Genomic DNA, 57,411 nt, shown 5'->3' on the forward strand with positions numbered 1-57,411 from the left:
GCGGGTGATCGCTGGCAAAGGTGCAGAGGCCGACCGCATCGCCCTGGCGTAACCCGACGTAGCTCAGCAGCAGGCAGGCATTGAGTGCATGATCGAAATGCGCCAGTTCTCCATCCTGGCTGCGCATGCGGCGCCCGCAGTCGAGCATGAAAATGATTTGTTGGTCGCGTTCGTCCTGATACTCCCGGGCAATCGGCGTACGTTGACGGGCTGTGGCTTTCCAGTCGATTTGCCGCAGGCTGTCGCCTTCGCGAAACTCGCGCAGTTGAAGAAACTCAAGCCCCAAGCCGCGGCGTTGATGTTGGCGTACGCCGAGCTGGCTAAGCCAGTTATCCACAGCCAGGAGTTGGCCGCCGTAGAGGCGGGCGAAGTCGGGATAGACACGCGTTTGGTCATTCACGCTCAGCAAGCGTTTGTCGGACCACAGGCCCAGTGGACCTGGCAGGTTGACTTCGCAATGTTCGAAACTGAAGTGACCGCGTTTGAGCGGACGCAGGCGATAACTGCTCAAGCTGCGTTGGCCGGGCTGTAACTGGATTGACAGTGGCAGGCTGTCGAAGCTCAGGCCGTCCGGCACATGGTCGAAAAGTCGCAAGGTCTGCGGTTGTGAAAATCATGCTCAAGCTCAAGCCGTACTTCACTCCAGTGACCCAGCGCCAGGCTGCCGGGCATGTGCCGTTGCAGCCGGGGAGAGGGCAGGTGTTTGAGGCGGACCGCATCGATTATCGCCAGGGTGAGCAGCGCCAGAAGCAGACCCCAACTGATCCGCGACAGGTACGAAGGCAGCGCAAAATCCAGCGCCTGCAAAGCGCCCAGCACGATGCCGATGACCAGCAGCACGCAGAGCCAGAGCAACAACAGGCGGGTGGGTTTCACAGGCGCGGCGCCGGTACTTGATCGAGCAGCTGCCGCAATACGCTATCCACCTCCAGTCCTTCGATATCCAGCTCCGGCGCAATGCGCACGCGGTGACGCAGCACCGCCAGCGCGCAGCCTTTTATGTCATCCGGAATCACAAATTCGCCACCACGCAACAAGGCCCGCGCCCTTGCGCAACGCACCAGGGCGATCGAGGCGCGGGGCCCGGCACCGAGGGTCAGGCCCGGCCAGCTGCGGGTAGTGCGGGCCAGGCGTACGGCGTAATCCAGAACTTGCTCATCCAGCGGCAGGTCACTGGCGATGCGTTGCAAGGCCAGCACATCCTTGGCCTGCAAAACCGTGCGCAGCGGCTGCACGTCGAGCATGTCGGCGCGGGTTGAGCGACTGACCTGGCGGACCATATTCAACTCCTGCTCGGCGTCGGGGTAATCCATGCGTACCTTGAGCATGAAACGATCCAGCTCGGCTTCCGGCAGTGGATAGGTGCCTTCCTGTTCGATGGGGTTTTGCGTGGCCAACACCATGAACGGTTGCGCGATGGGCAGTGCGCGGCCTTCAAGGGTGACTTGCCGCTCCTGCATGGCTTCGAGCAATGCGGCCTGGGTTTTCGCCGGGGCGCGGTTGATCTCGTCGGCCAGCAACAGGTTGGTGAACAGCGGACCCTTGCGCAGTTTGAATTGCTCGGTCTGCAAGTCGTACACCGCATGTCCGGTGACGTCGCTGGGCATCAGGTCCGGGGTGAACTGGATGCGCGCGAATTCGCCACCGAAGCAGCGTGCCAGCGCCCGTACCAGCAAGGTCTTGCCCAGCCCCGGCACACCTTCGAGCAACACGTGGCCACCGGCAATGAGTGCCGTGAGCACGTCGTCGATAACGCTGTTCTGGCCGATAACGGCCTTTTGCAGTTCGCCACGCATGGCTTGAGCCAACTGGCTGGCGCGTTGGCGTTGCGCAGCGGCATGACTGGAGGCGTCGGGCTCGATCGCTTCACTCATAAGGCGTTCCTCAAGGTTTGCAGATGGGCGACTTGACGGCTGAATTCAGCGCTGGAAAGCCGTTGCTTCGGTCGCGGGGTCATGGCGTGGCTGATGGCGCGTGTGGGTTGGCCGGTCAGGCGTGCAAGCACCAGCCATTGGTCGGTGACGCCGAGTTGGTCAAAGCCGGGATGACGATGGCGAACACGGCGCAGAATGTCTTGCTGCAGTGCTTGCAGCAGGCTCTGCTGACCGTTGCGGCGTAACATGAAGTCGGCACTGGCGCGCAGGTGCTCCTGGAGTTGCCGGCGTGCTTTCGGGGCAGGTTCCTGCAATGGTCCGTGGCGCACTCCGAAATGCCAGAAAACCAGGCCGATCAGGGCAATCAAGGCGATCAGTGCCTGGGGAAAATAGCGCAGCAATAAAGTCCACAGGTTGTCGTGATCGGTGTCGTACAACAGGGTGACGCTGGTGTCCGCAGTCAGATACCACAGCAGCCAGGCGTTGTCGTACTCGTCGATGGCCGGGTTTTTCCACAGGTCGGCGTCGGTTACCACGATGATTGAACCGAGCCCGTGGTTGAGCTGCATCATGTGCGTGGCCTTGGCGCTGTTGGCCCAGGCCTGGGCGAGGTTTTTCGGGTCTTCGAGATGGAACGCGGTATCGAAGCTGGCATAGGCCGGCGCGTCTTCGTTTTCCAGATACAGCTTGGTCAGTTTCGGATAGGGGTCATTGTCGCTGCCGTGTTCATTGTCGGGCGGATCCTTGAGGTTTTTGCTCAAGGATTGATGCAGCTGTACCCGGTCGAGCAGCAGGTCATTGCTCTGCCCGGTCTTTTCATCCCACAACGACTGGGCGACAAATAACAGCCGCCCACCGGCCCGGGTCCAGTTCAGCACTTGATCAATCTGCCGGGGCGTCATGTTGTAGCGATCCCCGAGCAACAACAGGCTGTGCTGATGCGGCTCCAAGCTGGGCAGGATGTCCAGGCTGTTGGAATGGCTGACGGCCAGGCCCTGTTGGCGCAGGAAATGTTCGGCGGCCAGGTAGGGATTGGCTTGGGCCTCGGGCGAGGGGCCGTGATCGATTTCAGCCGGGTAGGGCGTGGCTTTGAGGTACAGATAGACACTCAGCGTTCCCAGCAGCACGGCAATCAAGACACCGAGCATCGCCGGCCATGCGGGCCGGCTCAACGGCGTGCTCCGGGGCCGAACAACACACGCCAGCCGTCACACAGTTCCTGCTGCAAATGGGCCGGGGGCAAGCGATGCCCGTAGGCCATGTTCTGCCAGTGCCGAGTCAGATTTTGGCTGAAAACCAGCAAGGCCGGTTGTTGCAGTTGCTCGACGCGTTCCAGCACCTGGCCTTCGGTGTCGGCGGCTTTCAGCGCAACGTCGAAGTCGTGCAGCAAGTGGCTGAGCAGGGCGCGATAGAGCAATCCGAGCGCTTCCCGTGGTTGGTTTTGCCAGAGGCTTTCGGCGCTGGCGGCGATGTCGGCGGGCAAGGTTTCGCGGTTGAGGTCCAGGCCGAACGCCTGTTGCGGCATCGCTCGCGCGGCTTTTTTGCCAGGGTTTGGGCGACGACTGACGAAGGTCTGTAACCAGTCACGGTAACGCCAGATCAACAGGCCGATGGCTGCGATCAGGGTGCCCCAGAGCAAGGCCTCGATCAGGTTGGCCACTGCGCCGAAGGGCTGGCTGTCAAACAGCTCGAATAATGCCTTCAACCATTGCGGTGTCCTGCCGTCGTCCGGGGTGTGGGCGTTGGCGTTGTCCTCGCCGAATCGATAACGAGTGACCTTTTCCTTATTCTTGAATGGCGGCTGATCGAGGACTGCCTTGATACTGTCCCGGGACGCCTGACTGGTCAGTGTCTGTTCCAGCAACCGCGGGCTATCGGGTGTAACGACCGGCTCGGCGGCCCAAACGCTTTGGGTGGCCGGCATCAGCACAATCACTGCCAGCAATAACGCGCCGGCTGCGCTGCTCAAGCGCTGGCGCAAGCGGCGGAACACCAGTTCGATGTCCCAAGCCTCCAGCACCGTACGCCGGTTCAGATAAAGACTGAAGCCGCAGGCCACGTAGATCGGTTCCCAAACCACCAGCACCAGGGCGTAAAAGGCGTTGGTTAGGTGTTCCAGCCAGCGCCAGTCCTGGGTGGCGGCGGTCATCAGTGACTGCCAGCTCCAGTCCAGGGCCACCTGTTGCGGCAGGAGCAGGTAGAACAACACCATCAGACCGATCCATAGTGCGGTTTCCAGGTGCACGCCAATCAACGTCAGCCATCGCGCCGCGCTGGCGTCGCGTTGCAACAACACTTGCAAACGCTGCTGTCGCGCTTCACCACTCAGGCCCTCGAGCTGTACCACCGGCAGCAGAAAGCTACGACTCAGGCTCAGCCGGCGCCAGGTCAGGCTGACCAGCAGTTGTGGCTTGAGCAGTCGCGGCCATTGGTAAAGGGCTTGTTTGAGTGTGGGTGTTTCACCAAACATGGCCTTGGACAGGATGTACAACGGCAGGCGTTCGAACGCCGGTTTCAGCCACCAGAAGATGAACACCGCGAGGGAGGGCGACTCCCACAGCACCCAGGTCAGCAGTGTAAAAACCGGCAAAGTCACCATGGCCCAACTGGTCATCAGCAGGCGCCGGTGGCGCTGGCTCAATAGTACCCCGAGGTCCATGGCTTCCCAGGTGGGGCGCGGGCGGATCACCACGCTGGCGTCACTCAGGCGCATGGCGAACCCGTCCGGCGAACAGCAGATAAATCGCGACCATCAGCCAGAGCGCAACGCCGACCAGGTATTTGGTCATGGGCGTCGGTGCCGTCATCGACGACCAGTAGGCTTCAATAAACGCTGCAATCAGCAGAAACAACATGACCCCGCAAATCAGCAGCACACTCTTGCGCGCCGCCAGGCGCAAGGCCTCGGTACGGGGCAGGCGTCCCGGTGCAATCAATGCCCAACCCAGTTGCAGGCCGGCGGCTCCGGCCAGTGCAATGGCGGTCAGCTCAAAAGCGCCATGGCCGATCACGAAAGACCAGAACGTTTGCCCGTAACCGATATGCGTCAGATGTCCGGCCACCGCGCCGATTGTCATGCCGTTGAAGAACAGGAAAAACGCACTGCCCAGGCCAAACAGCAAACCGCTGGCGAAGGTCTGAAAGGCGATCCCGATGTTATGCATGATGTAGTAGCCGAACATCACCCAGTCCTCACTGGCCGCCCGCTCCGCCGAGCGCCCCAGATGACCGGCGTCGGGGTCATACATGCTTTGCATTTCGCTGACCTGCTCGGCGGGGATCAGGTTGTAGATCAGGTCCGGAAACAGAAAAACCAGCAATGCGATGCCGATCAGGCTGCCGAAAAACATCAGGCTGGCGGCGAGCACGAAACGCCACTGTTCGCGCACCAGTCGGGGGAAATCCGCGAGGATGAAAGCCAGCACATTGGCGCCCAGTCGGCTGCGATGACGATACAGCTGTTGATGCCCGCGCAGGACTTGCTGCTGCAACGAATCGATAAGGAAACTGCTGTAACCGCGTTCCCGTGCCAGTGCCAGGTGTTGGCAGACACGCCGATAATCGCCGGGAAAACTGTCGACCCCCTTGGCGTTCCTGTTCCTCTCCAGGCTCTCCAGCAGGCCGTCGAACTGCTCCCATTCGGCCATGTGCCGCTGTTCGAAAAGACTTTGATTCATACCGGCCCCAACAGGCCGCGGGCGATGCCATTGAGTTCGGCCACAGCCTGTGGCGCTGGAACCTGCAACGGCTGTGCAAGGATCGATGCCAATTCATGGACTCTCGCATCGGAGAGTTCAGCTTGGCGTTCGGCGAACCCGAGGATGGCGCGTTGCTCGATCAGTGTCAGGGCAAAAGCCGGGCGACGCGGTTGGGCAGGCGGGAGCTGCGGTCGGGTGAGTGGCTGTTCGCGGTAGATCACCAGCGAACCGGCGGCGATGTCGCCGAGGCGCTTGAAGGCGGGATGTTGCAGGCAACTGATGGCGCCGAGGAAGTAACCAAACGGCAGCAAATCGACAAAACGCAAAAGGTTTCGCAGCAGCGACGCGGACCAGCCAATGGGTGTGCCGTCGTCCTGCACCACGCGCAAACCCATCCACTGCTTACCCGGTGAGCGACCCTGGTTGAGAACTTCGAACAGCACCATGTACCACCAGCTGACGCCGAAGATCAGCAGCGAACCGAGCCCGGCGCCGAGTTTGCCCAGCATCGCCAGGACAATGAACAGCAGGCCGAGGATCAGTCCGCGCAGCGCCAGGTCGATGGAGAACGCCAACGCACGAACCATCAGCCCGGCCGGGCGCAGGGACAAATCGATGCCTTCCGGCGTTTCGACCTGGTACCGCGTATCCAGTGGCGGTGACAGCGTCGCTTTCCTTGGCAGTGCTGCAGTCTCGAGCATGGGCAACCTGATGATGTGGCCTGATCGGGATTGTCTCGTCATTCCGATGCTAGCAGCCTCGCCGGAGAAAACGACATAACTATGTATTGCACGGTAAATAACCAGAACTGATTGAATGACAAGATTGCTGGCCGGAGCAGGACGTGAACGCCTAGACTTCGCCGATCATCAGTTCAGGATTAGCCCGTGACCTCCATCTTCTGGTACGACTATGAAACGACGGGTATCAATCCCCGTTGCGATCGCCCACTGCAAATGGCGGGGCTGCGTACTGACTTCGATCTCAATGAAATAGACGAACCGGTCAACCTTTATTGCCAGCCCAGTGACGACATCCTGCCGCACCCGGCGGCCTGTGCAATCACTGGTATTACGCCTGGCCGTTTATCCGAATCAGGTCTGAGCGAAGCCGATTTCATGACCCGTGTGCATGCTCAACTGGCAACTCCCGGTACCTGCGGCGCGGGTTATAACACCTTGCGTTTCGATGACGAGATGACCCGCTACAGCCTGTACCGCAACTTTTTCGACCCTTATGCACGGGAGTGGCAGGGCGGGAACAGCCGCTGGGATCTGATCGATGTGGTGCGTGCCGCGTATGCCTTGCGTCCTGACGGAATCATTTGGCCGACGGACGATGAGGGACGGGTGACGCTCAAGCTCGAACGCCTGACTGCCGCCAACGCTATCGATCACGGCAATGCCCACGAGGCGCTGTCGGACGTTCGCGCCACCATCGCCCTGGCGCGTTTGATCCGGGAAAAGCAGCCGAAGCTGTATGACTGGCTATTTCAATTGCGCAGCAAACAAAAGGTGCTGGATCAGATTCGCCTGTTGCAACCGATTGTGCATGTGTCCGGGCGTTTTTCCGCGGCGCGCAATTACGTCGGCGTGGTATTGCCTCTGGCATGGCACCCACGCAACAAGAACGCATTGATTGTCTGTGACCTGCACCTCGATCCGCAGGGTTTGCTTGATCTGGATGCCGAAACCTTGCGCCAGCGCTTGTACACGCGCCGCGATGATTTGGCCGAGGGCGAGTTGCCGGTGCCGCTCAAGCTTATTCACATCAATAAATGCCCGGTGGTGGCGCCGTTGTCGGTACTTCGCACGGAAGATCAGCAGCGTCTCGGGCTTGATATGGCGCTGTATCAGCAGCGCGCACTGCGGCTAAGTGTCGCGCAGAAAGTTTGGCAAGATAAAGTTCTGGGGATTTATGCCCGCGAGGATTTTTCCGCCAGCCAGGACCCGGAACAACAGTTATACGACGGTTTTATTGGTGACCGTGACCGGCGGCTATGCGAACAAGTCCGCACGGTCGATCCGGCGCAACTGGCGCAAGAGCAATGGCCTTTCGATGATGAACGCTTGCCTGAATTATTGTTTCGATATCGCGCACGTAACTTTCACGAAACGTTGAGTTTCGAAGAGCAAGAGCGCTGGCGAATATTCTGTCAGAAACGTTTGTCAGACCCGGAGTGGGGAGCGCCCAATACCCTGGAAAGTTTTGTAGAGGTCGCAGCCCAATTGAGCCTTACTGCAACATCGTTTCAGCAAGAGGTGCTCAATGAGTGGCAGGAATATGTACAGGGATTACGCAAGCGCTTGAATCTTTGAATTCGAAAATGCCCGGGGGCGAACTCCGGGCATAAAAAAACGCCAGCGTTATACTGGCGTTATTTTTTGTCACGAATCTAACTATGACAAGATTTGCGACAAGCTTGGCAGCTTAGCCCAACAGGGTAGCCCAGCCTTCAACCACATCACCGCCCCACTTGGCTTTCCACTCTTTCAGAGTCTTGTGGTTGCCACCTTTGGTTTCGATGACTTCGCCGTTGTGCGGGTTTTTGTATTGTTTAACTTTGCGAGCACGCTTGGTGCCGGTAGTTTTACGGCGCCGCCGCGTGGTGCCTTGGTTTTGGATTCTGGATCCAACAAAGCGATGATGTCACGCAGGGACTTGGAGTATTCGCCCATCAGGGTGCGCAGTTTGCCTTCGAATTCCAGCTCGGTTTGCAGTTTGTCGTCTTGGGACAGGTTCTTCAAACGGGCTTGCAGCTCTTTGATAGCTTCTTCGGTGGCGCGATATTCGTTGATCAAGGACATGATTACTACCTTATGTAGAAAGCAGGATGGCAGGGGACAGTGCGGCAATAATAGTCAGGGTGTTTCATCAAGTAAACATTAAACCGGAGTTTATTTAATTTAATTACGATGAATTCGACCCGCATTGGTTGTGCATTTAAATAGTTCGTAGCTGCGTCACAGGTATTCACAATTGATTGCTGCGTAGATGGCAAACAACACTGCCAAGGCGCGGGCCTGGAGCGCGGACAGAGCCTGCGTCGCGGGCATCAGGCTAGGCGCTGCGTGATCAATACTGCAGTTTTGCTGCGTAATCGCTAGAATGGCGGCCTTTGCGAAGTTCTGGAGTTTCCCCCTCATGCGCACTTTTCGGCTGGTGATTTCTTGCCCGGACCGCGTCGGCATCGTTGCTAAAGTCAGTAACTTTCTGGCATCACATAACGGCTGGATCACTGAAGCGAGCCATCACTCAGACAACCTCAGTGGCTGGTTCTTCATGCGTCACGAGATTCGTGCCGACTCGCTGCCGTTCGGTATCGAAGCCTTGCGCGAAGCGTTTGCGCCGATCGCCGAAGAGTTTTCGATGGACTGGCGCATCACCGATACCGCGCAGAAAAAGCGCGTGGTGCTGATGGCCAGTCGCGAGTCCCACTGCCTCGCCGACTTGTTGCATCGCTGGCACAGCGATGAACTGGACTGTGAAATCGCCTGCGTGATTTCCAACCATGACGACTTGCGCAGCATGGTCGAATGGCATGGCATTCCGTACTACCACGTGCCAGTCAATCCGCAGGACAAGGAACCGGCATTCGCTGAGGTTTCGCGCCTGGTTAAACAGCACGATGCCGAAGTGGTCGTACTGGCCCGTTACATGCAAATTCTGCCGCCTGAGTTGTGCCGCGAATATGCGCATAAAGTCATCAACATTCACCACAGCTTCCTGCCATCCTTCGTCGGCGCCAAGCCGTACCATCAGGCGTCCTTGCGCGGTGTGAAGTTGATCGGTGCGACCTGCCACTATGTGACCGAAGAGCTGGACGCCGGTCCGATCATCGAGCAGGACGTGGTGCGCGTCAGCCACAGTGACAGCATCGAAGACATGGTGCGTTTCGGTCGTGACGTCGAGAAGATGGTGCTGGCCCGCGGTCTGCGTTATCACCTGGAAGACCGGGTACTGGTACACGGCAACAAAACCGTGGTGTTCTGACGACGCCAGTGATCTTTCCCACGCTCTGCGTGGGAATGCATCCCGTGACGCTCCGCGTCACAGCTTCAACAGCGGACGCAGAGCGTCCATGGCGGCATTCCCACGCAGAGCGTGGGAACGATCTGTATCTCGGTAAAGAGAGGAAGTCAGCATGGCCGATCCACTCGAAAAAGCCACCTCCAGGGCGCCTGCCTCGTTGGGCGAGGGCTGCTTGAGCCGATACGACCCCGATGACATGAGCCCGGAAGATGGCACCGAGTTTCCGGGGGCCGCTGAGCTGTGGGAGAAATTGCAGGACCAGTCCGACGATAAGTCCGAAGACCCCAACCTGTAGGAGCCGGCCTGCTGGCGATAGGCCCCCGAGGCCTGCATTGGTCTTCAGACCGCCTTGGCTTGGGCGAGTCCATCCAATTACAGATTTATGAGGGTCAGGCTTGCTTGAGCTTCATCAGCTTCTTGAGCAGCGGGCGGCCAAGCATCAATAGAAACACCGGCCCGCCAACCAGCAGATAGAAGTAATAAGTCACCGCCCGCCAGATCAGGATCGCCGCTGCCGCCGTGGATTTTCCCACCATGGGCGCCAACAGCGCCGCCGACGTCAGTTCTGCCGCCCCGGCTCCACCCGGTAACAGGCTGAACTGTCCTGCACTCAGTGAAAGCATCTGGATCAGAAAGCACCAGGCCCACTGCAAATCCGCGCCAAGCCCGCGCAGCGCCAGATAGAGCACGCTGTAACGCAAGATCCAATGCAGGCAGGTCAAGGCAAACACTGTGATCAATGTCTGAAAGGGCAGCTTTAGCGTTTCGGTAAACGCCGCCAGAAAATGCAGGAGTTTTCGTGCCCAGCGCATGCGAGTGGTGGATTGAACGTTGAGGCGAACGAGTAATCGACCACTGAGCCGGATCAGCAAACGGTGGAAGCGAGCCACCACCACGCAACAGACCAGGCCTGCGAACATCGAGATCGCACTGACGATCAGTAGCCACTCCATGCGCTGGCTGAGATGCTGGAACAGCGCATAAATAAGAATCGCACTCAACGCGCAGAGGAAAAACAACAGATCGCTCAACTGATCCATGGCGAACACGGCACTCCCCTGGCCGGGCGCACGCCGTTGCGCGCCAGCAAAGCCATGATGGTCAGTGGTCCGCCGCTGCCGCCAGGGGTGGCGCAGTAGGCAAATTCGGCGGCCATCACCACGCCAAGGCTTTTGGCCGGACTTACCTGGTCGCGCTGATCTCCCAGCAACAGGCGCAGGCGCAGGGTGTTCACCACCCAGCACAGCAGGATCATGCCGAACATGACCAGCAGCCAACTCAGTGGAAAACTGTTCAGCCGCAACCAGGTTTCGCTGCCGCCCAATAGCCAGGGAATCAGCACCGCGGCGAGCAGGCCGATCAGCAGAAGAATCCCGCGGCTCATGCGGCGCGACCCATGCGGTCGTTTTGCAGTGCCAGCCAGCGCGACTTGGTCATCGGCACGCGCCCCTCGGCGAGTAGACGCTTGAGGGTTTGCAGCCAGTAGGTGCGCGAGAACTCATGTCGCATATCCACCGGGTGCAGACCGAGGCGAATGACCGGCGCTTGCCGCCAGCGTTGTTCGCGTTGATCGCTGACAAGCTTCGACAAGCCACGGCGCCAGGCACTGCGCGCACTCCAGACCAGTCCGGGGCATCGACCGGCGTGAAGGTCGGCAGACGATAGAGGTGTTGCGCATCGCTGGTGTAAGTCAGGGGAAGTTGGCGTAAGGCCTGCCGCGTGCCTTCGCTCATCAGCCAGGCCGGAGCGACAAAGCCCTGCAGTGGCCAGTAATAACGGTGGAACATTTCAATTCCGGCATGCAGTCGGGCAAGGGCGGCCTCTTCGGACAAGTTGTAAAACTCACCTTCGTGGGTGTAAATCCGGCGCATGAACCAGTCTCGGGGATTACTCGCCATCGGCCCGTCATCGCAATGAAAATAGCCGTGCAGCGCCAATTCATCGCCCCTGTCGAGGCGTTCGTCAAGCTCTCGGCGAAATTGCGGATCGGCTTGCAGGTCGTTCTGCTTGTGGAAGTCTGGCACCACCAGCCAGGTCATTGGTATATCGCCGATAGCGTCGACGGCTTCGACAAAAGGCTGGTAATCGGCCCACGTTGGCGGCGCGACATCGTGCAGCACTACTAAGAGGCTGGGCGCAAACATGGGCTCAACCATTGGCCACCCGCGGGTAATGGCTGCCGAGCACGGCGTGATAGTGGCCTAGCAAGCTGTTGACCACTGTGTCCCAGGCGTAATGCTGCTCGACATGGCGTCGCGCTCGCTGGCCGAGGACTGCACTGCCCTGGCTGAATAGCTCGCGCACTGCGTTGGCCATGGCCAACGGAGCGTTCGGCGTACACAACAGGCCACATTGATCGGTAATGATTTCCTCGAAGGCGCCGGCTGCCACGGCCACCACCGGGATGCCGCAGGCCATGGCTTCGAGGATCACCAGACCAAATGTTTCCTGGTCGCCGGCATGCAGCAATGCATCGGCACTGGCCAGCAGCCGGGCGACTTGCGCGGCAGGGCAGAATTCATCGATGACGGTGACATTGTCCGGGACAGTGGTCGGCATGGAAGAACCGACCAGCAGCAAGTGATAGCGTCCGCCCAGGCGTCTCATGCAGTCGAGCAGGACCGGCAGGTTTTTTCTTTGGAACCGCGCCCGGCGAAAATCAGCAGATGAGTGTTTTCGTCCACACCCAGTTCGGCCCGCAGGCCAGTATCGCGCGCATCGGGGTGAAACGTTTGTAAGTCGACACCCAGAGGTTGCACGAAAACGTTCTTCACCCCCAGACCGGTCAGTTTGTCAGCCATGATCCGACTCGGTGCCAGCACCCGGTCAAAGTTTCCATAGAGTTTGCTGACATAAGCCTCGACATTGGGGGTCACCCAGTTGCCCATGCGGTTGCTGATCAGCAGCGGCAGGTCCGAGTGATAAAAACCAATCACCGGCACATCCAGTTGCCGGCGCGCATCCAAAGCTGCCCAAGCGGTGAGGTACGGGTCGCCGACTTCGATCAGGTCGGGTTGTAAATCGTGGAGGACATTGCGCCAGGGCGCGAGACGCAAAGGGAAACGATAACCTTTGCCGAAGGGCAGGGCGGGAGCCGGAACGGTGTAGATACCATCCTGTTCACTGAAAAAAGCCCCGGGGATCAGCAAGCTGTGGCGAATTTTTGGCCTTGTGCACAGGCGATGATGTTTGGCATCCAGATAAGTGCGCACGCCACCGCTGGCAGGGGCGTAGAACATGGTTATGTCAGCGATATGCACGATGAACATCCCTCCGGTCCGTTGTTCTCCTTGGTTGACCTTAATGAAGAATAGATGTTCGGTTGGGGTTTTGTGGGTGGGGTGTCAGTGAGTTGTGCGGTGTCCGGGATGCCGTCTTCGCTGGCGAGCCGGCTCCTACAGGGTTCACGCATTCTCCTGTAGGAGCCGGCTTGCTGGCGAAGAGGCCTTCAGCAGCTCATTAAATGCGGAAACTGCCTACCAATTGCTTCAACCGCGCCGCCTGCTGCTCCAGGTCTGCACATGCACGCAATGTCGATTGCAGGTTTTCCACCCCTTCCTGGTTCAACGTATTGATTTCGGTAATGTCGACGTTGATCGATTCCACCACAGCCGTCTGTTCCTCGGTCGCCGTGGCCACCGACTGGTTCATGCCGTCGATTTCACCGATGCGCTGCGTCACGCTGTTCAGACGCTCGCCGGCCAGATTGGCGATTTCCACACTGTCCTGACTGTGACGCTGGCTGTCGCTCATGGTGCTGACGGACTCGCGGGCGCCGACCTGCAGCTCCTCGATCATGGTCTGCACCTGCTGCGCCGACTCCTGGGTGCGGTGCGCCAGGTTGCGTACTTCATCGGCCACCACCGCAAACCCGCGTCCGGCTTCACCCGCCCGCGCCGCTTCAATGGCGGCGTTGAGCGCCAGCAGGTTGGTTTGTTGGGAAATGCTGGTGATCACTTCGAGAATCTGCCCGATGTTCACGGTTTTACTGTTGAGCGATTCGATATTGCTGCTGGAAGCGCTGAGCATGTTCGATAGCTGATTCATGGCGGCAATGCTGCGATCCACCACTTGCTGGCCATCTTCAGCAAGGCTTCGGGCATCGCTGGCCTGATTCGAAGCTTGCGCGGCATTGCGGGCGATCTCCTGGGCGGCAGCCCCGAGCTGATTGATCGCCGCCGCCACGCTGCTGGTGCGCGAGGCCTGTTGGTCAGAGTTGAACATCGATGAGTTCGAGGCCGCCACCACACGCAACGCCACCTCGTTGACTTGCCCGGTGGCCGAGGACACTTCGCGGATCGAACCGTGGATACGATCGACAAAACGGTTGAATGCAGTGCCGAGGATGCCGAACTCATCGTTGTTCACGATGGTCAGGCGTTTGGTCAGGTCGCCTTCGCCGTCGGCGATATCGGCCATTGCGCGGGTCATGACATTAAGCGGCTGGATCAGGAGGCGGATCAGCATGCCCAGCAGGGCGATGATGATGGCGACGGCAATGATGGTCGCAATGACTGCCGAGGTGCGGAAATCGCTGAGCTTGGCGAAGGCCTTGTCTTTATCCACTGACAGACCGATGTACCAGTTGACTGACGAAAGCCCTTTGATAGGGGTGAAGGTCATGATGCGGGTTTTACCGCCGACCTGAATTTCGCTCAGTTCACTGCTGATTGCGGGCGTGTCCTGAGGGTAAACATCCTTCAGTGTTTTCATCGCCAGTGCTTTGTCGGGGTGCACCAGGATCTTGCCGTCGGAGCTGATCAGGAAGGCATAGCCCATCCCGTCGAAGTCCAGCGCTTTGAGGCTGTCGGCGATCACCTGCAAACTCAGGTCGCCACCGACCACGCCAATGTTTTGTCCATCCTTAATGACGCTGTCGACAATGGAGATTACCAGCTGGCCGGAAGCCAGATCGATATAGGGTTCAGTCAGTGCCGAACCGCTGGTGCTTTGGGCGCTCTTGTACCAGGGACGGGCACGAGGGTCATAGCCATCGGGCATTTTGCTGTCCGGGCGGATGATGAAAGAACCATCCTTGTTGCCCAGGTAGGCGCCCATGAAGGTCGACGTCACGGCTTTTTGCACCAGCAGTTTGGCGACGTTATCAGCGTCCGGGTTCAGTGCAACGGTTTGCGAGAGGTTTTCCACCAGCAAGCTGCGTCCGGCGAGCCAGGTCTGGATGTTGTTGGCAGTGACTCTGCCCATTTCCTGCAGATAATTGTCCAGGTCCTTGCGAATGGCATTGCGCTGCAAATAATCGTTGTACAGCGTGAACGAGGCAAAGGCAGCAATGACAATGAGAGCGGCGGCAAGCAGGATTTTATGGCTGAAGCGTAGATTTTTGTTCATGGCTTGGAGTTCCGCTAAGGTCTTAATGCCCATCGCGTGCTTTTATAAAGAGACGCAAAATGAGCAAGGTTGAAAGCAAGTGATATTTCCGTCGCTCCTTAAGGGAAATGTCCTACCAGATCATGTCTGTCTGCTTTGTTGTATTTCTATCGGCCGTGCAGGGCCAAAGATTAACCATGGGTGACCAAATGCCTGACTCATTGCAACTCGTTATCGGTGCCGATCCTTCGGGGCAGCCGATCGCCCAGGCCATGCACCTGGCCAACCGTCACGGTTTGATCGCGGGCGCGACCGGGACCGGCAAGACTGTCACTTTGCAACGCATGGCCGAAGCCTTCAGCGATGCTGGTGTGGCGGTGTTCGCCGCTGATATCAAAGGTGACCTGTGCGGTCTGGGCGCTGCGGGCAACCCCCAGGGCAAGATCGCCGAGCGGATTGCCGGGATGCCCTGGCTGAATTACAAGCCGGCGGCATATCCGGTAACCCTTTGGGACGTACATGGTCAGTCCGGTCATCCATTGCGCACGACATTGAGCGAAATGGGACCATTGCTGCTGGGAAGCCTATTGGAGCTAACCGACAGTCAACAGTCGGCACTGTATGCCGCGTTCAAGGTCGCGGACCGCGAAGGCCTTTTGTTGCTGGACCTGAAAGACTTGAAGGCGCTGCTCAATCACCTCAAGGACAACCCGCATTTGTTGGGGGACGACGCGGCGCTGATGACCACCGGTTCCAGCCAGGCCCTGTTGCGACGTCTGGCGACCCTTGAGCAACAAGGCGCGGAGGCTTTGTTCGGCGAACCGGCGCTGCAACTCGAAGACATTCTGCAACCGACCGCGGACGGCCGTGGGCGCATTCACTTGCTCGATGCCAGTCGCCTGGTGCACGAGTCGCCGAAGGTCTACGCGACGTTCCTGTTGTGGTTGCTGGCTGAGCTGTTCGAGCAATTGCCGGAACGTGGCGATGCAGACAAACCGTTGCTTGCGCTGTTTTTCGACGAGGCGCATTTGTTGTTCGCCGGCACGCCAAAAGCCTTGCAGGATCGCTTGGAACAGGTGGTGCGGTTGATTCGCTCGAAAGGCGTGGGGGTGTATTTCGTCACCCAGTCGCCAGGCGACTTGCCGGATGACGTACTGGCGCAGCTTGGGTTACGCATCCAGCATGGCTTGCGCGCATTCACCGCCAAGGAGCAAAAGTCACTGCGGGCAGTGGCCGATGGCTTCCGGCCGAATCCTGCTTTCGATGCGTTGTCGGTACTGACTGAACTGGGCATCGGTGAAGCGTTGGTCGGCACCTTGCAGGACAAGGGCACGCCGGAGATGGTCCAGCGGGTCTTGGTGGCACCGCCGCAATCGCGGATCGGGCCATTGACCGAGACTGAACGAACGGTGCTGATCGGCGGTTCGCCGTTCAAGGGCCGTTACGACAAACCGATCGATCGCGAATCGGCGTATGAAGTGCTGATGGGACGCAAGGGACTGGCGCCGGAACCCGAAGCCGCTCCGGGAAAACCAGCGCCGCAAGAGCCGAGCTTCACCGAACAGGCCGGGGAATTCCTCGGTACAGCGGCGGGGCAGGCACTGAAATCAGCGATGCGCCAGGCGGCGAATCAACTGGGACGACAATTGGTACGGGGGTTGATGGGGTCTCTGCTTGGCGGCAGTAAGCGCCGATAAAAAGATTGGGTGGTATGCCCCCTGTAGGAGCGAGGCTTGCCCGCGAAGAGGTTCTTGAGGCCGCCAAAAGCTTCGCGAGCAAGCCTCGCTCCTACAGGGAATGTAGTGATCTCAGGGTTTGGATCTGGCGTGCGCCGCCAACCGCTCAAGCGCAGCCCGCAGGTTCGGATCGGTGATGCCGTCGGCCGTTGCCTGAATGGTCGCCGCCGCATCGTTGGACAAATCCATGGTATGCCCGGCCGCACCTTGCTGGACGGTAGGCGGCTGCACCTTGAACAGGATTCGCGTGAGGTTGGCGAACTCGTCGAACATCTGCAGTTGCCGTTGCAGGCGCTTTTGCTGGTAGCGCAGGCGGGTGGCCCAATGACCATCGGTGACAATCAGCAATAAACTGCCTTCGCGCCACGACGCCACATGGCAGTGTTCCCGGGCGGCGGGTTGCAGTTGACTTTCCAGCAGCCGTTGCAAATGGCCCAGGCGTTGGGCGTGGCCAAGAATGGCTTTGAGCGGCTTGGCTTCGCGAAGCAGGACGGCGGGTGCTCTGGCCGTAAGAGGGCGGAATGCCATGATCAGACACCTGAAGTAACAGAGCCGCCATGGTAGCAGAAAGCACTGGTTGCACCCGACCCATTGCTTTGCGCGCGCTTTACCCATTAAATCAACGAGTAACTTCTGCGCTGTATGGCTTGAAGTTCAGCAATTTGCCCCTATTTTAAGTGAGCCCCGTCAAAGCGCCGTGCCAGCATCGTGGAATAACGCCACTTTCCTCACCATCGTTTCCGGGTAGAATGCTCGTTCGCATGCGGCCATGAGGGCTGCTCGGGCGACTCACGGGGCCGCCCTCCATCCCTTTAGTGTGGAAGATCCTGCCGATATGTTTGCGCCTTTGTTAAAGAAACTTTTTGGAAGCAAGAACGAGCGCGAAGTCAAACGCATGCTCAAGACGGTGCAATTCGTCAATGCCTTCGAAGAGCAAATGGTGGCCCTTTCGGACGATCAATTGCGTGCCAAGACTGATGAGTTCAAGGCCCGCATCGCCAAAGGGGAAACCCTCGACAAGCTGCTGCCAGAAGCCTTTGCGGTCGCCCGCGAAGCCGGCAAGCGCGTCATGGGTATGCGCCACTTCGATGTCCAGCTGATCGGCGGCATGACCTTGCATGAAGGCATGATCGCCGAAATGCGCACCGGTGAAGGCAAGACCCTGGTGGCAACACTGGGCGTTTACCTCAACGCGTTGTCCGGCCAGGGCGTGCACGTTGTGACGGTGAACGACTACCTGGCCCGTCGTGACGCCAACTGGATGCGTCCGCTCTACGAATTCCTCGGCCTGACGGTCGGTGTGGTTACGCCATTCCAGCCGCCGGAAGAGAAGCGCGCGGCTTACGCCGCTGATATCACCTACGGCACCAACAACGAATTCGGTTTCGATTACTTGCGCGACAACATGGCGTTCAGCATGGAAGAAAAATTCCAGCGTGAACTCAATTTTGCCGTGATCGACGAAGTCGACTCCATCCTCATCGACGAAGCTCGTACCCCGCTGATCATTTCCGGTCAGGCCGAGGACAGTTCGAAGCTGTACATCGAGATCAACAAACTGATCCCGACGCTTGAGTTGCACGTCGAAGAAGTGGAAGGCGAAGTCACCAAGGCCGGCCACTACACGGTTGACGAGAAGACCCGCCAGGTCGAACTTAACGAAGCCGGTCACCAGTTCGTCGAAGACGCGCTGACCCGTATCGGCCTGCTGGCTGAAGGGGAGAGCCTGTACTCGACGCACAACCTCAACCTGCTGACCCACGTTTACGCCGGTCTGCGTGCGCACAAGCTGTTCCATCGCAACATCGAATACATCGTGCAGGACGGTCAGGTTGTCCTGGTCGACGAACACACCGGTCGTACCATGCCGGGCCGTCGTCTGTCCGAAGGCCTGCACCAGGCTATCGAAGCCAAGGAACACCTGAACATCCAGGCCGAAAGCCAGACCCTGGCGTCGACCACGTTCCAGAACTACTTCCGTCTGTATAACAAACTGTCCGGTATGACCGGTACGGCCGACACCGAAGCGTTCGAGTTCCACCAGATCTATGGCCTGCAGGTCATGGTCATTCCGCCGAACAAGCCGCTGGCCCGTAAGGACTACAACGACCTGGTGTTCCTGACTGCTGACGAGAAGTACGCGGCAATCGTGGCTGACATCAAGGAAAGCATGGCGGCTGGCCGTCCGGTTCTGGTCGGTACTGCGACCATCGAAACCTCCGAGCACATGTCCAACCTGCTCGTGAAGGAAGGCATCGAACACAAGGTTTTGAACGCCAAGTTCCACGAAAAAGAAGCAGAGATTATCGCCCAGGCCGGTCGTCCGGGTGCGCTGACCATCGCCACCAACATGGCCGGTCGTGGTACCGACATCCTGTTGGGCGGCAACTGGGAAGTGGAAGTGGCGACCCTGGAAAACCCGACCCCTGAGCAGATAGCCCAGATCAAGGCTGACTGGCAGAAACGTCACCAGCAAGTGCTCGAATCGGGCGGTTTGCAGGTGATTGCTTCCGAGCGTCACGAATCGCGTCGAATCGACAACCAGTTGCGTGGTCGTGCCGGTCGCCAGGGTGACGCCGGTTCCAGCCGTTTCTACCTGTCGCTGGAAGACAGCCTGATGCGCATCTTCGCCTCTGATCGGGTGAAGAACTTCATGAAGGCCCTGGGCATGCAGCCTGGCGAAGCGATCGAGCACCGCATGGTGACCAACGCCATCGAAAAGGCTCAGCGCAAGGTTGAAGGCCGCAACTTCGACATTCGTAAGCAACTGCTCGAGTTCGACGACGTCAACAACGAACAGCGTAAAGTGATCTATCACATGCGTAACACGTTGCTGGCCGCCGACAACATCGGTGAAACCATCGCCGACTTCCGTCAGGACGTGCTCAACGCTACCGTCAGTGCGCACATTCCACCGCAATCGCTGCCTGAGCAGTGGGACGTGGCCGGTCTGGAAGCCGCATTGCAGAGCGACTTCGGCGTGGCGTTGCCGATCCAGCAATGGCTCGACGAAGACGATCACCTGTACGAAGAAACCCTGCGCGAGAAACTGATGCAGGAACTCGTGGCGGCTTACAACGAGAAAGAAGATCAGGCGGGCGCCGAAGCGCTGCGCACCTTCGAGAAGCAAATCGTTCTGCGCGTTCTGGATGACCTGTGGAAAGACCACCTGTCGACCATGGACCACCTGCGTCACGGCATTCACTTGCGTGGATACGCCCAGAAGAACCCGAAGCAGGAATACAAGCGCGAGTCGTTCACGCTGTTCTCCGAACTGCTGGATTCCATCAAACGCGACTCGATCCGTGTGCTGTCACATGTTCAGGTGCGTCGCGAAGATCCTGCCGAAGAAGAGGCACGCCTGCGTCAGGAAGCCGAAGCGCTGGCTGCGCGCATGCAGTTCCTGCACGAGGAAGCGCCTGGGCTTGAGCAACCGGAAGTGCTGGGTGAAGAGGTCGATGTGGCCCTCGCCGCTGCGCCGGTGCGCAACGAGCAGAAGCTGGGTCGCAATGAGCTGTGCTACTGCGGTTCGGGCAAGAAATTCAAGCATTGCCACGGGCAGATCCAGTAAACCCGTTTCATACGCTGATATACCCGCGCCGCGACCGGCTCATGCCGTCGCGGCGTTTTACCATTCAAACCACCGCCTTCTTGAAAAAAAGAGCGCAGCGGTGCAGACATCATCTAGTGAGGAGCACATTCATGGCTGTTGGTCTTGGTCCTTTGCCAACGTTGCACCCGGTTGCCGGTTTTGAACTCGGTATCGCTTCGGCCGGCATCAAGCGCCCGGGGCGCAAGGATGTCGTGGTCATGCGCTGTGCCGAAGGTTCCACAGTCGCTGGCGTGTTCACCCTGAACGCCTTTTGCGCAGCACCCGTGATCCTGGCCAAACAGCGTGTGCAAGGTCCGGTGCGTTACTTGCTGACCAACACTGGCAATGCCAACGCCGGCACCGGTGAACCGGGTCTTGCCGCCGCCGAGCGCACCTGCGCCAAACTGGCTGAACTGACCGGCGTAGACGCCAGCCTGGTATTGCCGTACTCCACCGGTGTGATCGGCGAGCCATTGCCGGTCGAGAAAATCGAAGGCGCATTGCAAGCTGCCCTCGACGACCTGTCGGTGAACAACTGGGAAGCTGCCGCCACCGGCATCATGACCACCGACACCCTGCCTAAAGGCGCCAGCCGCCAGTTCCAGCACGACGGCGTGACCATCACTGTCACCGGCATCAGCAAAGGCGCGGGCATGATTCGCCCGAACATGGCCACGATGCTCGGCTACATCGCCACCGATGCCAAAGTCTCCCGCGATGTGCTGCAAAATCTGATGCTGGACGGTGCCAACAAGTCGTTCAATCGCATCACCATCGACGGCGACACCTCGACCAACGACTGCTGCATGCTGATTGCCACCGGTCAGGCTGCATTGCCGGAAATTACCCGCGCCGAGGGCGAACTGTTCGCCAAGCTCAAGCAAGCGGTGTTCGAAGTGTGCATGGATGTGGCCCAGGCGATCGTTCGCGATGGCGAAGGCGCGACCAAGTTCGTGACCGTTGAAGTCAACGGCGGCGGCAATCACCAGGAGTGCCTGGACGTCGGTTACACCGTGGCCCACTCGCCGCTGATCAAGACCGCACTGTTCGCTTCTGACCCGAACTGGGGCCGTATCCTGGCCGCTGTCGGCCGTGCCGGCGTACCGAACCTGGACGTGAGCAAGATCGACGTGTTCCTCGGCGAAGTGTACATCGCCAGCCGTGGTGCCCGCGCCGCGACCTACACCGAAGCTCAGGGCGCGGCGGTGATGCAGCAGGAAGAAATCACCATCCGTATCGAACTGGGTCGCGGCGATTGCAGTGAAACCATCTGGACCACCGACCTGTCCCACGAATACGTGAAGATCAACGCCGAGTACCGTACCTGATTCCTCTGTAGGAGCCGGCTTGCCGGCGAAGGCGTCTTCAGCCGCGATGAATGTGTTGAGGCCGCTACCGCTTTCGCTGGCAAGCCAGCTCCTACAGGGTTTCTTCTTGATTGAGGACGCCTGAACATGAGTTATCACCTGATCATCGGCGACAAATTGCTCTCTTCCTGGTCCCTGCGCGGCGCCCTGGCCCTCGATTTGGCCGGCGCCTCCTACACCGAGGAACTGATCAAGCTGAACCAGCTGGACACCCGCGAGCGTCTGCTCAAGCATTCGCCAACCGGCAAAGTCCCTCTGTTGAAGACCGAGCACGGTACCATCGCCGACTCACTGGCGATTGCAGAGTACCTGGCGGAGCAGTTCCCCGACGCGGGCCTGTGGCCCAAAGACATCTCTGCCCGCGCCCAGGCGCGTTCAGCATGCGCGCAAATGCACAGCGGTTTCTTCGCCATGCGCGGCAACATGCCATTCGACCTGAGCCACGATGCACCGCTGGCGCCGACTCCGGCTGACGTCCATGCCGATATCGAGCGTATGGTGGCGTTGTGGGCCGAGTGCCGCGCCGCTGCCGCTGAAAGTGGCCCGTACTTGTTCGGGCGTGCGAGTCTGGCCGATGTCTTCTTCGCACCGATCGCCGTGCGCCTGCGCACCTATCAGGTGAAGCTGCCCGCGGTCGACGAAGCCTATGTTGAAACCATCTACCAATGGCCAGCGTTCAAGGCCTGGCAGAAGGCCGGACTGGAGGAGATCGAGCGGTGAAACGAGTACACGTAGCCGCTGCTGTTATCCGTGACAGCAGCGGCAAGATCCTCATCGCCCGCCGTGCCGATACGCAGCACCAGGGCGGCTTGTGGGAGTTTCCCGGTGGCAAGGTCGAGGCTGATGAGTCAGTCGAAACCGCACTGTCCCGCGAACTGCTGGAAGAGCTGGGCATCGTGGTCAGCGCGGCGCGCCCGTTGATCAAGGTCCGTCACGATTACCCGGACAAGCAGGTGTTGCTGGATGTCTGGGAAGTCTCGGCGTTTAGCGGCGAGCCTCACGGCGCCGAAGGCCAGCCTTTGGCCTGGGTGACGGCACGCGAGCTGTCGGGTTACGAGTTCCCGGAGGCCAACCGGCCAATCGTCGCTGCTGCCCGGTTACCCGAGCAGTATCTGATCACCCCGCAAGACCTGGAAACCCCGGCTCTGCTGCGGGGGATTCAGAAAGCCATTGCGGGCGGTATCAAGTTGATCCAGCTGCGGGCGCCGAACGGCTACGACCCGAAATACCGCGATCTGGCGGTGGATGCCGCGGGGCTGTGTGCCGGCAAGGCGCAGTTGATGATCAAGGGGCCGTTCGAGTGGCTAGGGGACTTCCCCTCCGCAGGCTGGCACATCACTTCGGCACAGTTGCGCAAATATGCGGCCGCCGGTCGGCCATTGCCCGCGTCGCGCTGGTTGGCGGCATCCTGCCATAACGCCGAAGAGCTGACGCTTGCCGAAGAGATGGGCGTGGATTTCGTGACCTTATCGCCCGTGCAGCCGACCTTGACCCATCCGGATGCTCAGCCCCTGGGCTGGGAACAGGCTTCAACTTTGATCGAAGGGTTCAGCAAACCGGTGTTCCTGCTGGGTGGCGTGGGGCCGGCAGAGGTTGAAAAAGCCTGGGCGGCGGGAGCCCAGGGTGTGGCGGGGATTCGGGCATTCTGGCCTGATTCTCTGGTGTAGGTACTGGCCCATTCGCCAGCAAGCCGGCTCCTACAGGTGTACGCTAACCCTTTGTAGGAGCCGGCTTGCTGGCGAAGGCGGCCTCAAAAAACGCCACCTAATTTTTTGGCTTCACCGCCGGCTGCCACAAAATCTCCGCAACCCCCTGCCTCCTGGCAATCACCCGCGCCATTACAAACAACAAATCCGACAGCCGATTGATGTACGCCAACCCAACCCCGGCCAACGGCTCGACGGCATTCAGATGCTGACAGCGGCGCTCGGCACTGCGTGCCAGACTGCGGCAGACGTGAGCCTGAGCAATCAAAGCCGATCCGCCCGGCAAAATGAAATTCTCCAGTGGACCCAATTCTTCATTCCACACATCGATCGCCGCTTCCAGGCGTTCAATTTCTGCGGCGTTCAACGCCTGGTACTCCGGCATTGCCAGCTCGCCGCCAAGGTCGAATAACCGGTGCTGACAAGGCGCAAGCACCTCAATCACTTCCTTCAGCCCCGGATGCTCGGCGCTTTGCGCCGCCAGTCCGGCCAACAGCACGCCTACCTGACTGTTCAGCGTATCGACCTCGCCAATGGCCTCGATCCGCGGGTGATCCTTGGGCACACGGCGACCGTCGCCCAGTCCGGTTTCGCCTTTGTCGCCGGTGCGGGTGTAGATCTTCGACAAGCGAAAGCCCATGGGTTACCTCGATAGCTGATTGAGTTCTTGAGAGACGAGCGGAGTGCCCGCCAGGGGCAGACGCAAGGTGAAACAGGTGCCTTGGCCCAGTGTCGACTGCACTTCCATCTGACCCTTATGGTTGTTGGTGATGATGAAGTACGAAACCGACAGGCCCAGGCCGGTGCCCTGGCCGATCTCCTTAGTGGTGAAAAACGGTTCGAAAGTACGCTTGCGCACGCTTTCGGTCATGCCGATACCGTTGTCCTCCACTTGAATCTCGGCCCACGGCGGATTGAGCCGGGTGCGCAGAATGATCCGCCCTGGCTCATGGTCGTCTTCTCGCTGGTGAATGGCCTGGGCGGCGTTCTTCAGCAGATTGAGCAGCACCTGTTCCAGTTCGTTGGCCGTGCCGGGCACCGGGCCCAGTGCCGGATCGAACTGCCGAGTGATGGCCTGGCCCTTGAAGTCGAAACCGATCGCCAGGTCGAAGTCGTTGCCGGCGATTTCCACCGCTTGATCGATCAGGGCGGGCAGGTCGCACGGAGCCATTTGCCGGGTGCTGCGGCGACTGAAACTGAGCATGTGTGTGACGATTTTCGCAGCGCGCGCGCCGGCCTGTTGAATGCCATCGAGCAGCTTTGGCACTTCCCGCGCTTGCAGGTAGTCGTTGACCGTCGACAACTCGACACCGACTTGTTCAGCCTGTTCGAGGTTCTTTGGCAGTTCGGGAGACAGCCGTCGGCGAATGTTCTGCACATTGTGCAGGATCGCACCCAACGGGTTGTTGATCTCATGGGCCATGCCGGCAGCGAGGCCGCCGACGGAGAGCATTTTCTCTGACTGCACCATCATTTCTTCCAGGGACAGGCGCTGGGTGATGTCGTCGATCCGGATTACCACACCACGCCCGGCACCGCCCATCAGTGGATAGAAGGTCAGGGCGTAATGCCGGGCGTCATCATCCTTGATCCAGGTGACGCGCTCGATCTTGGCCACTGTGTGCTGCTCGACGGTTTGCTTGAGCTGCGCAAGAAAGGGCTTGAGCGGCTCGAAGGCGAGGAAGATCGGCTGATTCAGGGCTTCGTCCAGGCGGGTGCCGGAGAGGGCACTGGCTTCCTGGTTCCACTGCGTGACATAGAGCTGCTCGTCAAGGGCGATCAGCGCGGAGGGCATGGAATCGATGATGCTGTTGAGGTAGTTCTGGAATCCGGTGAGTTTCTTTTCGATCTTGCTGCGCACCTGGACCTCGAGTTCCAGTTTGCGATTGGTATGACGGGTTTCCTCGGCCAGGCCCTGTGCCTGGTCATAGGCGGCCTGAGAGTCATCCCGTGCCCGTTTGAGCTGTTGCTCCCGCGCCTCGATGCGCGAGAGCATGGTGTTGAAGGCTTCGGCGAGGCTGCCGATCTCATCGTGGTTGCCGCGGGAGGCGCGCAGGGCGTAGTTTTCTTCCCGAGTGACTTGCCGGGACAGCTCTTCGAGTTGATGGATCGGCCTTGTAATCAGACGTTTGATCTGCCGCGCAATCACCAGCCACAGCAGCACACTGAAGATCAGGATCCCGAGGCTGGCGGTCAGGGTCCCGGTATAGAACGCCATTGGCAGTTCGCTACTGGCTACCAGTAGCAGATGCCCGGGGGCGGTGCCCGGACGGGGCAGGGTGATCAATTGATTGCTGCGAAATTCGGTGGCTTGCCAGGACTCGATGTGTCGATAACGCTCCGGCAAATTCAGATGGTCGCCATGTTGCAATTGCGCAAGACGGTCGCCCTTGCCGTCGTACAGGGCAGCGGCACGCAGCGGTGAATAGCTGTTGAGTTCATCGAGCAGGCGTTGCGCGCTTTGTGGCGATGCCAGTGCCTCGGAGATCAGGCTCGGATTGGATACCAGTCGGCCGATGGTTTGCAGGGCCTGGGGCGCCATGCTTTCCTGGGAGATGTAATACGCGGCGCTGATAAAGGTCAGGTTGGCGACCAGCAGGACAGTGGTCAACAGCACCAACAGGGCGGCCAGCAGTTTCTGGCCGACCGGAAGGTTTTCAAGGCGCTGGCGCAATGGCATCAGGTTTATCGCTGCAAAGGAACAAGTGGCCAGCGTATCCGCTGCTCAGTCGCTGGGCAATCCAAGGCTGTTCAGGCGAGCGATCAGCCGCTGCTGCAACTGATTGAGGTGCGGCAGGTTCAATTGGTGCCGCAGGGCGACTTTGCAGGCATGACCCAACAGGTAGCTGATTTCGGTGCGACGCCGGTTGCTGACGTCCTGATACATCGACGAGTAGTTGGCGGCGGTCGCGTGGATTACCCTTTCGACTTCCGGTTGCAGGTTCTCGGCGGCGGCTGGCTGGCCGCAGCGCTCAAGCAGTTCGGTCAGTTCGCCGCAGAGGGTGGCGACTTCGCAGTGATGCTTTTGCAAACCGCCATTGTGGCAATCGTGCAGCACCGTCAGTGGGTTGATCGCACAGTTGAGCGCCAGTTTGCGCCACAATCTGGTCAGGATTTCAGTGCTCCACTCATGGGAATGCCGGCGGCGTCCAGGTCGTCCAGCCAGATCGGTGCGACGGGGTGACCTGCATCCCCCAGCCAGGTAAACCCGTGGCCAGCGAACACCACACGCCAGTCACCTTCTCGGAAGGCGCCTTCAGTGCTGGAGGCATAAATGCAGCGCGCCTGCGGAACCTGCGCCGCCACGGCGTCCTGACTGCCTAGACCGTTTTGTAACAGAATCAGCTCGGCGCCGGGGGCCAGGCGGGGCGCTAGTTGCGCCACGGCGTGTTCGGCGTCATAGGCTTTGCAAGCGATCAACAGACGATGGATGGGCTCTTGGCTGTCGCAAGTTTGCGCGGGAACCGGGTAGTACTGTTCTTCGCCGTGTTCGACCAGCGTCAGACCTCCAGCCGCCTCATACGCCTGTAAGCGCATGGCATCGCGCACGATCAGTCGCACCGGCACCCCGGCCCGAGTCAGGCGCGTGGCCCACAATGTGCCGAGACTGCCGGCGCCCAGGACATGCCAAGTGGTAGCCATCAGCTTTTTGCTCTGTTTAACGCGCGCATGGACAGCTCGCAGTGAATGATGGGAAAGACCCGTTATAATCAGCGCGGATTTTTACCGCAAGCCAGGCGTGCTCCATTGGTGCGCCTTTTATTTGGAGAGACTACATGCCGTCGTTCGACGTGGTATCCGAACTGGACAAACACGAACTCACCAACGCGGTCGAGAACGCCGTCAAGGAACTCGATCGTCGTTATGACCTGAAAGGTAAAGGCAGCTTTGAGTTCAAGGAAAAGGACCTGACCGTCAACCTGACCGCCGAAGCGGATTTCCAGCTCGAAGCGATGATTGAGATCCTCAAACTGGCGCTGGTCAAGCGCAAGATCGATGTGCAGTGCCTTGAGGTCAAGGACGCTTTTGCTTCAGGCAAGCTGATGAAGCAGGAAGCCGTCCTCAAGGAAGGCATCGACAAGGAGCTGGCGAAAAAGATCGTCGCTCACGTCAAAGACGCCAAGCTCAAGGTCCAGGCCGCCATTCAGGGCGAACAAGTTCGCATCACGGGCAAGAAGCGTGACGATCTGCAAGAAGCCATTGCGGCGCTGCGGGCCAAGGAATTTGGCATGCCACTGCAGTTCAACAACTTCCGCGACTGACCTGTGGCGGGAACCTCTCGGCGTTTTCGGCGTCCGAGGCCCAAGCAACGGCAGAAACGATTGGCTCCACAGGGGCCGGTCTTTTCTGCCGCTATTTTTTACGCGTGCCGGATCGCTGCAGGAGAATGTAGATGGATTTGAATGCTGAAGTAGATAACCTGGTCAAGGTGTCCCAAGCCTGGATCCCGATGATCATGGAATATGGCAGTCGTGTGCTGCTGGCTGTGATCACCCTGGCCATCGGTTGGTGGCTGATCAACAAGGTCACGCAAAAACTCGGCGGCCTGATAGCTCTGCGCAACGCCGATCTGGCGCTGCAAGGCTTCATCAGCAGCCTGGCGAACATCATTCTGAAGATTCTGCTGATGGTCAGCGTGGCGTCGATGATCGGTGTAGAAACTACGTCGTTCGTGGCTGCAATCGGTGCGGCGGGTCTGGCCATCGGTCTGGCCTTGCAAGGTAGCCTGGCGAACTTCGCCGGTGGCGTGCTGATTCTGCTGTTTCGCCCGTTTCGTATCGGTGACTGGATCGAAGCCCAGGGTGTTGCCGGCACTGTTGACAGTATCCAGATCTTCCACACCGTACTGCGCACTGGCGATAACAAAACCATTATCGTGCCCAACGGTAACCTGTCGAACGGCATCATCACCAACACCAACCGTCAGCCGACCCGAAAGGTGGTGTTTGATGTGGGCGTTGATTACGAAGCGGACTTGCAAAAGGCCCGTCAAGTTTTGCTCGAGCTGGCCAAAGACGAGCGTGTTTTGGCTGAGCCGGCACCTCAGGCTGTCATTTCTACCTTGGGTGACAGTTCGATCACTGTTTCTCTTCGCGTATGGGTAAAAACTGCGGATTACTGGGATGTGATGTTCATGTTTAATGAGCAGTCCCGTGATCGATTGAAAACCGCCGGTATCGATATTCCATTTCCGCAGCGGGTTGTTCGCATGGTTCAGGAATTGCCGGTTCAGTGATGGGGCTTGCGGTTAGTGTCTGACTTTTCGGTCAGGCATGTACTGCAAAAATACGATTAGTTAAACGCTGTGCACAGACAACGAAAAAGGCCCATCCGAAGATGGGCCTTTTTTTGATTACCGCGAACTAACTTTCTGCAATTACAGAATGTTGAGCGGGTAGTCGGTGATCAGGCGGAACTCAGAGATATCGCCTTCGCCTTCGTCAGCATTGGCGGTGTGCCATGCTTGACGGATGCGGAAGGAAAGATCCTTGGCTGGGCCGGACTGGATCACGTACTTGACTTCAACGTTGGTTTCGTGGTGCTTACCGTCTTCGCCGTACAGGCCGGCGTAAGGGCTGCCCGCTGGAGTGTTGGTACCGTCGATGTTCCAACCTTTCACGTAACGGGTCATGAAGCTCAGACCTGGAACACCGTATTCAGCCATTTTCAGGTCGTAACGGATTTGTGCCGATTTCTCGCCAGGGGCGTTGAAGTCGGAGTATTGGATGGAGTTGGCGAGGAAGATCGAGTCGCCGCCACGGTTGTTTTTGCCCACACCGATGTAGTCGAACGGAGTGTCACCGTTAACCTTCTGGAAGGCCAGGGTAATGGTGTGCGCTTTCAGGAACGAGTAGGCAGTTGCCAGCGAGTAGGCAGTGTTGTTGATTTCGCCTGCGTTGGCTTTGCCGGTATCGCGAGTGTTGTAGATGTTACCGTCGAAGTTCAGCGAGTTGTCACCGCCCAGTGCGAGGGTGTAGTTCGCGTTGGCGTAGTACTGGTTCCAGATATCTTCGAGCTTGGCACCGTAGAGCGATACGCTCAGGTCTGGGTTGATGCCGTACTTGCCACCGAAGTAGTCGATGGAGTTGGCTTTCACGCCAGCGTAGGTAGCCCACAGGTCGCCGTCACGGGCGTTACGATCCTGGCTGGTTGCCGAGTAGAAGTGGCCGCCTTCGAGGTCGAGGTCTTTGACTTCGCTGCTCTGCAGTTGGATACCGCTGGCAGTTTGGTGAAGGATGCGGGAACCGCCAACAGCGAATACCGGAGCGGTGCTTGGCTGCATGTCGCCGACTTTCAGCTCGGTCTTGGAGATGCGGAACTTGGCGGCAGCGCCGGCTTTGCCCTGGTTGTTTTCGACCTCGCCATCATTGCCCACGGGCATGTTGCCGGTACCACTATATTTGTCGGAACCGTCCAGCTTAATGGCCAGTTGACCCCAAGCTTCAACGCCAACACCGATCAGACCTTGGGTGTAGCCCGAGCTGAACACGCCCTGGATGCCCTGGGTCCAGTCTTTGTCATCGACTGCGCCGTCTTTCTTGTTACGGTTGTAGTAGTAGTTGCGAACCAGCAAGTCCAGCTTGCTGTCTTCAACGAAACCTTTGGCTTCTGCCTGGTCGCTTACGAAAGGTGCGGCTACTGCCAACTGAGTACTGGCTGCTGCTGCAACTGCCAGTGCGATCATGCTCCACTTCATCACGCGCATCGTGATTTGCTCCTTTGGTTTTAGAAGAGTACTGCCGCTCCACCTGTTTTATTATCTGGGCGGCTCTTTCTTTTTGTGTCGGCGCAAACTTATATCACGCCGACAATGTTGGCGATACTTGCGCATCTAACCTTTCGGCTTCTTTACGACCCTGTCGTAGACAGCTTGCTAGATGTCGCAAATTTACAGCCTCGATGCAACCTGACTGGCAACTTTAGTGCTGTTTTTCTAGGCTGGTGCATCGCTAAAAAGAGTCCCTGGTGAAACGTTTGAATCTCCATCGGGCTACCCTGCCACTGTTTTATTTAGTCTCGCGGCCTCCGCTTCCAGCGGAGCCACATAGACGATGTGGGTGTGAATGCAACAAGCGTGCACAAATCGTGAAAATTCCGTTTTTTTTTTAGAAGGGCTGCCTGATGCGGTAAAAACCTCATAAAACCGGGGGGTTCATCTCGCTGGTACTTGGGCTTGACGCCATCCTTTGCATCGTGTTGACCATCCTGTTACCGCCGCATGACACCCAAAAATGTTACCGGTTCACCCCGTCGGTGAGTAAATGGCGGATGCTCGAAGCAATTAGCGTAGACGCATTGTGCGGTTTTGGTGCAAAAAATCTCAATCACTGTACTGAATTCATACAGTTCGGCGCTTCCCGGTGCTGGAATGAGTCGTTGTTTTTCGGTCATTTCAGCATTTTTGCTGGCAGCGTTGGTCCCCTTGTGGTGCGTTTTTGCGTTTGGTGTCACCACACGGGGCGGATCCTGCGGTCGCTCGTCGTTCTGTGAGCAAGCTTTGACCCTGGTTCGTCGTGAAGGCAGCTGCATTCGCAGGTATGCTGCCGTCCAGTCGCTTGGTGCGCGATCTCTCGGGATGGGCACTAAGCTGAAATATGATGACCCGCGGGAGTGCGCGCAGTGTTCGCTTTAGATCCACGACTTCAACAAGACACCTTGCCGATTGGTGATTTCCCGCTTTGTCGGTTGCTGTTGTCCAACGACTCGAACTATCCCTGGTTCATCCTGGTACCTCGTCGCGACGGTATCAGTGAGATATTTCAGTTGGATGTCGCCGATCAGCAGCAGCTATGGCAGGAAACGACCGCATTGTCAGAAACGCTCAAGGATTCGTTCGACGCGGACAAGTTGAATGTCGCGGCCTTGGGTAACGTGGTCAGTCAGTTGCACATGCATGTGATCGTGCGCAAACGAGAAGACGCCGCCTGGCCGGCTCCGGTCTGGGGCAGGCACCCGGCCGTACCCTACAGTTCCGGGCAGGTCGCTGCGATTCGCGAGCGGCTGCGGTTGGTGTTGACCGAAGACTTCACGTTTCTGGAGGTTTGAATCATGAGCCTGGAAGATCGCGTTACCGATTTGGAGAGCCAGTTGGCGTTTCAGGATGACACCATCCAGGCGTTGAATGATGTGCTGGCGGCGCAGCAGCGAGCCGTTGAACGCCTGCAGTTGCAAATGGCTGCGCTACTCAAGCGCCAGGAAGAAATGGCCGGCCAGTTCGAATCTTTCGAAGAAGAGGCGCCACCACCGCACTACTGAAATGCAGGCAAAAAAAACCGCGAACAGTCAGGCTGTTCGCGGTTTTTTTTTGCTTCGAATCAGCGTCGCGGCAGGGCGGCGATCACATCTTCGGCTTGCAGGCCTTTGTCACGATTCATGACGGAGAACTCCACTCGCTGGCCTTCGACCAGGACGCGGTGACCTTCGCCGCGAATGGCCCGGAAGTGCACGAAAATATCGTCGCCGGAGTCGCGGGAAATAAAGCCGAAGCCTTTGGAAGTGTTGAACCACTTGACCGTGCCGGTATCGCGGTTGGTCATGTCATAGCTCGGTGAGGCGGCGGCCGGTGACGATTTGTAGAAGCAGATGGACAGGTGCAGAACAACGGCGATCAAGGCTGCGACCAAGCTGAACAGAACGGCAGGTTGACCGGCAATGACGGGCATTGGCGCGAACAGCGTCAGGATTTGCAGAGCGACAGCCAGAACCAGTAGCGCGCTGACAAGGTTTTGCAGTTGATGGCGCGGGCCTTTGTTCCAGTTGGGGATGACTGGAGCCAGGGTGAGGTTGAGCAGGCCGAACAAGGCCAGGTACAGCGCATCGGGTTGTTGCAGGTAAGGTACGGCTTCGGTTCGCAGGCTAGGGATGAAGGACAACAGCAAGGCTGCTGCGCCCATTAGCAGGTGGACGATTTTCAACATTTTGATTAACTCACGTTAAGACAGATCACAAGGAAGAGCTGATAGAACACGGTTCGCTTCAGAACAATAAGAGGCGTTGAGCACGTATCCGACATCAGCCTATGCGCAGTGCCCGGAAAATAAGGGCGCCAGCGACACACTGCCTATTTAACAGCAAAGCTTGTGGCTACTCAAATCAAGGAGTCCAGCGGTGCATCGAGGGCGATTTGTCGCAGGTCGAGGTGGCATCCAGGGCAGCGGCTTGGCGGCAGGCTTGCTAGAGCGGTCCTGCACCAGCTGGATGAATTTCATCACCCTTGCGAGAGAAGCATGGCAATCGATATCGGTATCAGTGAAGAAGATCGCAAGTCCATCGTCGACGGGCTTTCGCGTCTGCTGTCGGACGAAAAGGATCTCTCTATTGAGTGAAGTTTCGCCACTCAGCATAGGAAAAGCCCGGGAGTAGGACGCTCTCCATGATCTGCCTTTAGTTGTTGGCTTCTCCTACGCGGATGGTCAAAAAGTCATCTGGATATAACTTTCCCCCCGCGGTTCTATAAGCGCACAGACTCTTATAGAGACCAGGGATGGCAAAGGAGTGTCAACGGTATGGTTTATGACGACAGGAGAAACGAGGTAAGGGGCGGTCTGCACAAGGACATCAGAATTGATCCGTTTGTCAGTGAATTTGATATGGGCCTGGCCCAACCATTGTCTCGCTCGGTGCGATTGAATGGCTTCGCGACCTGTTTGCGGCTTGAACAGGTTTACTGGGATATTTTGAGCGAAATGGCCAAGGTTAATTGTTGTTCGGTCAGTGCGTTGCTGTCCCATGTGGATCGTGAAGTGCATTTGCGTCATGGCGGGGTAAAGAATTTCAGCGGGCTGGTAAGGGTGGTCTGTGTCGTACACAGCCTCAAGGGCGCGGGATGTGCGGCCATGGGTCAGTCTGGGCAGTGAATCAACAGCATGTCGATCTGTGCAGTCTTACGGCTGCACAGGCTGCATTTAATGGATATAATCCCGCTCTTTGCCGCAAAACCCAGCGTGCGCGGTAGCAATCTGATCGCCGAGACAACCCCCATGCCGATGTACGATTATCAATGTGCTTCCTGTGGTCATCAGTTGGAAGCCATTCAAAAGATCAGCGCAGCGCCGCTGGTCGACTGCCCTGCGTGCCAGGCACCAGAGCTCAAGAAGATGCTGTCCATGCCGGGCTTCCGCCTCAGTGGCACTGGCTGGTACGAAACCGATTTCAAGACCGGTTCCAAGAAGAACCTGGCCGGCGGCGACAAAGCTGACTAGGGTCCATGCTCTGAACCGAGAGCCTTGGACTGAATCACACGCGTGAGCGCCTGCATCGTCGGTCATCCGATGTACGCAAGGTCTCCAACCGAATTTCGAATTACGAGAAGTGAAACCACGACCATGATGCGCAGCCATTATTGCGGCCAACTGAACGAAAGCCTGGAAGGCCAGGAAATTACCCTTTGCGGATGGGTCCACCGTCGCCGTGACCACGGTGGGGTGATTTTCCTCGATATCCGTGATCGTGACGGTCTGGCCCAAGTGGTGTTCGACCCTGACCGCGCTGAAACCTTCGCTGCCGCCGACCGTGTGCGCAGCGAATACGTGGTTAAAGTGACCGGCAAGGTTCGCCTGCGTCCAGCCGGTGCCACCAACGCCAACATGGCGTCGGGCATGATCGAAGTGCTGGGCTATGAACTGGAAGTGCTGAACGAATCGGAAACTCCGCCGTTCCCGCTCAACGATTACTCCGACGTCGGCGAAGAAACCCGCCTGCGCTATCGCTTCCTGGACCTGCGTCGCCCGGAAATGGCCGAGAAGCTGCGTCTGCGTTCGCGCATGACGACCAGCATCCGTCGCTATCTGGACGAAAACGGCTTCCTCGACGTCGAGACGCCGATCCTGACCCGTGCTACCCCGGAAGGTGCTCGCGACTATCTGGTGCCAAGCCGTACTCACGCCGGTTCGTTCTTCGCCTTGCCGCAATCGCCACAGCTGTTCAAACAACTGCTGATGGTGGCTGGCTTCGATCGCTACTACCAGATCGCCAAGTGCTTCCGCGACGAAGACCTGCGTGCAGACCGCCAGCCGGAATTCACCCAGATCGACATCGAAACCAGCTTCCTCAATGAAGAAGACATCATTGGCCTGACCGAAGGCATGATCCGCAACCTGTTCAAGGAAGTGCTGGGTCTGGAGTTCGGTGAGTTCCCGCACATGACCTTCGAAGAAGCCATGCGTCGTTATGGTTCCGACAAGCCGGACCTGCGTAACCCGCTGGAACTGGTGGACGTTGCCGATCAGCTGAAAGAAGTCGACTTCAAGGTCTTCAGTGGTCCTGCCAACGATCCGAAATGCCGTATCGCCGCCCTGCGCGTTCCTGGCGCGGCGAGCATGCCGCGCAAGCAGATCGACGACTACACCAAGTTCGTCAGTATCTACGGTGCCAAGGGCCTGGCGTACATCAAGGTCAACGAGCGCGCCAAAGGCGTTGAAGGCCTGCAGTCGCCAATCGTCAAGAACATCCCTGAAGCCAACCTCAACGTGATCCTTGATCGCGTTGGCGCGGTTGATGGCGACATCGTGTTCTTCGGTGCCGATAAAGCCAAGATCGTCAGCGAAGCCTTGGGCGCGCTGCGAATCAAGGTTGGCAACGATCTGGACCTGCTGACCTGCAAGTGGGCGCCAATGTGGGTCGTCGACTTCCCGATGTTCGAAGAGAACGACGACGGCAGCTTCACCGCCTTGCACCACCCGTTCACGGCGCCCAAGTGCACCCCGGAAGAACTGGAAGCCAACCCGGCGACCGCGCTGTCCCGTGCCTACGACATGGTCTTGAACGGTACCGAGCTGGGTGGCGGTTCGATCCGCATCCACCGCAAGGAAATGCAACAGACGGTATTCCGCCTGCTGGGCATCAACGAAGCCGAACAGGAAGAGAAATTCGGCTTCCTGCTCGACGCCCTGAAATACGGCGCGCCACCACACGGTGGCCTGGCCTTCGGTCTGGACCGTCTGGTGATGCTGATGACCGGCGCCCAGTCGATCCGTGAAGTGATCGCCTTCCCGAAAACCCAGAGCGCGGCGGACGTCATGACTCAGGCACCGGGCCAGGTGGATGCCAAGGCATTGCGCGAACTGCACATTCGTCTGCGTGAAACGCCTAAGGCCGAGTAAGGCTGACCTGAAGGGCGCATCTTCGGATGCGCCCTTTCTTTATGGATAGGGTCGATGTTTTTGTTTGCTGGCCGGCGCGATACAGCGTGGCGGGCGATGTTTCAAAGAGAATTCGGAGCGAGTTATGGCAGGTCATTCCAAGTGGGCGAACATCAAGCACCGCAAAGAACGTCAGGATGCCAAGAAGGGCAAGATTTTCACCAAGTGGATTCGTGAGCTGACCGTTGCTGCCCGACAGGGCGGCGGTGATCCTGGCTCCAACCCGCGTCTGCGTCTGGCGCTGGACAAGGCACTTGGTGCGAACATGAGCCGCGATATCATCGATCGCGCGGTGGCCCGCGGGGCCGGCGCTGCAGACACCGATGACATGGTCGAGCTGAGTTACGAAGGTTACGGCCCCGGCGGCGTGGCAGTAATGGTCGAGTGCATGACCGATAACCGCAACCGCACCGCAGCGGCTGTTCGCCATGCGTTCAGCAAGTGCGGCGGCAACCTCGGTACCGACGGTTCGGTAGCGTATCTGTTTGAACGCAAGGGGCAGATATCCTTTGCACCTGGCGTTGATGAAGACTCGCTGATAGAAGCGGCCATGGAAGCAGACGCCGACGACGTGGTGACAAACGAAGATGGTTCCATCGACGTGTTCACTTCGTTTGCCGGGTTCTATTCCGTGCGAAACGCGCTGGAAGCGGCTGGTTTCAACGCTAATGACGCGGAAATCGTCATGCTGCCGACCACCAGCGCCGAGCTGGATCTGGAAGGCGCGGAAAAAGTCCTCAAGCTGATCGACATGCTCGAAGACCTGGACGATGTGCAGAACGTCTACTCCAACGCGGATATTCCGGAGTCGGTAGCCGCACAACTCGGTTGATCTGTCTTCCCCTGTAGGAGCGAGCTCTGCTCGCGAAAAACCAGAGAGCGACGCGCTCATTCAGAACGCTGCGTTATCGTTAACGTCCATCGCGAGCAAGCTCGCTCCTACAATGGACGGCGTCATGGCTGACGCGTTTTTTCAATTATCCGCAGGCGTTATGACTTTAATTCTTGGTATCGACCCCGGTTCGCGCATCACCGGTTATGGCGTGGTACGCGATACCAGTCGCGGCTGTGTGTACGTCGCGTCTGGTTGCATTCGCACGGGCTCGGGCGAGTTGCATGAGCGCTTGCAAATCGTCTATCGCGGTGTTCGCGAAGTCATTCAGACTTACGGCCCTGTGACCATGGGCATCGAAAAGGTCTTCATGTCGCGCAACGCCGACTCGGCCCTGAAACTCGGGCAGGCACGCGGTGCGGCCATCGTGGCCTGTGCTGAAGAAAGCCTGGAAATTGCCGAATACACCGCGACCCAGGTCAAGCAAGCCGTGACCGGTACCGGTGGGGCGAACAAGGAACAGGTGCAGATGATGGTCATGCACATGCTGAAACTCATCAGCAAGCCGCAAATCGATGCCTCGGACGCCCTGGCCATTGCCATTTGCCATGCTCACACCCGTTCCAGCCTATTGCCCCACGGCCTGGGTGCGGCACGCAGTCGTGGCGGGCGCCTGCGTCTCTGATAGCATCAGCAATCAATTTTATGGGATGAGGGATTTGCGCCTGGGTTGTCGGCGAAAAGTCCTTGTTCTGTCAGTCGCTGGCTTCGTGCTGGCCAACGCTCAAGGATTTGTAACGTGATTGGACGCTTGCGCGGCACATTGGCTGAAAAACAGCCGCCGCACCTGATTCTGGATGTGAACGGTCTGGGGTACGAGCTTGAAGTGCCCATGACCACGCTTTATCGCCTGCCGTCGGTCGGTGAACCACTGACGTTGCACACCCATTTGGTCGTACGCGAAGACGCGCAGTTACTCTATGGCTTCGTCGGCAAGCGCGAGCGAGACTTTTTTCGCGAGTTGATCCGTCTCAATGGTGTGGGGCCGAAACTGGCCCTGGCCTTGATGTCGAGTCTGGAAGTCGATGAACTGGTTCGTTGCGTGCAGTCCCAGGACACTTCGGCGCTGACCAAGGTGCCAGGCGTGGGGAAGAAAACGGCCGAACGTCTGTTGGTTGAGCTCAAGGATCGATTCAAGGCCTGGGAAACCGTGCCGGCCATGTTTGCCCTGGTGCCGAATCAGCCGGATGGACCGGCGCCGGTCAATACCGCCGAAAACGATGCGGTCAGCGCGCTGATTTCCCTGGGCTACAAGCCGCAGGAAGCCAGCAAGGCGATTTCCGCGATCAAGGAGAAAGGCTTGAGCAGTGAAGACATGATTCGTCGTGCCCTGAAGGGAATGATCTAGTGATTGAAGCTGATCGTCTGATCGCCGCCACGGGTGCTCCCCGTGACCGCGAGGAAGTCCAGGACCGGGCGATTCGTCCTGTCAGCCTGGCCGAATACATTGGCCAGCCAACCGTTCGTGAGCAAATGGAGTTGTTCATCCAGGCTGCCCGTGGGCGTAGCGAGTCCCTGGACCATACGTTGATTTTCGGTCCGCCGGGGCTGGGTAAAACCACCCTGGCCAACATCATTGCCCAAGAAATGGGAGTCTCAATCAAAAGCACCTCGGGGCCGGTCCTTGAACGTCCGGGTGATTTGGCAGCGTTGCTGACCAATCTTGAACCGCATGACGTGCTGTTTATCGATGAAATCCATCGCCTGTCGCCGATTGTCGAAGAAGTGCTGTACCCGGCCATGGAAGACTTCCAGCTCGACATCATGATCGGCGAGGGCCCGGCCGCGCGTTCGATCAAGCTCGATTTGCCGCCATTCACCCTGGTCGGCGCGACTACGCGGGCGGGGATGCTGACCAACCCGCTGCGCGACCGTTTCGGGATCGTCCAGCGCCTGGAGTTCTACAACACCGCTGATCTGTCGACGATCGTCAGTCGTTCGGCGAGCATTCTCGGCTTGCCGCTGGACCCGGAAGGCGCCTTCGAAATCGCCCGACGTGCCCGCGGCACCCCGCGGATCGCCAATCGTTTGCTGCGCCGGGTGCGGGACTTCGCCGAAGTGCGCGCCAAGGGTCATATCACCAAGCCGATTGCCGACCTGGCTTTGAACCTGCTGGATGTCGATGAGCGTGGCTTCGATCACCAGGACCGACGTCTGTTGCTGACCATGATCGAGAAGTTCGATGGGGGGCCGGTTGGCGTGGACAGTCTCGCTGCGGCCATCAGTGAAGAGCGCCATACCATTGAAGACGTGCTGGAGCCCTATCTGATTCAGCAGGGCTACATCATGCGCACCCCCCGCGGGCGTGTGGTGACAAGGCATGCCTACCTGCACTTCGGCTTAAATATTCCGTCACGATTGGGCGAGATGCCCGTGGTAGACGAGTTCCTTGATGCCGTGGACGATTAATTAACTTTTGCGCATTGAATTTTCGGGCATTGTGCTGTCCTAGGACCGTACTTTCGCGAGAAAGCTGCAGAACAATGAAAAACAGTTGCCTGGGCGGATTGGCAACCCGAGGAGTAAGCACTAGAGTATGCGCGCGCAAAACGGGCTTGAGCCTTTCGCACATCGTTGTCGCGTTTATTACGAGGACACCGATGCGGGCGGCATCGTGTATTACGTTAATTACCTCAAGTTTATGGAACGGGCTCGAACCGAGCGGCTACGAGAGCTGGGCTTTGCCCAATCGCAGCTGGCAGGGGAGGACCTGTTGTTCGTCGTGCATTCCAGCGAAGCGCGCTATCACGCGCCGGCGCGACTGGATGACGAACTGCTGGTAAGCGCTGAAGTAATCGAATTGAACCGTGTCAGCCTGCGCTTCAAACAGCAGGTCAGGCGGGCTACGGATAATGCGTTGCTCTGCGAAGGGCAGTTTCTGGTGGCCTGTGTGCGCACCAACAGTTTGAAACCCCGGGCCATTCCCGAAGCTCTACGAGCGGCCTTTGCCGACGTGAGCGGCGCGGGTACACACTCAAAGCAGGAGATAAAGCGTGGAAGCTAACGTCGTCGACCATTCCTCCATGTGGAGCCTGGTCAGCAATGCCAGTATCGTGGTGCAACTGGTAATGCTGATCCTGGTAGCCGCATCGGTGACCTCGTGGATCATGATCTTTCAGCGCAGCAACCTGCTGCGCGCCGGTCGACGCGCCCTGGAGAGCTTCGAAGAGCGCTTCTGGTCGGGTATCGACCTGTCCAAACTCTACCGTCAGGCGGGTAGCAACCCGGACCCGGACTCGGGTGTCGAGCAGATCTTCCGCGCTGGCTTCAAGGAATTCTCCCGTCTGCGTCAGCAGCCAGGCGTTGACCCGGAAGCGGTCATGGAAGGCGTGGCCCGTGCCATGCGCGTTGCCATTTCCCGCGAAGAAGAAAAGCTCGAGCAGAGCCTGCCATTCCTGGCCACCGTCGGCTCCGTCAGCCCGTACATCGGTCTGTTCGGTACTGTCTGGGGCATCATGAACTCCTTCCGTGGTCTGGCAACTGCCCAGCAAGCGACCCTTGCCACCGTGGCGCCAGGTATCGCCGAAGCCCTGATCGCCACCGCGATCGGTCTGTTCGCCGCCATCCCGGCCGTTATCGCTTACAACCGCTTCGCTGCTCGCAGCGAAACCCTGCTGGGCCGTTACTACACCTTCGCCGATGAATTCCAGGCGATCCTGCACCGTAAAGTGCACACCAGCGAAGAATAAGCAGGTAATTTCCAATGGCTTTAATCGCTCGAGCTCGCAAAAAGCGCAAGCCGGTCGCCGAGATGAACGTGGTGCCTTACATCGACGTGATGCTGGTACTGCTGGTCATCTTCATGGTGACCGCGCCGATGCTCAATCAGGGCGTGAAAGTTGATCTGCCCAAGGTTTCCAGCGAAGCCTTGCCGCAGGACAACAACACTCAGGTCCTGACCATTTCGATCAAGGCTGACAAGACCTATTACTGGAACCTTGGCAGCGAAGTCGACACAGAGAAGCAACAAGACCGCGCCATGACCCTGCCGCAGATGACTGACGCTGTGACCAAGATCATTCGCGTCGGCAACGAAGGCGGCAAGCGTACCCAGGTCTTCATTCGCGGCGACAAGAGCGTCGACTACGGTTCCGTCATGGGTGCCATGGGTGGGTTGCAGAAAGCCGGGGTCGGTAATGTTGGCTTGATTACCGAGGCGCCCTGATGCAGCAACAGCGAGAGCCGTCCGCCTCGGAAAGCTACTTCTGGCCTAGTGTCTGGGCGATTGGCTTGCACGTGCTGGTGTTCGGCATGCTGTTCGTCAGTTTTGCCTTCACACCGGAGCTGCCGCCGGCCAAACCGATTGTCCAGGCGACCCTGTACCAGCTGAAATCGAAAAGTCAGGCAACCACCCAGACCAATCAGAAGATTGCGGGTGAGGCGAAGAAATCCGCCGCGCGCCAGACCGAAGTCGAACAGATGGAGCAGAAGAAGATCGAGCAGGAAGCGATCAAGGCTGCGGAACAAAAGAAGGAAGATGCGGCTCAAAAAGCCGAAGAATCCAAGAAGGCCGACGAGACCAAGAAAGCGGAAGAGGCGAAAAAGGCTGATGAAGCCAAGAAAGCCGACGACGCGAAGAAGGCCGCCGAAGCCAAGAAGACCGCCGAAGCCAAGAAGGCAGAAGAGAAACAATTGGCTGATATAGCCAAGAAGAAAGCGGAAGAAGAAGCCAAGAAGGCTGCTGAAGAAGAGGCCAAGAAAGCGGCCGCTGAAGAAGCGAAGAAAAAGATCGTCGAAGACGCGAAGAAGAAAGCCGCGGAAGACGCCAAGAAGAAATCTGAAGCTGAAGAGGCGAAGAAGAAAGTCGCCGAAGATGCGAAGAAGAAAGCTGCTGCCGATGCTGCGAAGAAGAAATCGCAGGAAGCGGCACGTAAATCCGCCGAAGACAAAAAGGCTCAGGCCTTGGCAGATTTGCTTTCCGACACGCCACAGCGTCAGCAGGCCTTGGCCGATGAGCGGGGTGACGAAGTCGCCGGCAGTTTCGATGACCTGATTCGAGCGCGTGCAGCGGAAGGTTGGGCCCGTCCACCTTCGGCCCGCAAGGGCATGACGGTCGTGTTGCAAATCGGCATGTTGCCGGACGGTACGGTGACTTCGGTCAGCGTGGCCAAGTCCAGTGGCGACGGTCCGTTTGACGCTTCGGCTGTAGCGGCGGTGAAGAATATTGGACGTTTGACAGAAATGCAGGGAATGAAGCCGAGTGATTTCGCTCCGTATCGTTCATTCAAGATGACATTCACACCTGAGGATCTAGCCTTGTGAGAAACCTTCTTCGAGGAATGCTGGTCGTGATCTGCTGCATGGCAGGGATCGCGATGGCAGATGAGAAAAACATTCTGGTCACCAGTGGCAGTGATCGGGCCACCCCGATCGCGGTCGTGCCGTTCGGCTTCCAGGGCGGTAGCGTGCTGCCGGACGACATGGCGGAAATTATTGGTAACGATCTGCGCAACTCGGGTTACTACTCGCCGATTCCAAAGCAGAACATGATCAGCCAGCCAAGCCAGGCCAGCGAAATCATCTTCCGTGACTTCAAGGCACTGGGTGCCCAGTACGTCATGGTCGGCAGCATTGTTCCGGCGGGCGGTCGCCTGCAGGTTCAATACGCTCTGTTCAACGTCGCTACCGAGCAGCAAGTGTTGACCGGCAGCGTGTCGGGTAGCGTCGATCAACTGCGTGACATGTCGCACTACATCTCCGATCAGTCGTTCGAAAAACTCACCGGTATCAAAGGTGCTTTCTCGACTCGCCTGCTGTACGTGACGGCCGAACGCTTCTCCGAGAAGAACACGCGCTACACGCTGCAACGTTCGGACTATGACGGTGCCCGCGCCGTGACCCTGTTGCAATCGCGCGAGCCGATCCTGTCGCCGCGTTTCGCACCGGATGGCAAGCGCATCGCCTACGTCTCGTTTGAACAGAAGCGTCCACGCGTGTTCATGCAGAACATCGATACCGGTCGCCGTGAACAGATCACCAATTTCGAAGGCCTGAACGGTGCGCCAGCCTGGTCGCCGGATGGCAATCGTCTGGCATTCGTATTGTCGAAAGACGGCAATCCGGACATCTATGTCATGAACCTGGGTTCGCGTCAGATCTCCCGTGTTACCAACGGTCCTGGTATCAACACCGAACCGTTCTGGGGCAAGGATGGCTCGACTATCTACTTCACTTCCGACCGTGGCGGCAAACCGCAGATCTATAAAACCAGCGTGGGCGGTGGCGGTGCGGAACGTGTGACTTTCGTCGGTAACTACAACGCCAACCCTAAACTGTCAGCGGACGAAAAGACCCTGGTGATGATTCACCGCCAGGACGGTTTCACCAATTTCAAAGTGGCGGCTCAGGATTTGCAACGCGGTAGTGTAAAGATCCTCACTGATAGCACTCTGGACGAGTCGCCTACTGTCGCGCCCAACGGCACCATGGTAATCTACGCCACCCGCCAGCAGGGCCGGGGAGTCTTGATGCTCGTGTCCATCAATGGACGCGTAAGGCTCCCACTTCCTACCGCACAAGGCGAAGTCAGAGAACCTTCCTGGTCCCCTTACCTGAACTGACGCGGCGCTATACGTTTTACTTAACACACTGGGGTTCATTAGGAGTTTCAAGATGGAAATGCTGAAGTTTGGTAAATTTGCTGCGCTGGCACTGGCCATGGCTGTAGCTGTAGGTTGCTCGTCCAAAGGCGGCGACAATGCCGGTGAAGGCGCGGTAGATCCAAACGCTGGTTACGGCGCAAACACTGGTGCAGTTGACGGCTCCCTGAGCGAAGAAGCTGCTCTGCGCGCAATCACCACTTTCTACTTCGAATACGACAGCTCGGACCTGAAGCCAGAAGCCATGCGCGCTCTGGACGTTCACGCCAAAGACCTGAAAGCAAACGGCGCTCGCGTTGTTCTGGAAGGCAACACCGACGAACGTGGTACTCGTGAGTACAACATGGCACTGGGCGAGCGTCGTGCGAAAGCCGTTCAACGCTACCTGGTACTGCAAGGTGTTTCCCCAGCTCAGCTGGAACTGGTTTCCTACGGCGAAGAGCGTCCAGTTGCTACCGGCAACGACGAGCAGTCCTGGGCTCAAAACCGTCGCGTCGAACTGCGTAAGTAATTCGTCATGCGAACGTGCCGTCGTGCTGTAACTGTTCTGGCTCTCAGTCTCGCACCGCTTGCGGTGTGGGCTGCGGTTCCTGTGGTCGATAATGACTCCGGCTATAACAATAGCGGGAGCAGTTATCCGCCTGCAGGTTACGGTACGAACGGCGCCTATGCCGGGGGAGGGGTTTCGGCCCCTGTCTCGGCACAGGGCGAGCTGTTCAACCAACTGCAATCAATGCAGGAGCAGATCTCGCGCCAACAAGGCATTATCGAAGTTCTGCAAAATGATGTTGCGCGCATGAAGCAAGAGAATCTGGAGCGATACCAGGATCTTGATCGGCGCATAGGATCCGGCGTTGCACCAGCCGCGACTCCAGATAATTCTTCCACCGGTGGCGATTTGAATGCCCCCGGCGCAGCAGCAGGTGCAGGAGCGGCAGCCGCTCAAGCACCTGCCGCAGGCAGCGAACCGGCAGACCCAGCGAAGGAAAAGCTCTACTACGACGCGGCCTTCGACCTGATCAAAGCCAAGGATTTTGACAAGGCCAGCCAGGCTTTCGCCGCATTCCTGCGCAAATACCCGAATAGCCAGTACGCGGGCAATGCCCAGTACTGGTTAGGCGAAGTGAATCTGGCCAAAGGCGATCTGCAAGGTGCAGGTCAAGCGTTTGCCAAGGTTTCGCAGCTCTATCCGAAGCACGCCAAAGTTCCTGATTCGCTGTACAAGCTCGCTGATGTAGAACGCCGTCTCGGTCATACCGATCGGGTCAAAGGCATACTGCAACAGGTGGTTTCCCAATACCCGGGCACTTCCGCCGCTCAGCTGGCCCAACGCGATCTGCAGAAAATGTAAGCCTGCTTGACCCGTTTTCGAAGAAACCCGCGCTTGTCGCGGGTTTTTCGTTAGAATTCACCCCCTTTTTCTGAAATACGCTTTTTGGAATCTGCGCATTGCCGGGGTTCCTTGAAGTGCCTGACGGAGGCGGACAGCCTGTTTAGCTGTTACGCCCGTGGCGACTATGCAAGAAACATTGAGAATCACCGAAGTTTTCTACTCGTTGCAGGGTGAAACTCGGACTGCCGGCCTGCCCACTGTTTTTGTGCGCCTGACTGGTTGCCCGTTGCGTTGCCAATACTGCGACAGCGCCTACGCGTTCACGGGCGGATCCATTCGCACGCTCGACGATATCCTTGAGCAAGTGGCCGGTTTTCGTCCGCGTTATGTTTGTGTCACGGGCGGCGAGCCTCTGGCGCAACCCAACGCTATTCCATTACTCAAGCGGTTGTGTGATGCCGGTTACGAAGTGTCACTGGAAACCAGTGGTTCTCTCGATATCTCGGCGGTAGATTCTCGGGTCAGTCGCGTCGTCGACCTGAAAACACCGGGTTCGAAAGAAGCGCATCGCAACCGTTACGAAAACATTGAGCTGCTCACGCCCAACGATCAGGTGAAGTTTGTCATCTGCTCGCGTGAAGACTATGACTGGTCGGTTTCCAAGCTGATCCAGTACGGTCTGGAGCAGCGTGCTGGCGAAGTCCTTTTTTCGCCAAGCCATCACGACCTCAATGCTCGAGATCTGGCTGACTGGGTGGTGGCGGACAACCTGCCTGTGCGTCTGCAATTGCAGTTGCATAAATATCTTTGGAATGATGAGCCGGGGCGCTGAAATGACGGAACAACTGAACACTGCTCAAAAACGTGCGGTCATCTTGCTGTCCGGTGGCCTGGATTCGGCGACCGTCGTCGCCATGGCTCGCGCCGAAGGTTACAGCTGCTACACCATGAGCTTCGATTACGGTCAGCGTTCTCACGCCGAACTGTACGCGGCCGAACGTGTTGCCCGTGACCTGGGTGTGGTCGAGCACAAGGTGATCGGTCTCAATTTCAACGGCATGGGCGGCTCGGCACTGACTGACAGCAGCATCGACATACCAGAGACGCTGGGTGAAGGTATTCCGGTAACTTACGTCCCTGCACGTAACACGGTGTTCTTGTCCCTCGCGCTAGGCTGGGCAGAAGTGCTCGGCGCACGGGATATTTTCATCGGCGTCAATGCAGTGGATTACTCCGGTTACCCTGATTGCCGTCCCGAGTTCATCGAGTCTTTCGAGCGTATGGCCAATCTGGCGACCAAGGCCGGCGTAGAGGGCAATGGCTTCCGTATCCAGGCACCTTTGCAAAACCTCAGCAAGGCGCAGATCGTTCAGGCCGGTACCAAGCTTGGCGTGAATTACGGGCTGACCGTTTCCTGCTATCAGGCGGACGATAACGGGCGTGCATGCGGCAAGTGCGACAGCTGCCGTCTGCGTTCCGAAGGCTTCGCTGCAGCCGGAATTACCGACCCAACACCTTATTTTTGATTTATTTCAAAATAGGTGTTGAATAGTCCTTAAAAATCAGTATTATACGCGCCACCACACAGCGGGTCGTTAGCTCAGTTGGTAGAGCAGTTGGCTTTTAACCAATTGGTCGTAGGTTCGAATCCCACACGACCCACCATTTTCAAGCTGTTTTAAAAGTCTGGAAGGCCCACGAAAGTGAGGATTTCCGGATTTTTTTTTGTCCGCGATTTAAGCCTGCCCGGCTCATGGGCTGCACGGCATGACACAGATCAGAATCATCTTTTGCATCCACGGGATATTCTGTAGCCTTGCGCAGCTTCAACGCTGTCCGTGCCTGATGAATACTCACTTTCCCGGCGGTACCCTGATGGGTCCGGAGCCGGGTGTATACTCGACTTTCGCGCGAAAGCGCCTGCAGGTCTTGCGAACATGACGCAGATTTCCGAACGCCTTCTGGTTCAAGCCCATCTCGACGCCAAGCAGCCCAAGCCGCTGACTGTCGATGAGGAAGCCTATTACCGTGCCGCCATCGCTGCCGAGCTCAAGGCTCAGGACGCGGTGCTGGTTGCCCACTTCTATTGCGATCCCGTCATTCAGGCCCTGGCCGAAGAAACCGGTGGCTGCGTCTCCGACTCGCTGGAGATGGCCCGCTTCGGCAATGCACATCCCGCCAAGACCGTGGTGGTCGCCGGGGTCAAGTTCATGGGCGAGACGGCCAAGATCCTCAACCCTGAAAAACGCATCCTGATGCCGACCCTCGAAGCGACGTGCTCGCTGGATCTGGGTTGCCCGGTCGACGAGTTTTCCGCTTTCTGCGACCAGCATCCGGAGCGTACGGTAGTTGTCTACGCCAACACCTCGGCGGCTGTCAAAGCCCGGGCGGATTGGGTAGTGACTTCAAGCTGCGCGCTGGAAATCGTCGAAAGCCTGATGGACAACGGCGAAACCATCATCTGGGGTCCGGACAAGCACTTGGGCACCTACATTCAACGCCAGACCGGTGCCGACATGCTGTTGTGGGACGGTGCCTGCATCGTTCACGAAGAGTTCAAGTCCAAGCAGCTCGAAGACATGAAGGCGCTGTATCCCGATGCAGCGATCCTGGTGCATCCGGAGTCGCCAACTTCGGTAATCGAGTTGGCGGATGCCGTCGGTTCCACCAGCCAGTTGATCGCGGCAGCGCAGACATTGCCAAATAAAACCCTGATTGTTGCGACCGACCGCGGCATCTTCTACAAGATGCAGCAGTTGTGCCCGGACAAGGTCTTCATCGAAGCGCCAACGGCCGGTAACGGCGCTGCATGCCGCAGTTGCGCACACTGCCCGTGGATGGCGATGAACACCCTTGAGCGCACGCTCAAGAGCTTGAAAGAAGGGGCGAACGAGATCTTTGTCGATCCTGCGCTGATTCCTCAGGCCATTCGGCCGCTCAAGCGGATGCTGGATTTCACCCAGGCTGCGCGGATGAAGTTGGCGGGCAACGCCTGATTCTCCAGTCGTGACAAAAAAACGCCCCGATTTGATCGGGGCGTTTTTGTATCTGGGGTTTACTTGGCTTTCTTCGGAACCCGCACGAGCCGGGTATTGGAATACATGTCGTGCCAGCTGCGTTGCTGCTTGTCGAACAGCGACCAGATGAATCCCAGGCCAACGCATAGCAGCGAGGCGATCGACACCACAAAGCGCAGCAGCGCTTGCCACAGGCTGATGGAGGAACCATCGGCATTCTGCACGCGGATGCACCACACCTGCATGCCCAAGGTCTGGCCGGAGTAGGTCCAGAATTTGGCGAAGAACCCGAACAGGACGAACAGCAGCACCGTCGACAGCAGTGGATCACCGTCGAGCGCCCCGGCCTCTGTGAGTGCGCGCATTTTGTCTTCGCCGATGATCGCCATCTGGATCATCTTGTAGACGCCGCTGGTGACGATCAGCAGCGCGGTGCACAGCAGGAAGTCATAGAACATGGCGGCCAGACGACGACCCAAGCCAGCGGCAGGAAATTCGCCTTGGGGTGATAGCAGGTGTTTCGACATGGCAGTTCTCGGCGAAAAAAGAAGCCATTTTACGGATTTACGCGCACAAAAAAGCCCCTGATGTCAGCATCAGGGGCTTTTTCGTTACAGAAGATTAGCCTTCTGCTTGTACTTCGTCAGCCTGCATGCCTTTCTGGCCTTGCACGGCGATGAAGGTCACTTTCTGGCCTTCTTTCAGGCTCTTGAAACCGTTGCCCTGAATAGCGCGGAAATGCACGAACAGATCCGGACCGCTTTCTGGAGTGATAAAACCAAAACCTTTCTCGTCGTTAAACCACTTGACGGTACCGCTCTGACGTTGGGACATTTCTTATTTCCTTTGACGCTAAAATTAATGACAGTCTCCTTCTTATGAAAGAGTACTGGGGCTGGTTGCAGGAGAGTAAGAAGACGTCGAACGGGATGTAGCTAACTTGTAGGCTACTGCCCAGGTCACGATTCCAAGCGACCCATGCAAACACAGTGAACAAACTCTACGCCAACTACGGGAGAAAAAACAAGCCCCTGCGCAGGCCCCGGTTTTGCTGTGTTAGGTGGATGTAGGTGGGCTTATACGATTGGATTGTTCAATTGTTTTCGAACGTTATAAGCAAAGTTCATAATCGAAGCTTAGAGTCAAACAATGCACTATTTTATGGCGGTTGCGTTACACATTAGTGCGCTGTTAACGCAACCGCGTTACTTATAGGAACAATCAATCAGCCGCGATAGTAGCGTTGTGGAACAAATGGCATTTTGCTTACAAGCAAAGGAACCTTTTTCCCACGAACAATTGCCCACACTGGTGTGTCGAGAGCGATATAAGCGCTGTCGACGTAACCCATTGCCAGAGGTCCACCCAAGGTCGGTCCGAAACCGCCGCTGCAGACGCTGCCGATGATATCGCCAGCTTCATTTACGATCTCTGCACCTTCTCGCACCGGAGTGCGTTCCTGCGGCAGCAAGCCGACGCGCTTGCGGCTGACACCGCCCTGTTGCTGGGCGAATACGCCTTCAGCGCCAGGGAAACCGCCGGCACGCGCACCATCGGCACGACGTGGCTTGGAGATGGCCCACAACAGGCTGGCTTCGATCGGAGTGGTTTCGGTGTTCATGTCGTGGCCGTACAGGCACAGGCCGGCTTCCAGGCGCAGCGAATCGCGCGCACCCAGGCCGATGGCTTCAACTTCCGGTTCCGCCAGCAAAGCGCGGGCGAGGGCTTCGGCGTTGGCGGCCGGCACGGAGATTTCGAAACCGTCTTCACCGGTGTAGCCCGAGCGGCTGACAAAACAGTCCACGCCCAGCAACTTCACGCGGGCGAACTGCATGAACGTCATCTTTGCCACTTCCGGTGCCAGGCGTGCCAGCACAGTGACCGCTGCAGGTCCTTGCAGGGCCAGCAGGGCGCGCTCTTCGAACAGTGGCTCGATGGTGCACTGGTCACCGATGTGCTTTTTCAGGTGCGCCAGGTCCTGGTCCTTGCAAGCGGCGTTGACCACCAGGAACAGTTCGTCGTTACCCAGGTTGGCGACCATCAGGTCGTCAAGGATGCCGCCGGTCTCGTTGGTGAACATCGCATAGCGCTGCATGCCCACCGGCAGGTCGATGATGTCCACCGGCACCAGGGTTTCCAGGGCCTTGGCGGCATTGGCGCCGGTCAGGCGGATCTGGCCCATGTGCGAAACATCGAACAACCCGGCCTGATCGCGGGTGTGCTGGTGTTCTTTCATCACGCCCAGTGGGTATTGCACCGGCATGTCGTAGCCGGCGAATGGCACCATGCGCGCGCCGAGTTCGATGTGCAGTGCGTGCAACGGGGTTTTCAACAGTTGTTCGGTGGACATATTCAGCTCCTGAAAAAGTGTGCAGATGCAGATGAGCGCACATCAGCACTCGATAATGTTGACCGCCAAACCGCCTCGGGCGGTTTCCTTGTATTTGCTTTTCATGTCGGCGCCGGTCTGGCGCATGGTGCGGATGACCTTGTCGAGGGAGACGAAATGCTGTCCGTCGCCGCGCATGGCCATGCGCACCGCATTGATGGCCTTGACCGAGCCCATGGCGTTGCGCTCGATGCAGGGTACTTGCACCAATCCACCAATCGGGTCGCAGGTCAGGCCCAGGTTGTGTTCCATGCCGATTTCCGCGGCGTTTTCCACTTGTTGTACGGTGCCGCCAAGCACTTCGCACAGAGCCCCGGCCGCCATGGAGCACGCCACGCCGACTTCGCCCTGACAGCCGACTTCGGCGCCGGAGATCGAGGCGTTTTCCTTGTACAGAATGCCGATGGCCGCGGCGGTCAACAGAAAACGCACCACCCCGTCATCGTTCGCCGTGGGGATAAAACGGATGTAGTAATGCAGCACCGCTGGAATGATTCCGGCCGCACCATTGGTAGGCGCCGTGACAACGCGTCCGCCGTTGGCGTTTTCTTCGTTGACCGCCAAGGCGTACAGGTTGACCCAGTCCAGTACCGACAGTGGATCGCGCAAAGATGATTCCGGGTTCTTGCACAATTGCCGATACAGCGCAGCGGCCCGACGCTTGACCTTCAAGCCTCCGGGCAGGATGCCTTCGTTGCGGCAACCGGCGGCGACGCAGTCCTGCATGACCTGCCAGATTTTCAACAGGCCGGCGCGGGTTTCCGCTTCCGGGCGCCAGGCACTTTCGTTGGTCAGCATCACCTGGCTGATGGACAAGCCGTAGGTGGCGCAGTGACTGAGCAGGTCCTTGGCGCTTTTGAACGGGAAGGTCAGGGGGGTTGCGTCTTCGACGATTCGATCGGCGCCGGCGGCGTCTTCATCGACGACAAAACCGCCGCCCACCGAATAGTACTCGCGGCTGCGGATTTGCAGGCCCGCCGCGTCGAATGCGCGAAAAATCATGCCGTTGGGGTGATAGGCCAACGGTTTGCGAATCATCGCCAAGTGTTCTTTCTCGTTGAACGCAATGCTGTGTTCGCCGAGCAGGTTCAAGCGTCCGTTGCCGCGAATTTCTTGCAGGCGGGCGGCGACGGTTTCGGTGTCAACGGTATCCGGGTGTTCGCCTTCCAGACCGAGCAGTACAGCCTTGTCGCTGCCGTGGCCCTTGCCGGTGGCACCGAGTGAGCCGTAGAGCTCGACTTTGACGCAGGTGGTCGCGGTCAGCAGGTTTTCTCGGCGCAAGCCTTCAACAAAACGCACGGCCGCGCGCATCGGGCCGACGGTATGGGAACTGGAGGGGCCGATGCCAATCTTGAACAGGTCGAACACGCTTAGCGACATGGTTGTTCTCCGGTTTCTTGTTATAGGCGTTGGCGGAAAAATCTTTTGGGGAGACGAGATTCTGTAGGAGCTGGCTTGCCAGCGAAGGGGCCATCAAGGCCGCTAAAAGCTTCGCTGGCAAGCCAGCTCCTACAGGGTTTTGCAGTGTCGGGGCGATTGGATTCGCCCCACACAGGTTTAAGCGTAGCTTTCGATCGACGGGCAGGCGCAGACGAGGTTGCGATCACCGAACACGTTGTCGACGCGACCGACCGGCGGCCAGTATTTGCCTTCGATCAAGGACGCAACCGGATACACCGCCTGCTCACGGCTGTACGGATGCGACCACTCGCCAACCAGCTCCGCCGCAGTGTGCGGGGCGTTTTTCAGCGGGTTGTCGTCCTTGTCGAGGGTGCCGTTTTCCACCGCGCGGATTTCTTCGCGAATGCGGATCATGGCGTCGCAGAAGCGGTCCAGTTCTTCCTTGGATTCGCTTTCGGTCGGCTCGATCATCAGCGTGCCGGCCACTGGGAACGACATGGTCGGGGCGTGGAAACCGAAGTCGATCAGGCGCTTGGCCACGTCGTCGACGCTGATGCCGCTGCTGTCTTTCAGCGGACGCAGGTCGAGGATGCACTCGTGCGCCACCAGGCCGTTGCTGCCGGTGTACAGGACTGGATAGTGCTCTTCGAGGCGACGGGAAATGTAGTTGGCGTTAAGGATCGCCAGCTGCGAAGCGCGCTTCAGACCGGCGCCGCCCATCATGCGGATGTACATCCAGGTGATCGGCAAAATGCTCGCGCTACCGAATGGTGCCGCACAGACCGCGCCTTCCTTGCGTGCCATTTGTGCATGGCCCGGCAGGAACGGTGTCAGGTGCGATTTCACGCCGATCGGGCCGACGCCCGGGCCGCCACCACCGTGAGGAATGCAGAAGGTCTTGTGCAGGTTCAGGTGCGATACGTCGCCGCCGAACTTGCCCGGGGCGCAGAGGCCGACCATGGCGTTCATGTTGGCGCCGTCGATGTACACCTGGCCGCCGTTGTCGTGAATGATGCCGCAGATTTCGCGGATGCCTTCCTCGAACACGCCATGGGTCGACGGATAAGTGATCATCAACGCCGCGAGATGCTCGCGGTGCTCGATGGCTTTGGCACGCAGGTCTTCGATGTCGACGTTGCCGCGGGCATCGCAAGCGGTGACGACTACACGCATGCCGGCCATGTTGGCGGTGGCCGGGTTGGTGCCGTGGGCCGACGACGGGATCAGGCAGATGTCGCGACGGTCTTCACCACGGCTTTGGTGGTAAGCGCGGATCGCCAGCAGACCGGCGTACTCACCTTGCGAACCGGCGTTCGGTTGCAGCGAGATCGAATCGTAGCCGGTGGCGGCGCAGAGCATCGCTTCCAGCTCATCGGTCAGTTGCTGGTAACCGGCGCTTTGCTCGGCCGGGGCGAACGGGTGCAGGGCGCCGAATTCGGCCCAGGTCACCGGGATCATTTCGCTGGCGGCGTTGAGCTTCATGGTGCACGAACCCAGCGGGATCATGGTGCGGTCCAGCGCCAGGTCCTTATCCGCCAGTTTGCGCAGGTAGCGCATCAGCTCGGTTTCCGAGTGATAACGGTTGAACACCGGATGGCTGAGGATCGGCGACTGGCGAACCAGTGCGGCTGGAATAGTGCTTTGCACGGAGGCGGCGATGGCGGCGAAATCCGGCAGCGCCTTGCCGTCGGCCAGCAGGCTCCACAGGGTTTCGATGTCGGCCTGGGTGCTGGTTTCGTCGAGGGACAGGCCCAGGCGCTCAGCGTCCACCACGCGCAGGTTGATCTGCCGGGCATGCGCTTTGTCGTGCAACGCAACAGTTTGCGCGCCGGTTTTAATGGTCAGCGTGTCGAAGAAGTTTTCCTGTTCGACGCTCAAGCCCAGAGCGCTCAAGCCTTTGGCCAGAATCGCGGTCAGGTGATGAACGCGGTTGGCGATTTGCGTCAGGCCTTTCGGGCCGTGGTACACGGCGAACATGCTGGCGATGTTGGCCAGCAGCACTTGCGCGGTGCAGATGTTGCTGGTGGCCTTCTCGCGACGGATGTGTTGCTCGCGGGTCTGCATTGCCAGGCGCAAGGCCGGCTTGCCGAAACGGTCTACCGAGACGCCGACCAGACGGCCCGGCATGTCGCGCTTGAACGCATCCTTGGTGGAAAAGTACGCCGCGTGTGGGCCACCGAAGCCCAGCGGCACGCCGAAGCGTTGGGCGCTGCCGATGGCCACGTCGGCGCCGAACTCGCCTGGCGGGGTCAGCACGGTCAGGGCCAGCAGGTCGGCGGCCACGGCGACCAGGGCGTTGGCGGCGTGGAAGCGTTCAGTCAGCTCGCGGTAGTCGAAGACGTCACCGTTGCTCGCCGGGTATTGCAGCAGGGCGCCGAAGAACGGCGTCACGTCGCTCAGCTCGCGTTCGTCAGCAACGACTACCTCGATGCCCAGTGGCTCGGCGCGGGTGCGCAGCACGTCAAGGGTCTGCGGGTGGCAATGCACGGAGGCGAAGAATTTGTGGCTGCCCTTGTTCTTGCTCAGGCGCTTGCAGAAGGTCATGGCTTCGGCGGCGGCGGTGGCTTCGTCGAGCAGGGATGCGTTGGCGATCGGCAGGCCGGTGAGGTCGCTGATCAGCGTCTGGAAGTTCAGCAGCGCTTCGAGACGGCCCTGGGAAATTTCCGGCTGGTACGGGGTGTAGGCGGTGTACCAGGCCGGGTTTTCCAGCAGGTTGCGCAAGATCGGCGATGGCGTGTGGGTGCCGTAGTAGCCCTGGCCGATGTAGGTCTTGAACAGTTGGTTCTTACCGGCGATACCTTTGATCATTGCCAGTGCGTCGGCTTCGCTCAGGCCGTCTTCCAGGCCGAGGACGCTGGTGCCCTTGATGCTGTCGGGAATGACGCTGGCGCTCAGGGCTTCCAGGGAGTCGAAACCGAGGCTGTTGAGCATGGCTTGCTCGTCGCCGGCGCGCGGGCCGATGTGGCGGGCGATGAATTCGTTGGCGGTGTTCAAATGCACTTGAGTCATGTCGGCGCTCCTCAGGCTTCGGCTTGAGCTTTGATCAGACGGTCATAAGCGTCCTGATCCAGCAGTTTGGCGACGGCCGAAGGGTCGGTCGGCTGAAAGCGGAAGAACCAGCCTTCGCCCAGCGGATCTTCGTTGACCAGTTCAGGGCTGCTGTCCAGCGCCGGGTTCACTTCCAGCACTTCTCCGTCCAGTGGCATGTACACGCCGCTGGCCGCTTTTACCGATTCCACCGTGGCTGTTTCTGCGCCTTTGTCGTAGGACTGCAGCTCAGGCAGTTGTACGAAAACCACGTCACCCAGTGCGTTCTGAGCGAAAGCGGTGATGCCGACTGTGACAGTGCCGTCAGCTTCGGTGCGCAGCCATTCGTGATCTTCAGTAAAACGCAATTCGCTCATGGAAAACTCCTAAGGGGGCCAGACTCGTCTGGTGGACGCGATTGAGTGTTGGGGCAATGCCCTGATTTATGAGGGGCTCTTTGTTAGAAGTAAGCAAGAATGCGGCCAATGTTGTTTTTACTATTTAAATCAATGATTTATGAGGTTCTGATGAGCGCAGGGACTTGAGTGATGTAGCGAAATCGATACGGCATGTGCAGCGGTTAAAAGCCGAAGTGGATCAAAGCCTTGCACAGCCGTGGCTGGAAGGGGTGTAGCGATATCGTTCCGCTGTAGCGCTTTCAGTACAGGTGGAGGTCGGTTTTGAGCACGCTATCGAAGTCCAATTGATCGTTCCCATGCTCTGCGTGGGAATGCCCTCTTGTGACGCTCTGCGTCACGCTTTTGGGACGCAGAGCGTCCCGGGCTGCGTTCCCACGCGGAGCGTGGGAACGATCAATCAATTGAGGACCTCAGGCTTTGTTGGGAATGCCGTACTTGCGCAACCGATGAGCGATCGCGGTGTGGGATGTTTGCAGCCGGCTGGCCAGTTGGCGGGTCGAGGGGTAGCTGACGTAGAGTTTTTCCAGCAGGGTCTTCTCGAACTCGTCCATCGCCTCTTCCAGACTGTCGACGTCGTGGTCGCTCTGGCGCGCCACCGAGGTGCCGGCAATGTCCAGGTCGCCGATGTCCACCAGGCTGCTTTCGCAAATGGCCGCGGCACGGAAAATCACGTTTTGCAGCTGCCGCACGTTGCCCGGCCAACGGTTACCCAGCAGGGCCGGGTAAGTCCCTGGCGCCAGGCGACATACCGGGCGCTGGATCTGCGCGCACGCCTGCTGCATGAAATAGCGGGCCAGCAGCAGAATGTCCTGGCCGCGATCGCGCAGGGGCGGGACTTCGACATTGACGACATTGAGGCGGTAAAACAGGTCTTCGCGGAACAAGCCTTCGCTGACCATTTTTTCCAGGTCGCGGTGGGTTGCGCTGAGAATGCGTACGTTGACCTTCACCTCGCGATCACCGCCGACCCGACGGAAACTGCCGTCGTTGAGGAAGCGCAACAACTTCGCCTGCAAGTACGGCGACATTTCGCCGATCTCGTCGAGGAATACCGTGCCCTGGTTGGCCAACTCCATCAGCCCCGGCTTGCCGCCCCGTTGCGCGCCGGTGAAGGCGCCGGGGGCGTAGCCGAACAGTTCGCTTTCGGCGAGGTTTTCTGGCAATGCCGCACAGTTCAATGCCAGAAACGGTGAATTGTGCCGCGCACTGATGGCGTGGCAGGCCCGGGCCACCAGTTCTTTGCCAGTGCCCGTTTCACCCTGGATCAACAGCGGGGCATCGAGGGCCGCCACCCGTTGCGCACGAACCTTGAGCGTGCGGATCACCGGCGATTCGCCCAGCAGCGCATCGAAACCTTCGGCGTGGTCGTGGTGCAGCGCCGACAGGCGTTCGCCGATGCGGTTGGGTTGATACAAGGTCAGCAGGGCGCCGGCGTCGGTGATCGGAGTGGCGTCCAGCAACAACGTCTGGCCGTTGACGGTGATTTCCCGCAGCGGCAAGCGAAAGCCGTGTTCGAGCAAGGCGTCGAGCAGGGCCGGGTCGGCGAACAGGTCGGCAACGCTTTCACCGGCCGGTTCGCGGCCATACAGGGCAATCAGCGCGGGATTGCCCAGCAGCACATTGCCGGCACTGTCTAAAGCCAGCACCGGATCGGTCATGGCCGCGAGCAGTGCATCGAGCTGCAGATGTCGGCGCTGGCCGGGCAGGATGTCGACCACTGTCACCGCTTGCACGCCGCGCACGCTGAACAAGGCATCGCGCAGCTCTTCGAGAACTTCCGGGCTCAGGGTTGGCGCGTCGATGTAGACGTTGGGCGGAACCATTTCCACCGCATCCAGATTGAGATTGCGCCCACCGAGCAAGGCCAGGACTTCCTGGGTAATACCGACGCGGTCGATGAAGCTGACGTGGATACGCATGAGGCGGTTTTGTGTTCTGGAGTGCGGAGGGTGGCAAGTATGCCTTGGGGCGGGCGTTTGGTGAAATCCTGCGCGGGATTTGCGGTGTACCTAGAACCCATGTGGGGTTGATCCAATAAACGTCAATTTGTCTTTATAGTCTGGCTACTCAAACCTTACGGAGGCTGCGGCCATGAGGCTGTCGCTGAGATTTCAACCGCCCTACGACTGGCCCGCGATGCTCGGCTTTTTGTCGGCGCGGGCGATTGCCGGAATGGAGGAGGTAGTCGACGGTGTTTACTCGCGCAGCATAGGCCTGAAAGGTGTTCACGGCACCCTGTCGATCAAGCATGCGGCAGTGGACTCACTGCAGCTGACGCTCGATTTCCCCGACCCGAGCGCCGTGCCCGAGATCGTTGCGCGAGTGCGGCGGATGTTTGATCTGGATGCCGATCTGACCCCGATTCATCAGCACCTGGCAGTCGATCCGCTGCTGGCGCAGTTGATCGCCGAGCATCCAGGGCTGCGGGTGCCGGGGACTTGGGACGGACTGGAGTTGGCGATTCGTGCAGTGTTGGGCCAGCAGATCACGGTGGGGGCGGCGATCAAACTGGCGGGGAAACTGGTGGCGCAATATGGCGCGCCGTTGGCTTCACCACGGGGTGGCTTGACCCATGTGTTTCCTGAGGCGGCGGTTTTGGCGGCGTCGGATCTGGCGACACTGGGAATGCCGAAAAGTCGTGGCCGCACGCTGTCGGGCGTGGCTCAGGCGTTGCTTGATGATCCGTTGTTGTTTGAACCCGGTCGGCGGGGCGGTGTGGCGCGGTTGCTTGCTTTGTATGGCATTGGTGACTGGACGGCGCAATACATTGCCCTGCGGCAGTTGCGCGAGATGGATGGATTCCCGACGGGGGATGTGGGTTGATCAATGCCTTGTCGGCGCTTGAAGGGGAGGTTGTGACG

At 58.7% G+C, this 57,411-nt stretch carries 47 protein-coding genes, 1 tRNA gene and 9 pseudogenes (2 of these 57 cut by a window edge); 32 read left to right on the forward strand and 25 right to left on the reverse strand.

Annotated elements, in window-relative coordinates:
• The 6 genes and pseudogenes from CES87_RS06840 to CES87_RS06865 all read right to left on the reverse strand — a co-directional run.
• Positions 1-876: pseudogene (locus CES87_RS06840) on the reverse strand (DUF58 domain-containing protein) (it extends 455 nt beyond the left edge of the window).
• Positions 873-1,874: a MoxR family ATPase gene (locus tag CES87_RS06845; RefSeq protein WP_128605523.1), complete on the reverse strand. Its 1,002-nt coding sequence runs from the start codon at positions 1,872-1,874 to the stop codon at positions 873-875. Before CES87_RS06845 ends, CES87_RS06840 begins: the two are co-directional and overlap by 4 nt.
• Positions 1,871-3,022, reverse strand: coding sequence for a DUF4350 domain-containing protein (locus tag CES87_RS06850; RefSeq protein WP_371858185.1), 1,152 nt, complete (start codon positions 3,020-3,022; stop codon positions 1,871-1,873). The genes CES87_RS06845 and CES87_RS06850 overlap by 4 nt, the downstream gene beginning before the upstream one ends.
• 20 nt (positions 3,023-3,042) lie before the next feature.
• Positions 3,043-4,587, reverse strand: a complete 1,545-nt coding sequence (locus tag CES87_RS06855) for a DUF4129 domain-containing protein (RefSeq protein ID WP_128605525.1) — start codon at positions 4,585-4,587, stop codon at positions 3,043-3,045.
• On the reverse strand, positions 4,574-5,551 hold the full coding sequence (locus CES87_RS06860) for a stage II sporulation protein M (RefSeq protein ID WP_128605526.1): 978 nt from the start codon (positions 5,549-5,551) through the stop codon (positions 4,574-4,576). Before CES87_RS06860 ends, CES87_RS06855 begins: the two co-directional genes overlap by 14 nt.
• Positions 5,548-6,273, reverse strand: a complete 726-nt coding sequence (locus CES87_RS06865; RefSeq protein WP_128605527.1) for an RDD family protein — start codon at positions 6,271-6,273, stop codon at positions 5,548-5,550. The genes CES87_RS06860 and CES87_RS06865 overlap by 4 nt, the downstream gene beginning before the upstream one ends.
• Positions 6,274-6,459: 186 nt before the next feature.
• Here CES87_RS06865 and sbcB point away from each other — a divergent pair, with 186 nt between their 5' ends.
• Positions 6,460-7,890, forward strand: a complete 1,431-nt coding sequence (gene sbcB / locus CES87_RS06870; protein ID WP_128605528.1) for an exodeoxyribonuclease I — start codon at positions 6,460-6,462, stop codon at positions 7,888-7,890.
• Between the two features lie 112 nt (positions 7,891-8,002).
• Here sbcB and mvaT read toward each other — a convergent pair.
• Positions 8,003-8,379: pseudogene (gene mvaT / locus CES87_RS06875) on the reverse strand (histone-like nucleoid-structuring protein MvaT).
• A 337-nt stretch (positions 8,380-8,716) separates the two neighbouring features.
• Here mvaT and purU point away from each other — a divergent pair.
• The gene (purU, locus tag CES87_RS06885; protein ID WP_128605530.1) at positions 8,717-9,565 is read left to right on the forward strand and encodes a formyltetrahydrofolate deformylase; all 849 of its coding nucleotides are present in this window, start codon (positions 8,717-8,719) and stop codon (positions 9,563-9,565) included.
• Positions 9,566-9,716: 151 nt separating this feature from the next.
• Positions 9,717-9,899 carry a hypothetical protein gene (locus CES87_RS06895; protein WP_128605532.1) on the forward strand — a complete coding sequence of 61 codons (183 nt, stop codon included), beginning with the start codon at positions 9,717-9,719 and terminating at the stop codon, positions 9,897-9,899.
• Positions 9,900-9,993: 94 nt separating this feature from the next.
• Here CES87_RS06895 and CES87_RS06900 read toward each other — a convergent pair.
• The 5 genes and pseudogenes from CES87_RS06900 to CES87_RS34165 form a co-directional block, all read right to left on the reverse strand.
• Positions 9,994-10,988: pseudogene (locus CES87_RS06900) on the reverse strand (YbhN family protein).
• Positions 10,985-11,760, reverse strand: a pseudogene (locus tag CES87_RS06905) (DUF2334 domain-containing protein). Before CES87_RS06905 ends, CES87_RS06900 begins: the two co-directional pseudogenes overlap by 4 nt.
• Positions 11,753-12,873: pseudogene (locus CES87_RS06910) on the reverse strand (glycosyltransferase family 4 protein). Before CES87_RS06910 ends, CES87_RS06905 begins: the two co-directional pseudogenes overlap by 8 nt.
• A 190-nt stretch (positions 12,874-13,063) precedes the next feature.
• Positions 13,064-13,828, reverse strand: a complete 765-nt coding sequence (locus tag CES87_RS34160; RefSeq protein WP_371858186.1) for a methyl-accepting chemotaxis protein — start codon at positions 13,826-13,828, stop codon at positions 13,064-13,066.
• Between the two features lie 93 nt (positions 13,829-13,921).
• A pseudogene (locus tag CES87_RS34165) lies at positions 13,922-14,986 on the reverse strand (cache domain-containing protein); the annotation flags it as partial.
• A gap of 155 nt (positions 14,987-15,141) precedes the next feature.
• Between CES87_RS34165 and CES87_RS06920 the strand changes: the two are divergent.
• A complete protein-coding gene (locus CES87_RS06920; RefSeq protein ID WP_128605534.1) occupies positions 15,142-16,629 on the forward strand; it encodes a helicase HerA-like domain-containing protein in 1,488 nt (495 codons plus the stop codon).
• 111 nt (positions 16,630-16,740) lie between these two features.
• On the opposite strand, the gene CES87_RS06925 is transcribed toward CES87_RS06920, so the two are convergent.
• Positions 16,741-17,196 carry a DUF721 domain-containing protein gene (locus tag CES87_RS06925; RefSeq protein ID WP_128605535.1) on the reverse strand — a complete coding sequence of 152 codons (456 nt, stop codon included), beginning with the start codon at positions 17,194-17,196 and terminating at the stop codon, positions 16,741-16,743.
• A 307-nt stretch (positions 17,197-17,503) separates the two neighbouring features.
• Between CES87_RS06925 and secA the strand changes: the two genes are divergently transcribed.
• The 4 genes from secA to CES87_RS06945 all read left to right on the forward strand — a co-directional run bounded on the left by secA (position 17,504) and on the right by CES87_RS06945 (position 23,294).
• A complete protein-coding gene (gene secA / locus CES87_RS06930) occupies positions 17,504-20,239 on the forward strand; it encodes a preprotein translocase subunit SecA (RefSeq protein WP_128605536.1) in 2,736 nt (911 codons plus the stop codon).
• A 131-nt stretch (positions 20,240-20,370) separates the two neighbouring features.
• Positions 20,371-21,588 (forward strand): bifunctional glutamate N-acetyltransferase/amino-acid acetyltransferase ArgJ, encoded by a 1,218-nt coding sequence (gene argJ, locus CES87_RS06935; RefSeq protein WP_128605537.1) that lies wholly within the window; start codon positions 20,371-20,373, stop codon positions 21,586-21,588.
• Between the two features lie 126 nt (positions 21,589-21,714).
• The gene (locus tag CES87_RS06940; RefSeq protein ID WP_128605538.1) at positions 21,715-22,347 is read left to right on the forward strand and encodes a glutathione S-transferase family protein; all 633 of its coding nucleotides are present in this window, start codon (positions 21,715-21,717) and stop codon (positions 22,345-22,347) included.
• Entirely contained in the window at positions 22,344-23,294 is a 951-nt protein-coding gene (locus tag CES87_RS06945) for a Nudix family hydrolase (protein WP_128605539.1), read from the forward strand. Before CES87_RS06940 ends, CES87_RS06945 begins: the two co-directional genes overlap by 4 nt.
• Positions 23,295-23,391: 97 nt before the next feature.
• Here the strand turns inward: CES87_RS06945 and CES87_RS06950 are convergent, their stop codons facing one another.
• From CES87_RS06950 to CES87_RS06960, 3 genes and pseudogenes are all read right to left on the reverse strand, one after another.
• Positions 23,392-23,973: a cob(I)yrinic acid a,c-diamide adenosyltransferase gene (locus CES87_RS06950; RefSeq protein WP_128605540.1), complete on the reverse strand. Its 582-nt coding sequence runs from the start codon at positions 23,971-23,973 to the stop codon at positions 23,392-23,394.
• A 3-nt stretch (positions 23,974-23,976) separates the two neighbouring features.
• On the reverse strand, positions 23,977-26,013 hold the full coding sequence (locus tag CES87_RS06955; protein ID WP_128605541.1) for a PAS domain-containing sensor histidine kinase: 2,037 nt from the start codon (positions 26,011-26,013) through the stop codon (positions 23,977-23,979).
• A 45-nt stretch (positions 26,014-26,058) separates the two neighbouring features.
• Positions 26,059-26,975 (reverse strand): annotated as a pseudogene (locus CES87_RS06960) (putative 2-dehydropantoate 2-reductase).
• A 134-nt stretch (positions 26,976-27,109) separates the two neighbouring features.
• Between CES87_RS06960 and CES87_RS06965 the strand changes: the two are divergent.
• Together CES87_RS06965 and CES87_RS06970 are read left to right on the forward strand one after the other, a co-directional pair.
• Positions 27,110-27,595, forward strand: coding sequence for a YajQ family cyclic di-GMP-binding protein (locus CES87_RS06965; RefSeq protein ID WP_128605542.1), 486 nt, complete (start codon positions 27,110-27,112; stop codon positions 27,593-27,595).
• Positions 27,596-27,726: 131 nt separating this feature from the next.
• Positions 27,727-28,569, forward strand: a complete 843-nt coding sequence (locus CES87_RS06970) for a mechanosensitive ion channel family protein (protein ID WP_128605543.1) — start codon at positions 27,727-27,729, stop codon at positions 28,567-28,569.
• 141 nt (positions 28,570-28,710) lie between these two features.
• Here CES87_RS06970 and CES87_RS06975 read toward each other — a convergent pair whose 3' ends face one another.
• Positions 28,711-30,039: an OprD family porin gene (locus CES87_RS06975; protein ID WP_128605544.1), complete on the reverse strand. Its 1,329-nt coding sequence runs from the start codon at positions 30,037-30,039 to the stop codon at positions 28,711-28,713.
• 914 nt (positions 30,040-30,953) lie between these two features.
• Between CES87_RS06975 and CES87_RS06980 the strand changes: the two genes are divergently transcribed.
• On the forward strand, positions 30,954-31,379 hold the full coding sequence (locus tag CES87_RS06980; RefSeq protein WP_128605545.1) for an HIT domain-containing protein: 426 nt from the start codon (positions 30,954-30,956) through the stop codon (positions 31,377-31,379).
• A 3-nt stretch (positions 31,380-31,382) separates the two neighbouring features.
• Positions 31,383-31,589, forward strand: coding sequence for a SlyX family protein (locus CES87_RS06985; RefSeq protein WP_075945450.1), 207 nt, complete (start codon positions 31,383-31,385; stop codon positions 31,587-31,589).
• Between the two features lie 59 nt (positions 31,590-31,648).
• Here the strand turns inward: CES87_RS06985 and CES87_RS34050 are convergent, their stop codons facing one another.
• Positions 31,649-32,251, reverse strand: coding sequence for a cold-shock protein (locus CES87_RS34050; RefSeq protein ID WP_128605546.1), 603 nt, complete (start codon positions 32,249-32,251; stop codon positions 31,649-31,651).
• A gap of 309 nt (positions 32,252-32,560) precedes the next feature.
• On the opposite strand from CES87_RS34050, the pseudogene CES87_RS06995 reads away from it, so the two are divergent.
• From CES87_RS06995 to nadA, 19 genes and pseudogenes are all read left to right on the forward strand, one after another.
• Positions 32,561-32,635: pseudogene (locus CES87_RS06995) on the forward strand (DNA starvation/stationary phase protection protein); the annotation flags it as partial.
• A gap of 204 nt (positions 32,636-32,839) precedes the next feature.
• Positions 32,840-33,190, forward strand: coding sequence for a ribbon-helix-helix domain-containing protein (locus tag CES87_RS07000; protein ID WP_128605547.1), 351 nt, complete (start codon positions 32,840-32,842; stop codon positions 33,188-33,190).
• 123 nt (positions 33,191-33,313) lie between these two features.
• The gene (locus tag CES87_RS07005) at positions 33,314-33,535 is read left to right on the forward strand and encodes an FmdB family zinc ribbon protein (RefSeq protein WP_010457489.1); all 222 of its coding nucleotides are present in this window, start codon (positions 33,314-33,316) and stop codon (positions 33,533-33,535) included.
• A gap of 123 nt (positions 33,536-33,658) precedes the next feature.
• Positions 33,659-35,434: an aspartate--tRNA ligase gene (gene aspS / locus CES87_RS07010; RefSeq protein WP_128605548.1), complete on the forward strand. Its 1,776-nt coding sequence runs from the start codon at positions 33,659-33,661 to the stop codon at positions 35,432-35,434.
• 124 nt (positions 35,435-35,558) lie between these two features.
• Complete coding sequence (locus CES87_RS07015; protein WP_128605549.1) at positions 35,559-36,305, forward strand: YebC/PmpR family DNA-binding transcriptional regulator; 747 nt, start codon at positions 35,559-35,561, stop codon at positions 36,303-36,305.
• Between the two features lie 160 nt (positions 36,306-36,465).
• On the forward strand, positions 36,466-36,990 hold the full coding sequence (ruvC, locus tag CES87_RS07020) for a crossover junction endodeoxyribonuclease RuvC (protein ID WP_128605550.1): 525 nt from the start codon (positions 36,466-36,468) through the stop codon (positions 36,988-36,990).
• Between the two features lie 114 nt (positions 36,991-37,104).
• Positions 37,105-37,713, forward strand: a complete 609-nt coding sequence (ruvA, locus tag CES87_RS07025) for a Holliday junction branch migration protein RuvA (RefSeq protein ID WP_056852661.1) — start codon at positions 37,105-37,107, stop codon at positions 37,711-37,713.
• Entirely contained in the window at positions 37,713-38,774 is a 1,062-nt protein-coding gene (gene ruvB / locus CES87_RS07030; RefSeq protein ID WP_128605551.1) for a Holliday junction branch migration DNA helicase RuvB, read from the forward strand. The genes ruvA and ruvB overlap by 1 nt, the downstream gene beginning before the upstream one ends.
• A 127-nt stretch (positions 38,775-38,901) precedes the next feature.
• Positions 38,902-39,369: a tol-pal system-associated acyl-CoA thioesterase gene (gene ybgC, locus CES87_RS07035; RefSeq protein ID WP_054044992.1), complete on the forward strand. Its 468-nt coding sequence runs from the start codon at positions 38,902-38,904 to the stop codon at positions 39,367-39,369.
• The gene (gene tolQ / locus CES87_RS07040; protein ID WP_008147369.1) at positions 39,359-40,054 is read left to right on the forward strand and encodes a protein TolQ; all 696 of its coding nucleotides are present in this window, start codon (positions 39,359-39,361) and stop codon (positions 40,052-40,054) included. Before ybgC ends, tolQ begins: the two co-directional genes overlap by 11 nt.
• 23 nt (positions 40,055-40,077) lie before the next feature.
• Entirely contained in the window at positions 40,078-40,530 is a 453-nt protein-coding gene (tolR, locus tag CES87_RS07045) for a protein TolR (RefSeq protein ID WP_162276380.1), read from the forward strand.
• Positions 40,530-41,627 carry a cell envelope integrity protein TolA gene (gene tolA, locus CES87_RS07050; RefSeq protein ID WP_128605552.1) on the forward strand — a complete coding sequence of 366 codons (1,098 nt, stop codon included), beginning with the start codon at positions 40,530-40,532 and terminating at the stop codon, positions 41,625-41,627. Before tolR ends, tolA begins: the two co-directional genes overlap by 1 nt.
• 17 nt (positions 41,628-41,644) lie before the next feature.
• The gene (tolB, locus tag CES87_RS07055; RefSeq protein WP_178081401.1) at positions 41,645-42,925 is read left to right on the forward strand and encodes a Tol-Pal system beta propeller repeat protein TolB; all 1,281 of its coding nucleotides are present in this window, start codon (positions 41,645-41,647) and stop codon (positions 42,923-42,925) included.
• A gap of 52 nt (positions 42,926-42,977) precedes the next feature.
• Positions 42,978-43,475, forward strand: coding sequence for a peptidoglycan-associated lipoprotein Pal (gene pal, locus CES87_RS07060; RefSeq protein WP_003178634.1), 498 nt, complete (start codon positions 42,978-42,980; stop codon positions 43,473-43,475).
• 6 nt (positions 43,476-43,481) lie between these two features.
• Positions 43,482-44,315: a tol-pal system protein YbgF gene (gene ybgF, locus CES87_RS07065; RefSeq protein ID WP_128605554.1), complete on the forward strand. Its 834-nt coding sequence runs from the start codon at positions 43,482-43,484 to the stop codon at positions 44,313-44,315.
• Between the two features lie 166 nt (positions 44,316-44,481).
• On the forward strand, positions 44,482-45,129 hold the full coding sequence (queE, locus tag CES87_RS07070) for a 7-carboxy-7-deazaguanine synthase QueE (RefSeq protein WP_128605555.1): 648 nt from the start codon (positions 44,482-44,484) through the stop codon (positions 45,127-45,129).
• Between the two features lies 1 nt (position 45,130).
• Positions 45,131-45,823, forward strand: a complete 693-nt coding sequence (gene queC, locus CES87_RS07075) for a 7-cyano-7-deazaguanine synthase QueC (RefSeq protein WP_128605556.1) — start codon at positions 45,131-45,133, stop codon at positions 45,821-45,823.
• Between the two features lie 63 nt (positions 45,824-45,886).
• Positions 45,887-45,962, forward strand: a tRNA-Lys gene (locus CES87_RS07080).
• A 272-nt stretch (positions 45,963-46,234) separates the two neighbouring features.
• On the forward strand, positions 46,235-47,293 hold the full coding sequence (gene nadA / locus CES87_RS07085) for a quinolinate synthase NadA (RefSeq protein ID WP_128605557.1): 1,059 nt from the start codon (positions 46,235-46,237) through the stop codon (positions 47,291-47,293).
• Positions 47,294-47,352: 59 nt separating this feature from the next.
• Here nadA and CES87_RS07090 read toward each other — a convergent pair whose 3' ends face one another.
• The 7 genes from CES87_RS07090 to CES87_RS07120 form a co-directional block, all read right to left on the reverse strand.
• Positions 47,353-47,841, reverse strand: a complete 489-nt coding sequence (locus CES87_RS07090; protein WP_128605558.1) for an RDD family protein — start codon at positions 47,839-47,841, stop codon at positions 47,353-47,355.
• A 94-nt stretch (positions 47,842-47,935) separates the two neighbouring features.
• Positions 47,936-48,148 (reverse strand): cold-shock protein, encoded by a 213-nt coding sequence (locus CES87_RS07095; protein ID WP_007931076.1) that lies wholly within the window; start codon positions 48,146-48,148, stop codon positions 47,936-47,938.
• A gap of 391 nt (positions 48,149-48,539) precedes the next feature.
• Positions 48,540-49,664 (reverse strand): glycine cleavage system aminomethyltransferase GcvT, encoded by a 1,125-nt coding sequence (gene gcvT, locus CES87_RS07100; RefSeq protein WP_128605559.1) that lies wholly within the window; start codon positions 49,662-49,664, stop codon positions 48,540-48,542.
• 42 nt (positions 49,665-49,706) lie between these two features.
• Positions 49,707-51,083 (reverse strand): L-serine ammonia-lyase, encoded by a 1,377-nt coding sequence (locus CES87_RS07105; protein WP_128605560.1) that lies wholly within the window; start codon positions 51,081-51,083, stop codon positions 49,707-49,709.
• Positions 51,084-51,260: 177 nt separating this feature from the next.
• Positions 51,261-54,113 (reverse strand): aminomethyl-transferring glycine dehydrogenase, encoded by a 2,853-nt coding sequence (gene gcvP, locus CES87_RS07110; protein WP_128605561.1) that lies wholly within the window; start codon positions 54,111-54,113, stop codon positions 51,261-51,263.
• 11 nt (positions 54,114-54,124) lie between these two features.
• The gene (gene gcvH / locus CES87_RS07115) at positions 54,125-54,508 is read right to left on the reverse strand and encodes a glycine cleavage system protein GcvH (protein ID WP_128605562.1); all 384 of its coding nucleotides are present in this window, start codon (positions 54,506-54,508) and stop codon (positions 54,125-54,127) included.
• A gap of 452 nt (positions 54,509-54,960) precedes the next feature.
• Positions 54,961-56,469 (reverse strand): sigma-54-dependent transcriptional regulator, encoded by a 1,509-nt coding sequence (locus CES87_RS07120; RefSeq protein ID WP_128605563.1) that lies wholly within the window; start codon positions 56,467-56,469, stop codon positions 54,961-54,963.
• A gap of 172 nt (positions 56,470-56,641) precedes the next feature.
• Here CES87_RS07120 and CES87_RS07125 point away from each other — a divergent pair.
• Positions 56,642-57,411, forward strand: a pseudogene (locus tag CES87_RS07125) (DNA-3-methyladenine glycosylase); it runs 93 nt beyond the window's last position.

The organism is Pseudomonas sp. ERMR1:02 (genome assembly GCF_002277815.1).
Lineage (GTDB): Bacteria > Pseudomonadota > Gammaproteobacteria > Pseudomonadales > Pseudomonadaceae > Aquipseudomonas.

What these genes read in the sequence shown, in the direction of transcription:
- CES87_RS06845 (WP_128605523.1), bottom strand. Translation starts at nt 1,874, where the DNA reads ATGAGTGAAGCGATCGAGCCCGACGCCTCCAGTCATGCCGCTGCGCAA.
- CES87_RS06850 (WP_371858185.1), bottom strand. Translation starts at nt 3,022, where the DNA reads ATGCTCGGTGTCTTGATTGCCGTGCTGCTGGGAACGCTGAGTGTCTAT.
- CES87_RS06855 (WP_128605525.1), bottom strand. Translation starts at nt 4,587, where the DNA reads ATGCGCCTGAGTGACGCCAGCGTGGTGATCCGCCCGCGCCCCACCTGG.
- CES87_RS06860 (WP_128605526.1), bottom strand. Translation starts at nt 5,551, where the DNA reads ATGAATCAAAGTCTTTTCGAACAGCGGCACATGGCCGAATGGGAGCAG.
- CES87_RS06865 (WP_128605527.1), bottom strand. Translation starts at nt 6,273, where the DNA reads ATGCTCGAGACTGCAGCACTGCCAAGGAAAGCGACGCTGTCACCGCCA.
- purU (WP_128605530.1), top strand. Translation starts at nt 8,717, where the DNA reads ATGCGCACTTTTCGGCTGGTGATTTCTTGCCCGGACCGCGTCGGCATC.
- CES87_RS06895 (WP_128605532.1), top strand. Translation starts at nt 9,717, where the DNA reads ATGGCCGATCCACTCGAAAAAGCCACCTCCAGGGCGCCTGCCTCGTTG.
- CES87_RS34160 (WP_371858186.1), bottom strand. Translation starts at nt 13,828, where the DNA reads ATGTTCAACTCTGACCAACAGGCCTCGCGCACCAGCAGCGTGGCGGCG.
- CES87_RS06920 (WP_128605534.1), top strand. Translation starts at nt 15,142, where the DNA reads ATGCCTGACTCATTGCAACTCGTTATCGGTGCCGATCCTTCGGGGCAG.
- CES87_RS06925 (WP_128605535.1), bottom strand. Translation starts at nt 17,196, where the DNA reads ATGGCATTCCGCCCTCTTACGGCCAGAGCACCCGCCGTCCTGCTTCGC.
- secA (WP_128605536.1), top strand. Translation starts at nt 17,504, where the DNA reads ATGTTTGCGCCTTTGTTAAAGAAACTTTTTGGAAGCAAGAACGAGCGC.
- argJ (WP_128605537.1), top strand. Translation starts at nt 20,371, where the DNA reads ATGGCTGTTGGTCTTGGTCCTTTGCCAACGTTGCACCCGGTTGCCGGT.
- CES87_RS06940 (WP_128605538.1), top strand. Translation starts at nt 21,715, where the DNA reads ATGAGTTATCACCTGATCATCGGCGACAAATTGCTCTCTTCCTGGTCC.
- CES87_RS06950 (WP_128605540.1), bottom strand. Translation starts at nt 23,973, where the DNA reads ATGGGCTTTCGCTTGTCGAAGATCTACACCCGCACCGGCGACAAAGGC.
- CES87_RS06955 (WP_128605541.1), bottom strand. Translation starts at nt 26,013, where the DNA reads ATGCCATTGCGCCAGCGCCTTGAAAACCTTCCGGTCGGCCAGAAACTG.
- CES87_RS06965 (WP_128605542.1), top strand. Translation starts at nt 27,110, where the DNA reads ATGCCGTCGTTCGACGTGGTATCCGAACTGGACAAACACGAACTCACC.
- CES87_RS06970 (WP_128605543.1), top strand. Translation starts at nt 27,727, where the DNA reads ATGGATTTGAATGCTGAAGTAGATAACCTGGTCAAGGTGTCCCAAGCC.
- CES87_RS06975 (WP_128605544.1), bottom strand. Translation starts at nt 30,039, where the DNA reads ATGCGCGTGATGAAGTGGAGCATGATCGCACTGGCAGTTGCAGCAGCA.
- CES87_RS06985 (WP_075945450.1), top strand. Translation starts at nt 31,383, where the DNA reads ATGAGCCTGGAAGATCGCGTTACCGATTTGGAGAGCCAGTTGGCGTTT.
- CES87_RS34050 (WP_128605546.1), bottom strand. Translation starts at nt 32,251, where the DNA reads ATGTTGAAAATCGTCCACCTGCTAATGGGCGCAGCAGCCTTGCTGTTG.
- CES87_RS07000 (WP_128605547.1), top strand. Translation starts at nt 32,840, where the DNA reads ATGGTTTATGACGACAGGAGAAACGAGGTAAGGGGCGGTCTGCACAAG.
- CES87_RS07005 (WP_010457489.1), top strand. Translation starts at nt 33,314, where the DNA reads ATGCCGATGTACGATTATCAATGTGCTTCCTGTGGTCATCAGTTGGAA.
- aspS (WP_128605548.1), top strand. Translation starts at nt 33,659, where the DNA reads ATGATGCGCAGCCATTATTGCGGCCAACTGAACGAAAGCCTGGAAGGC.
- CES87_RS07015 (WP_128605549.1), top strand. Translation starts at nt 35,559, where the DNA reads ATGGCAGGTCATTCCAAGTGGGCGAACATCAAGCACCGCAAAGAACGT.
- ruvC (WP_128605550.1), top strand. Translation starts at nt 36,466, where the DNA reads ATGACTTTAATTCTTGGTATCGACCCCGGTTCGCGCATCACCGGTTAT.
- ybgC (WP_054044992.1), top strand. Translation starts at nt 38,902, where the DNA reads ATGCGCGCGCAAAACGGGCTTGAGCCTTTCGCACATCGTTGTCGCGTT.
- tolA (WP_128605552.1), top strand. Translation starts at nt 40,530, where the DNA reads ATGCAGCAACAGCGAGAGCCGTCCGCCTCGGAAAGCTACTTCTGGCCT.
- tolB (WP_178081401.1), top strand. Translation starts at nt 41,645, where the DNA reads ATGCTGGTCGTGATCTGCTGCATGGCAGGGATCGCGATGGCAGATGAG.
- pal (WP_003178634.1), top strand. Translation starts at nt 42,978, where the DNA reads ATGGAAATGCTGAAGTTTGGTAAATTTGCTGCGCTGGCACTGGCCATG.
- ybgF (WP_128605554.1), top strand. Translation starts at nt 43,482, where the DNA reads ATGCGAACGTGCCGTCGTGCTGTAACTGTTCTGGCTCTCAGTCTCGCA.
- queE (WP_128605555.1), top strand. Translation starts at nt 44,482, where the DNA reads ATGCAAGAAACATTGAGAATCACCGAAGTTTTCTACTCGTTGCAGGGT.
- queC (WP_128605556.1), top strand. Translation starts at nt 45,131, where the DNA reads ATGACGGAACAACTGAACACTGCTCAAAAACGTGCGGTCATCTTGCTG.
- nadA (WP_128605557.1), top strand. Translation starts at nt 46,235, where the DNA reads ATGACGCAGATTTCCGAACGCCTTCTGGTTCAAGCCCATCTCGACGCC.
- CES87_RS07090 (WP_128605558.1), bottom strand. Translation starts at nt 47,841, where the DNA reads ATGTCGAAACACCTGCTATCACCCCAAGGCGAATTTCCTGCCGCTGGC.
- CES87_RS07095 (WP_007931076.1), bottom strand. Translation starts at nt 48,148, where the DNA reads ATGTCCCAACGTCAGAGCGGTACCGTCAAGTGGTTTAACGACGAGAAA.
- gcvT (WP_128605559.1), bottom strand. Translation starts at nt 49,664, where the DNA reads ATGTCCACCGAACAACTGTTGAAAACCCCGTTGCACGCACTGCACATC.
- CES87_RS07105 (WP_128605560.1), bottom strand. Translation starts at nt 51,083, where the DNA reads ATGTCGCTAAGCGTGTTCGACCTGTTCAAGATTGGCATCGGCCCCTCC.
- gcvP (WP_128605561.1), bottom strand. Translation starts at nt 54,113, where the DNA reads ATGACTCAAGTGCATTTGAACACCGCCAACGAATTCATCGCCCGCCAC.
- gcvH (WP_128605562.1), bottom strand. Translation starts at nt 54,508, where the DNA reads ATGAGCGAATTGCGTTTTACTGAAGATCACGAATGGCTGCGCACCGAA.
- CES87_RS07120 (WP_128605563.1), bottom strand. Translation starts at nt 56,469, where the DNA reads ATGCGTATCCACGTCAGCTTCATCGACCGCGTCGGTATTACCCAGGAA.